Origin of the sequence: Bacteroides sp. FSHCM14E1, assembly GCF_019633785.1 — a bacterium.
Lineage (GTDB): Bacteria > Bacteroidota > Bacteroidia > Bacteroidales > Bacteroidaceae > Bacteroides > Bacteroides hominis.
On sequence record NZ_JADKYL010000016.1, the window covers coordinates 57,672 to 107,927 of the forward strand.

Below are 50,256 nucleotides of genomic sequence, written 5' to 3' on the forward strand. Positions count from 1 at the left end.
ATAACGACACTGTTTGAAAAAATAATAGTTTCCTTTATGCACTCAATATCAAAAAAGTATAAAGAAGTGGCTGTATTAATTCCTATTTAATTACCTTTGTCAATATCATAACCTCCAAACACTTATTTCAATATGAGAAAGATCACCCTCATTATGTTTACGCTGCTAATCTGTGCAGCACAACAGGTAAAGGCACAAACTGACAGTATGCTCATCCGGCCGACAGTAGATAAGAGAGTCGAACTACTTAGCATTGTTTTCCGTTTAACGGGTAATCCGGAGTATAGCAAAAACGATTTCAAACTCTACACAGACCGCATCGAATCGCATTTTTCTCCATATAAAAACCACGAACTTATACTATTCGTACGCTCGTTGGTCAAGACTGACGGTGTTTCATACGATGCAGTGATGAGTATGGCTGTCAATCTCGACGACCAGTTCAATCTGCCCGAAGATTATGGTTCACTGGACTCTCGTTGGAATAGGAATCAAGTAGGGTCATTCATCAAACTGTTAAAGAAGTTTGTCAAAGACAGTCGTTTCGATGCCTTTTATCACTCAAACGAAAACTTATATAAAGAGGCTGTAAATCGTTTTATGCCTATTTACAAAAACATAGATATCCAATGGTATAATGACTTCTATGGGCAGAAGTCCAACGACCGGTTTCACATTATACTTTCAATGGGCAACGGTTCGGGAAATTATGGACCGAGTGTCACTGACAAGGAAAACGTACATAATGTCTTTTCAATCATGGGAGCATGGGTTACCGATTCCGTAGGAATGGTTGTTTATCCATCTGAATTAATCTTACCAATTTTAATCCACGAATTCAACCATTCGTTCGTAAGCTTCGATCCGGAAATGTTCCGCACAAGCGGCGAACAGATTTATGCTGCGGTTGGCGAACAAATGGCGCGCCAAGCCTATGGACAATGGTCTATTGTCCTCACTGAAGCAATGGTACGTGCGGCAGTCATAAAATACATGAAAGACCATAACTTCCCGGCTGTCGAAATCACCAAAGAAACCGTCATACAAAAAACACGTGGCTTTGTCTGGATAAGCAAGCTGGTCGATGAACTCGAGAAGTATGCCTCTGACCGCACGACATACCCGACTCTCAACAACTATATGCCACGGCTGACAGAAGCTTACACAGGCTTTGCCCAATATACCGCAAACTATGATTCTATCCGTCCCAAAGTAGTTTCGATCGACGAATTTACCAACGGCGATACAACCGTTCGGAGCGACATCAAAACTATTACTATCCACTTCGACCGTCCTTTGGTGGGCCGCGGATACTCTATCAATTATGGTCACCTCGGAATGGATGCAATGCCCAAGATTTTAAACGTCAACTACGCCAATGACAACCGTACTGTGATTATCGGAGTAGAATTGTTACCCGGAAAAGAGTATGGAATCACTCTTTTAGGGCTTTCTTTCCGCACTCCGGAAGGAGATGGCATAAAACCCTATGAAATTTCTTTCAGAACGGCACAGTGACACAAATTCTCTCTCATTGTCTGTGATCCAGGTAGTAAAAGGCAATCCCATTTTGGACAAAAAGGGAAAGCAGATGACTGCATTAGCCTAAAATTGATTATCTTTGCACCCCAAAACGGAATATTATTAGAGTAATTGCTCTTTTTCAACTTTATAGGGTTACTCTTCCATTTGATAGAAATACACAACTGATTGATAATATAAAAAAGATTATAATATTATGGCATTGCAATGTGGTATTGTCGGACTACCCAACGTAGGTAAGTCAACACTTTTCAATTGTTTGTCCAACGCGAAAGCACAGGCGGCAAACTTCCCTTTTTGTACGATCGAACCGAACGTGGGTGTAATTACTGTACCCGACGAGCGTTTAAATAAACTGGCCGAATTGGTACATCCCAACCGTATTGTTCCTACAACGGTAGAAATCGTAGATATCGCCGGACTTGTGAAAGGTGCCAGTAAGGGCGAAGGACTGGGAAACAAATTTTTGGCTAACATTCGTGAAACCGATGCCATCATCCATGTACTCCGTTGCTTTGACGACGATAATGTAACTCATGTGGACGGAAGTGTGAATCCGGTACGGGATAAAGAAATCATCGATTACGAGTTGCAGCTAAAAGACCTGGAAACCATCGAGAGCCGCATACAGAAAGTGCAGAAACAAGCCCAAACGGGAGGTGATAAAGCTGCCAAGCAAGCTTATGACGTACTTGTGCAATTCAAGGATGCGCTGGAACAGGGCAAATCGGCACGTACAGTAACTTTTGAAACGAAAGACGAACAAAAAATAGCAAAAGAATTGTTTCTGCTTACCAGCAAACCTGTAATGTATGTTTGCAATGTAGACGAAGCGAGTGCAGTCAACGGAAACAAATATGTGGACATGGTACGTGAAGCCGTTAAGGACGAAGATGCCGAAATCCTCGTGGTAGCCGGAAAAACAGAGGCTGACATCGCCGAACTGGAAACTTACGAAGACCGCCAAATGTTCCTCGCCGAGATCGGTTTGGAAGAATCGGGCGTAGCACGCCTTATTAAATCGGCCTACAAACTGCTGAACCTTGAAACTTATTTCACTGCCGGCGTACAGGAAGTACGTGCCTGGACTTACGAAAAAGGTTGGAAAGCCCCACAGTGCGCCGGAGTAATCCATACCGATTTTGAGAAAGGATTTATCCGCGCAGAAGTAATCAAATATGAAGACTTCTTGCAATATGGCTCGGAGGCTGCTGTTAAAGAAGCCGGAAAGTTGGGCGTAGAAGGAAAAGAATACGTAGTACAGGATGGAGACATCATGCACTTCCGTTTCAATGTATAACACATCTATTTTCACTTATAGACTGAGGAGCTGATCAAATGGTCAGCTCTTTTTTCTCCTCCCCTAAAAACGAAAACTCCCCGCTTTCTAACACTATCTTCAAGCAAATCATTATCTTTGCGCCCGTATATTATGCCTAACAAGCAACACAAGAAAATATCATGAACATGGAAAGTACTAACAGACTTCGTTATCTTATCGCAGGAACCGGAGGCGTAGGCGGGAGTATCGCCGGCTTTCTGTCACTTGCCGGTAAAAACGTTACCTGCATTGCTCGCGGAGCACATCTGCAAGCGATACAACAGGACGGACTTAAACTGAAATCGGACTTAAAAGGTGAACATACATTACGGATAGACGCTTGCACGGCAGAAGAATATAACGGAAAAGCTGACGTGATATTTGTATGTGTTAAAGGATATTCCGTAGACTCCATCACAGAACTTATCAAACGGGCTTCCCATGAAAATACAATTGTAATTCCTATATTAAACGTATACGGTACCGGGCCGCGCATACAACGTCTGGTACCGGGAATCACTGTACTGGACGGATGTATCTACATCGTAGGGTTTGTTTCCGGACCGGGCGAAATCACTCAGATGGGAACTATTTTCCGTCTGGTATATGGTGCACACCGCGGAACTGTCGTTCCTGTGGGAATGATGGAAGCCGTACAGAGAGACTTACAGGAGAGCGGCATTAAAGTTGAAATCTCTCCTGATATTAATCGTGATACCTTCATTAAATGGTCTTTCATCTCGGCTATGGCAGTCACCGGAGCCTATTATAATGTTCCGATGGGAGAAGTGCAGAAACCGGGTAAGGTACGCGACACTTTCATTGGACTCTCTACCGAAAGTGCAGCCCTGGGAAAGAAACTTGGAATCGAATTTAAAGAAGATATAGTCACATACAATCTGAAAGTTATCGATAAGCTGGCTCCTGAGAGCACGGCATCCATGCAAAAAGACATAGCACGCGGACACGAATCAGAGGTACAGGGTCTGCTTTTCGATATGATAACAGCAGCTGAAGAACAGGACATTGATGTACCTACCTATCGGGAAGTTGCTAAAAAATTCATCAAACTATAAAGAAATAATTATGAACAACCTTCTTTTATCTATCAATTGGAATCCGAATCCGGAATTATTCAATCTTTTCGGCATCTCAATCCGTTATTACGGACTACTGTGGGCTATCGGAATATTCTTTGCTTATGTGGTAGTCCACTATCAGTACCGTGATAAGAAGATAGACGAAAAGAAGTTCGAACCGCTTTTCTTTTATTGTTTCTTCGGCATCCTCATCGGAGCACGATTAGGACATTGCCTGTTCTACGATCCGGCATATTACCTGAATCATTTCTGGGAAATGATACTTCCGGTCAAATTTCTTCCCGGAGGCGGATGGAAGTTCACGGGATATGAAGGACTGGCCAGCCACGGAGGTACGCTCGGACTGATTATTGCCCTTTGGCTTTACTGCCGTAAAACAAAGATGAATTATATGGATGTGGTAGACATGATTGCAGTAGCCACTCCTATCACAGCTTGTTTCATTCGCCTTGCCAACTTAATGAACTCTGAAATTATCGGTAAGGTAACAGATGTATCCTGGGCATTCGTTTTCGAACGGGTAGACATGCAACCCCGCCATCCGGCACAGCTTTACGAAGCAATAGCCTATTTTATCTTATTCCTGATTATGATGTTCCTTTATAAGAACTACAGCAAGAAACTACACCGGGGATTCTTCTTCGGACTTTGCCTGACAGCCATCTTTACCTTCCGTTTCTTCGTTGAATTCCTGAAAGAAAATCAGGTGGACTTTGAAAATGGTATGGCACTGAATATGGGACAATGGTTAAGTATTCCGTTCGTAATCATCGGTGTTTACTTTATGTTTTTCTATGGAAAGAAAAAGAGTGCAAAATGAAACATATTATTGATATTAAAACCTGGGAGAGAAAAGAAAATTACGAGTTTTTCCTTGGTTTCCAGAATCCTACTATTTCTATTACTTCAGAAGTAGAATGTTCGGGTGCCAAAACCCGTGCCAAAGCTGCCGGAGAATCCTTCTTCCTGCACTATCTTTATGCCGTGTTGCGTGCTGTCAATGAAATTAAAGAATTCCGGTTCCGCATCGATTCTGAAGGACAGGTAGTCTATTTCGATACAGTGGATATGCTGACTCCCATTAAAGTGGCAGATAACGGACGTTTTTTTACTGTACGACTTCCCTGGCATCCTGATTTTAAAACTTTCCATACAGAAGCCAAAGCCATCATTAACAGAATAAATCCGGATAAAGACCCTTATGAAGCAGAAAAGACAGGAGGTAATGATCTACTGGATGTAGTGCTGCTCAGCGCCACTCCCGATTTATATTTTACCTCACTGACCTGTACGCAGGAACATCGTCACGGTAGTAATTACCCGTTGATGAATGCAGGTAAAGCCGTCATAAGAGGTGGTGTATTAGTGATGCCCATCGCTATGACCATTCATCATGGGTTTATTGACGGACACCACTTATCTCTATTTTATAAAAAGGTGGAAGAATTTCTTAAATAATTATTTGCCCCTGACTATCTTTTTGATATCGTTCAGTTTGTTTAATGCTTCAATCGGAGTCAGATTATTCACATCCAGATTAAGTATCTCATCCCGGATCTGACATAAGACCGGGTCATCAAGCTGAAAGAAACTCAACTGCATACCTCCACGATTCTCACTGACTTCTGCCAGCGGTTTACCTGAAATTCCCTGCTGGCGGTTGTCAGATTCGAGCTGCTTCAGAATTTCATTGGCACGTTTCACTATACTTTTAGGCATACCGGCCATCTTGGCCACATGGATACCGAAAGAGTGCTCACTTCCACCCCTTTCAAGTTTCCGGAGAAAAATAACTTTGTTATCCACTTCCTTAACCGATACATTATAATTCTTTATGCGCTTAAAGGATTTCTCCATCTCGTTCAGTTCATGGTAGTGGGTAGCAAAAAGTGTACGTGCTTTTGCCTTCGGGTGCTCATGAATATACTCCACAATGGCCCAAGCTATAGATATTCCGTCATAAGTAGAAGTACCACGTCCCAATTCATCAAACAAAACGAGACTCCGGGAAGATACATTATTCAAAATATCAGATGCTTCATTCATCTCGACCATAAAAGTAGATTCTCCTACAGAGATATTGTCACTGGCACCGACACGTGTGAATATCTTATCCACCAATCCGATATGAGCACTCTCGGCCGGAACGAATGAACCAATCTGTGCAAGCAGGGTGATCAATGCAGTTTGCCTTAATAGAGCCGACTTACCGGCCATATTCGGACCCGTAATAATGATAATCTGCTGCGTTGCATTATCCAGCATCACATCATTAGCTATGTATTTCTCTCCAATCGGCAATTGCTTTTCAATTACCGGATGACGCCCTTGACGAATATCCAGCACATCGCTGTCTTCAATAACCGGACGGATATAATTATTCTCTTTAGCTACATTGGCAAATGACAGCAAACAGTCAATGCGTGCTATTTGGTTAGCATTGATCTGAATGGCAGGAATAAACTCACTCAGCGCTTGCACCAATTCTGTATACAAGCGGGTCTCCAATACCAATATCTTATCTTCTGCACCCAGGATCTTTTCTTCATATTCTTTCAATTCCTGAGTAATGTAGCGCTCTGCATTTACCAATGTCTGCTTGCGTATCCACTCTTGCGGCACTTTATCTTTATGTACATTCCGCACTTCAATATAGTATCCGAAAACACTGTTATAGGCAATCTTCAAACTTGGTATTCCTGTCAGTTCGCTTTCACGCTGCTGTATCTGAAGCAAATAATCTTTACCCGAGTAAGCTATCTGACGTAATTCATCCAGTTCCGGATTCACTCCGTCTTTAATGACTCCTCCCTTATTTATCAACAAAGGAGGATCATTATTAATTTCCTTCTCAATGCGGTCGCGAATAGAAATACAAAGATTCAACTGCTCTCCAATACGATTCAAACTGGGGTTATCAGCTTGCCGGCAAGCCTCTTTAATAGGTTCAATTGCTTGTAAAGCAACTTTTAACTGTACTACCTCACGTGGAGAAACCCGCCCGACGGCCACTTTCGAAATGATACGTTCCAAATCTCCAATCCGATGCAACTCGTCTTCGATCAACTCCCTGAAATCCGGTTTACGAAAAAAGTATTCTACTACATTTAATCGATCGTTAATAGGCTTCTCGTCTTTTAACGGAAATACCATCCAACGCTTCAGCAGACGCGCTCCCATAGGGCTGATAGTTTTATCGATTACATTGAGAAGGCTACTTCCACCATCATTCATGCTACCGATCAACTCCAGGCTGCGCACTGTAAATTTATCAAGACGTACATACTTGTCCTCTTCGATACGGGCTAATGAAGTGATATGCCCCACCTGAGTATGCTCCGTCATGTCCAGATATTGCAGAATAGCTCCGGAAGCAACAATACCGTTTTTAAGATGCTCAACTCCAAATCCTTTCAGATTTTTCGTCTCAAAATGTTTCAGTAATTTCTCCCTGGAGCTGGATTCGGTGAACACCCAATCATCCAGTTCAAAAGTAAAAAATTTACTTCCAAAGTTTCCTTCGAACATTCCACGTTTTCCACGTTCAAAAAGAACCTCTTTTGGGGCAAAATTATTCAGCAGCTTATCTACATAGTCAAAAGGTCCTTCTGCAGTCAAAAACTCTCCGGTAGAAATATCCAGAAATGCTATTCCACAAGCGGATTTTCCGAAATGAACAGCAGCCAGAAAGTTGTTTTCTTTATAATTTAAAACGTTATCATTGATAGAAACACCGGGAGTGACCAACTCCGTAATGCCACGCTTCACCAACTTTTTCGTTGTTTTGGGATCTTCAAGCTGATCACATATAGCCACCCGCTTACCGGCACGGATCAGCTTCGGCAAATAAGTATCTAATGCATGATGAGGAAAACCTGCCATTTCAATGGTTTTTCCTTTCCCATTGGCGCGTTTCGTGAGAGTAATTCCTAATATTTCAGCCGCAATAATCGCATCGGTAGAATAAGTTTCATAGAAGTCCCCACACCGGAACAGCATCACTGCATCCGGATGCTTAGCCTTCAGGTCAAGGAATTGTTTCATCATCGGGGTTAATTCAATATCATTGCTCACAGATAGTCTTCTTTTTTAAGTTCATAAATAACAAGGCAAAGATAAGGGTTTCCTACTAATCTACCTACCTTAACAGATAGTTTTACCATACCTAAAAAGATGTATATTTACTAACCTTACCAGTTATCCCCCGCCAATAAAATCGGTTACACCAATTTCTAAATAAACCTTTCAAAAGGAGGTATATTTATTAATAACTTTATTAATTCCATTAAAATATATTATAATATACCGTTTTTCACCAGAATTATTTGCAGTTTTCGTGGAAAGCCGTACATTTGCAATGTGTTTTTCATAGTATTAGATTTAAGGTTAACAAAGGTTGGAGCAAGGCGTTGCTCCTTTTTTTATGTCCCTACTCCATGTCTCATCGGGAATCAAGATAAACATCGTTTCAATCCGATTCACCACAAAAAATAGTAATTAAAGATCCTAAAACATTTAATAAACCGCACTTTTTTCTTAAAACGTGTTATAAAACATGCTTTTATTCTTGGATTATTTGCTATTCCCATGAAAAGCCGTACATTTGCAATGTGTTTTTCATAGTATTAGATTTAAGGTTAACAAAGGTTGGAGCAAGGCGTTGCTCCTTTTTTTATGTCCTTACTCCACAGATTCCAATAATTTCCCTTCCAAATGAATGTAATTCATTCCACACAGATGGTCACACTTTCTTCAAAGAGAGATTATTTTTTCCATTGATAATCAATATCAACCCGTCTCGCAATGGCATATTGAATTAGGAAAATATAAAGTAGCGGAAGATGTACGATACACACTGACAGATCCCAGAAAAAGTGTTTTTGATAATGCGGCGATATTGATTCTTATCGGAAAATGGGATAATAAACTCTTCTTTTCGGCAACAGCCAATAAACAAAATTATCTGCTCTACTATGATCTAAAAGAAAAGAAATCCGGTAATATCCGACTCCCCTATCCGCAATATTCATTCGCCATACCAAAAAACACTCATTCATACCTGAATCCATGTCTGATGACGGAAAATATCTGATCTCGTATGAAATACAAGAAAATGATGAGAATCCAGTGATCATATTGGCCGAAAAATAAAAAAATCGGGATATATTCCATAAAGATTATATCCCGATCGTTATCCTTTCAGCACATCTTCGTGCTCAAACCTATTGAATGAATGTCATCATTTTTATCTTTTGAGTAATCATATGTCTAATCGATGATTACAAATATAAACACTAAAATTTAAATTATCAACAAATATAAGATTTTTATTTTCTGATCCTTCCCTTTCATACCTATTTTGTTTTTTAGCTATCTTCGTGGTTATCTGAAAATAATCATGTAAATTTGCTCCCTCATATTAAAGTATATATTATAAATCACTATAAACAAAAGGTTATCGCTATGGAATATAATTTCAGGGAGATCGAAAAGAAATGGCAGAAAATATGGGTAGACCACCATACCTACCAAGTAAATGAAGATGCATCCAAACAAAAATTCTATGTACTCAATATGTTCCCTTACCCTTCGGGAGCCGGACTGCACGTAGGCCATCCGCTCGGATATATTGCTTCGGACATCTATGCACGTTATAAACGCCTGCAAGGATTTAATGTCCTGAATCCGATGGGTTACGATGCTTACGGACTGCCAGCCGAACAATATGCTATCCAGACCGGACAACACCCTGCAATTACTACCATCAATAACATCAACCGTTATCGTGAACAGTTGGATAAGATAGGATTTTCATTCGACTGGAATCGTGAAATCCGCACTTGCGATCCGGAATATTATCATTGGACTCAATGGGCATTTATCAAAATGTTCAACAGCTATTATTGCAATGATGAAAAACAGGCACGTCCCATCGAAGAGTTAATAGAAGCTTTTAGTACCAACGGAACACAAGGTATGAACGTAGCCTGTGGCGAAGAAATGGACTTTACTGCCGACGAATGGAATGCTAAAAGCGAAAAAGAACAACAGGAAATCCTCATGAACTACCGTATAGCCTATTTGGGCAATACAATGGTAAACTGGTGTCCGGCTTTGGGTACCGTACTTGCCAATGATGAAGTAGTTGACGGTGTTTCCGAAAGAGGCGGCTATCCCGTTATTCAAAAAGTGATGCGTCAGTGGTGCCTGCGCGTATCCGCTTATGCACAACGTTTGCTCGACGGACTTGAAACCGTAGAATGGACCGACTCGCTGAAAGAGACCCAACGTAACTGGATTGGACGTAGCGAAGGTGCTGAAATGAACTTTAAAGTGAAAGATTCGGATATTGAATTTACTATCTTTACAACCCGTGCCGACACGGTATTTGGAGTTACTTTCATGGTGCTTGCCCCGGAAAGCGAATTGGTATCCCAATTAACGACCCCTGCACAAAAGGCAGAAGTAGACGCTTATCTGGACCGTACCAAAAAACGTACCGAACGCGAACGCATCGCCGATCGCAGTGTTAGTGGTGTATTCTCCGGAAGTTATGCCATTAATCCATTAACCAATGAACCTATACCGGTATGGATCAGTGATTATGTACTGGCAGGTTACGGTACTGGTGCCATCATGGCTGTACCTGCACACGACAGCCGTGACTATGCTTTTGCCAAACATTTCAATCTGGAAATTCGCCCGTTGATTGAAGGTTGCGATGTCAGTGAAGAAAGCTTTGATGCCAAAGAAGGTATTATGATGAATTCTCCCCGTCCGGGAGCTCCCGAAGGCGGACTCGTATTGAACGGATTGACCGTAAAAGAAGCAATCGCCAAAACTAAAGAATATATCAAGGCAACTGGATTAGGCCGTGTAAAAGTAAATTTCCGTTTACGTGACGCCATTTTCTCGCGTCAGCGTTATTGGGGTGAACCATTCCCGGTTTACTATAAAGACGGAATGCCTTACATGATCGATGAAAGTTGTCTCCCGTTAGAGTTGCCGGAAGTAGCTAAATTCCTTCCTACAGAAACAGGTGAGCCCCCATTGGGACATGCTACCAAATGGGCATGGGATACTGTCAACAAGTGTGTGACAGACAATGACAAAATCGACAATGTAACCATTTTCCCATTGGAACTGAATACAATGCCAGGCTTTGCAGGTTCTTCTGCCTATTATTTGCGTTATATGGATCCGCGTAATCACGAAGCACTCGTTGCTCCTGCCGTAGATCAATACTGGAGAAATGTAGACCTGTATGTGGGCGGTACGGAACATGCTACCGGACACTTGATTTACTCACGTTTCTGGAATAAATTCCTGCATGATTTAGGCATATCTGTAGCTGAAGAACCTTTCCAGAAACTGGTCAATCAAGGAATGATACAGGGACGAAGCAACTTTGTTTATCGTATCAAAGACACCAATACTTTCGTATCTCTGAACCTGAAAGATCAATATGAGGTAACTCCTATTCATGTCGACGTAAATATTGTATCTAACGATATTCTCGATCTGGAAGCTTTCAAAGCATGGAGACCCGAATACGAAACTGCCGAATTCATCCTGGAAGACGGTAAATATATCTGTGGATGGGCCGTTGAAAAGATGAGTAAATCTATGTTCAATGTAGTTAATCCGGATATGATTGTCGAAAAATATGGCGCCGATACACTTCGTATGTACGAAATGTTCCTCGGACCGGTTGAACAATCCAAACCCTGGGACACGAACGGAATAGATGGCGTACATCGTTTCATTAAAAAATTCTGGTCGCTATTCTATGACAGAAACGGCGAGTATCTGGTAAAAGACGAACCGGCTACCAAAGACGAACTAAAGGCACTTCATAAGCTCATTAAGAAAGTAACCGGTGATATTGAACAGTTCTCCTACAATACTTCGGTAAGTGCTTTCATGATCTGTGTCAACGAACTCTCAAGTTTGAAATGCAGCAAAAAAGAAATATTGGAGCAGCTCGTTGTGGTCCTCGCTCCCTTCGCTCCCCATGTTTGCGAAGAATTATGGGATACATTAGGAAACACCACTTCCGTATGTGATGCACAATGGCCGGCATTTAATGAACAATACCTGGTAGAAGATACGGTTAATTACACGATTTCTTTCAATGGCAAAGCCCGTTTCAATATGGAGTTTCCTGCAGATGCCGCCAGCGATGTAATTCAAGCCACCGTACTTGCTGACGAACGCTCGTTGAAATGGACAGAAGGTAAAACACCGAAAAAAGTTATTGTAGTTCCGAAGAAGATTGTTAACGTTGTTATTTAATACCTACACACAAAATGATAAGCAAACCCACAAAATCCGATGTAATGCGAGAGTTGAGAGATTATATCTTTATCACTCTCGGACTGATAAGTTATGCGTTAGGCTGGACAGCCTTTCTTATTCCTTATCAGATTACTACAGGTGGAACAACCGGTATCGGTGCCATCATCTATTATGCAACAGGCTTTCCTATCCAATGGTCTTATTTCATCATCAATGCTGTGCTGATGACATTTGCCATTAAGATACTTGGTCCGAAGTTTAGTATAAAGACGACATATGCCATCTTTATGCTCACTTTCTTCTTATGGTTCTTCCAACTGGTTATTGTGGACGATAAAGGAGCTCCGCTTCAGTTGGTAGGAGAAGGTCAAGACTTCATGGCCTGTATTATCGGTGCCATCATGTGTGGACTCGGATTAGGGGTGGTATTCAATAATAACGGCAGCACAGGCGGTACTGATATCATTGCAGCCATTGTTAATAAATACAAGGATGTTACTCTTGGACGAATGATTATGTTTTGTGATATCATCATTATCAGTTCATGCTACTTCATCTTCAATGACTGGCGCAGAGTGATATTCGGTTTTGTTACCTTGTTCATCATTGGTTTTGTGCTGGACTACGTGGTTAACAGCGCCCGCCAGTCTGTACAATTCTTTATCTTTTCGAAAGATTATGCAAAGATTGCCGACCGCATAACGAAAGAAACCCATCGGGGGGTAACCGTTCTTGACGGATTAGGCTGGTATAGCCAAAACAATGTAAAAGTATTAGTCGTGCTTGCCTATAAACGCCAGTCTCTCGACATCTTCCGCCTGGTGAAGGATATCGATCCGAATGCTTTCATTTCACAAAGCTCAGTAATCGGTGTATACGGCGAAGGATTCGACCGCCTGAAAATAAAATAAATCCAGAGCGAAAAAACAGATGAAAATAGAGCGTAGCGAAGAAGTTTGAAACTATATTCGTTACGCTCTATTTTTATTTGATTGAGGGCCAAAGAAAAGCCACATTAAAGCCAAACAGCACAGAATTTCCTCCCAAATATTTCTAAAAAGGAGTCGCAAAATGAATAAACGCGAAACCTTATTTTTTCACAACTTTGCATTATGACAAAAGCTAATTACTTAAATAATCTATTTGAATCCCTGATAGGAACTAATAACCTGTCTATTCCATCCAAGACGATATTGCTGGAAGAAGGTAAGATTGCCGATAGACTGTACTTAATTCGTAAAGGGTGTTTACGTCTTTTTTTCTATAATGAAGGCAAAGACATTACTTTCCAATTCTTCTTTGAGGGAGATTTTGTTGCATCATTCGATAGTTTATATAGACGTAAACCGAGTCTTTTTTCATTGGAAAGTATTGAGCCCACGGAAGTATCAACGATAAAAAGAGATGATTTTTATCATCTTATTGAACAAACACCCTCATTAAAACAAATATATGAAGAAAAGCTCATAGACCGATTTCATGTTTACCAGCAGTTGTTTCTTTCCCGTATAAAGAACACCCCACAACAACGATATGAGGAACTGCTAAAAGAATATCCCGATATTATACAACGAGTTCCGCAACATTACATAGCTTCCTATCTCGGTATTACCCCTGTATCATTATCTCGAATAAGAAAAAGACGTTAATTCATTTCTTTACAATTGTTATCGTACTGTAGGTATCAAATTCATGACCTTTGTATCCGTAAAATCAGCTAATTAAAAAAGATGAAACGGATATATATAATAGACTGGATATTAATACCTTTATTTATCCTTACCTCATACACAGGGATAGGACTGCATATTGCCGCACATGAAAACGACCATGAAATATGGCACAATTGGGCGGTATTTCATGTGATAGCAAGTTTATTGTTCCTGATAACCGTCATATTCCATATAATAACTCATTGGAATTGGTATAAAGGAATTGTAAACAAAGGAATAGGACAGAAAAGTAGAGTTACATTATGGTTATCCGCAACATTTACACTTGTTGTTCTTACAGGTATTATATTGTTCAACGTAGATGGGGCAAACTCTTCAATAGGGTTATGCCACTATAAAATTGGAATTTTAATGAACGTACTTTCTATTGGACACATATTCAAGCGAATTCCCATTTTACGAAAATATTTGAAGAAAAAATAAATTCAAACTCAATTATATTTATTTAAATATCGTTTTAATTTTCATAGTGGGCATATCGAATCTTTCAAATATTCTTCCACTGCTGAAAAAAATCAGAAGTATTCAGTCCGATTAAATTCATCACTGTATCCTTATCTTCCACATTTATTGTCAGGCTGGTGTACACATCAGCAGATATCTATGAAGAATTGAATAACCTAAATTAAGAAGTCAATATTTGTACATTCAGAGAATTGTTATACTTTTGTATCCAGAAAGAGTTATTTAACAGTATAGCACCGCAAATCGCTGAAAATCGAACCATTGCTAACTTGTTATCTCTGTTTCTCAAGAACCTCACTAATTATTCTCAATCGGTTAAGTCAAGTCGATTAAAATCTAAAATAAATAACAGACAATGAAACGTAAACTTGTTTTTGCCACTAATAATGCACATAAACTGGAAGAAGTATCATCCATATTAGCAGATAAAGTTGAACTGCTCAGCCTTGACGATATAAACTGCCATACAGATATTCCCGAAACAGCGGACACTCTGGAAGGTAATGCGTATCTGAAATCATCCTTTATTTACCAAAACTATGGATTGGACTGTTTTGGTGATGACACCGGATTGGAAGTTGAAGCATTGGGAGGGGCTCCCGGTGTATATTCGGCTCGCTTTGCCGGAGGAGAAGGACATAATGCAGAAGCCAACATATTGAAACTCATGCAGGAGCTGGAAGGAAAAGAAAACCGCAGAGCACAGTTTCGTACTGCCATTTCGCTTATTCTGGACGGAAAAGAGTATCTTTTTGAAGGAGTGATAAAAGGCGAAATAATCAAGGAAAAAAGAGGTAATTCAGGCTTTGGATATGATCCTGTATTCATCCCCGAAGGATATGACCGGACTTTTGCAGAACTGGGAAATGAAATAAAAAATCAAATCAGTCATCGTGCTTTAGCCGTAAACAAATTATGCGAATTTCTCCGCTCCATCTGATTGATAAAAACGGATAGATAAATGAATCCTCCGGAGGAATGTAATTTTCCTCCGGAGGATTCATTTATCTATCTCCTGCTAAAAGAGATTATAGTATAACACAACAGCGTGTATATAACGAACTCTTTTTGCACTTTATCCAGTCCAAAACTTTAAATCTCCATTATCAAAACATCCGGATGTTATTAGTTATAACATCCGGATGTTTTGATATATAACATGGGGATCTTTTCATATAAAACATCCCCATGTTTTTGCGTTATAATTCTAACTTTAGTTCTTTTAATACCATTACTTCTCTATCATTCTTTACCAACTTTTTCATCCCTTCTTTAAAGAATAGCTTCCGATTGAATGAACCTGCTCTATCAAATTACCTATATTCTATTATTAACAGAGATTTCAACTATCCCTGTTAATAACAAAGAGCCGTATTATACCTTTATATATAAGTATAATACAACTCTTTCATATCATAGATCTATCAATTATTAACCGTAAAGTTAACTATTTATTCACAGCCTGTTTATAAACCCAGTTTCTCTGAAATTTCCAACATTCGTTTAATCGGTTTCACTGCTTCTTTAGCAACTTCCGGGTCAACAGTTACTTCAGGGAATTCATATTTAAGGCAATTATAGAGCTTTTCCAGCGTGTTCAGCCGCATGAAGTTACATTCATTGCATCCGCAGGTACTATCGTTAGGAGGGGCAGGAATGAATGTTTTTTGCGGGCACTTCTTTTGCATTTCATGTATGATGCCTGCTTCGGTAGCTACAATAAACCGTTGCTTGTCACTGTTCACTGCATATTTTAATAAGGCAGCCGTAGACCCCACTACATCGGCCAGTTTCAATACTACACTTTTACACTCAGGATGTGCCAGTACTACGGCATCGGGATATTGAGCTTTTAACTCCACTATTTTCTCCACCGAGAATTGTTCATGCACATGACAAGCTCCGTCCCATAACAGCATTTCACGTCCTGTGATCGAGTTTATATAATTCCCCAGATTACGGTCCGGTCCGAAAATAATTTTTTCATCTTTCGGGAAACTTTCCACAATCTGTTTTGCGTTAGTCGAAGTAACCACCACATCCGTCACTGCTTTGACTGCTGCCGTTGTATTTACGTACGAAATCACCGTATATCCCGGATGTTCCTTCACAAACTCAGCAAACTTGTCCGCCGGACAGCTGTCTGCCAACGAACATCCTGCATTCAAGTCGGGCACCAGTACCTTCTTGTCCGGACAAAGCACCTTTGCGGTTTCTCCCATGAAATGAACGCCACACATCACAAGAATATCCGCATCGGTTTTGGCTGCAATTTGAGCCAAAGCCAAACTGTCTCCAATGTAGTCGGCAATATCTTGTATTTCGCCTTTCTGGTAATAGTGTCCCAAGATTACCGCATTCTTTTCTTTTTTCAGTTCATTGATGGCTGCTTTCAGATCAATGCTTTTGTCTACGGGTTCGTCAACGAATCCCTTATTCACCCATTCTTCTCGATTCATTATATTCTTATTTTTTCTCTTCTTTTAAAAAGAAATCCTTTGTTAGTGATTATAGCCTGTTAATAGTGTTAGCAAATAAATCGGCTTTTTCTTGCCGGATAAGTTATTAGTTACTTATCTAAGTTTATAATCAGTTTATGAACGTGTCTATTTATTGATAATAAGCTATATTGCTAACTTCATTAACACCTTGTTGATAAAGTGCAAAGTTAAAAACTTTATGGATATAAACAGGCTAATTAGTACTGAAAAATCTGTTGAAGTATGCTTGGAAAGTTGAAGCTAACTTTTTTGTATTGTTCATATCCCGTTGCTCTTATACCTTCATTTGAATAATGCAAGAATTAGTTTTCAAAATATATGCTGATTCTTTTGACAGGTTTTAAACCGTTATCAACACCTATGTTAACAAGAAAAGAATTACTTTTGCAACATACTAACAGAAACAACATCATCATGCGAAAATTGAAAATAACCGAGCTGAACCGGATAAGTATAGAAGAGTTTAAAGAAGCTGATAAATTGCCTTTAGTTGTAGTGTTGGACGATATACGGAGTTTGCATAATATCGGTTCTGTGTTTCGTACGGCAGATGCTTTCCGGATTGAATGTATTTATCTGTGTGGAATTACGGCTACTCCTCCCCATCCCGAGATGCATAAGACAGCTTTGGGAGCCGAGTTTACAGTGGATTGGAAGTATGTTAATAACGCAGTTGAAACGGTTGATAACCTCCGGAGTGAAGGATATGTGGTATACTCTGTCGAACAGGCGGAAGGGAGTATCATGTTGGATGAGTTAACACTGGACCGTTCGAAGAAATATGCTGTAGTTATGGGAAATGAAGTAAAAGGAGTGCAGCAGGAGGTTATTGACCATTCGGATGGTTGCATTGAAATTCCTCAATATGGTACAAAGCATTCATTGAACGTGTCGGTAACAGCGGGAATTGTTATCTGGGACTTATTTAAGAAGTTGAAATAGGATATTGGTAGGCTGTTGATAAACAATTTATAGTTGGTTTCGAAGCTATTAATTGCTTGGTTATTAAGCAGCGGATTTACAATTGTCCGCTTTCCACTAATACTATCACGCGTTCAGTCAGCTTATCTTCTCCTTCGGGGTCATATTGTTTTTTTAAACTGGCTCCGAAAAGAGCAGCAAATGTCTGATAGAAGCCTGCTTTAAAAGGCCCCATGAATGCTTTTACCAGTTCATAAGAACTCTGATGACTTTGGCGGTCTACCAACTTTATCAACAGCTTGCCTTGTGCAAAAGAGAGTTTTTTCATTCGTGGAGTATATTGTTCCTTCAACCCTTTTTCTACTCGTTTAATATGGCGTTGCCGGGCTTTTTCATTGGGTAAAGTTTGTAAGTATTCGTAAGTTTCAATGATAGTCTGGTTAATTTCTCTGGCAATGGGATATACCTTTTTTACGTTTCTCACTAATTTGTAATATTCCATCTGCTCTTTCTTATTCCTGAATTTTAAAGGCTTGAATATGTGGATGGTCGGAATCTGAAAGGCAGGTATTGTATCACCGTTATAAACACACATAGGTACCAGATATCCACCGAGATTTGTTTTTTCCTGTGCCTGTGATGCAGAAGAAAACAATAAGGCGATGGATAACATCAGTAGTCCTATGATAAGCCTCATATTCATTTTGCAAAAATAAGGGAATAAATTTATATTTATGATTTTCCTTGCAGCATTAACCTATTTAAATTATCTTCGACAATTCGTTTACTATTTAGAACACAATAATCACACATGAAATGAATAGATATATATCTATATTCTGTGTATTTCTACTTGTTAATATAGCGTTGATAACTTCTACTTGCCATGCTCAGAATAATTCGGATTATCCTTGGGAGGACATAATGGAAAACCTGTCAATAGCCGATGAAGAAGGGAATACGCGCAATTGGGAGAATGAATTGGAGGAATTAACCGATCTTGTTAACAACCCTGTTAATATAAACTCTGCCACCAAAGAGCAGCTACAGCGGTTTCCTTTTCTTAATGATGTTCAGATTGAGAATTTACTTGCGTACATTTATATTCACGGATCGATGCAGACTGTCTATGAACTTCAGTTAGTGGAGGAGTTGGATCGGCAGACTATTCAATATCTGCTTCCTTTTGTCTGTGTAGAGCCTGTTGATAAGAAAGAGTCTGTTACGTTAAAGCAGATTTTAAAATATGGAAAACATGAAGTGGTGACTCGTATGGATGTGCCTTTGTATAGGCGTAAGGGATATGAGAAAAATTACCTGGGTCCTGCTGTTTATAACTCGGTGAAATACGGATTTCACTATCGGGAAAAAGTTTATGCAGGCATAGTTGCCGAGAAAGATAGCGGCGAACCTTTCGGAGCTTTACATAATAAGCAGGGATACGATTACTACTCTTTCTATCTACTCCTTCATGATATAGGAATACTGAAAACGGGAATTGTAGGAAACTATCGGTTGAATTTCGGTCAGGGACTGGTACTCGGACAAGGTTCTATGTTTGGAAAAACAGCTTATTCTTCGTCTTTCACTTTCAGAAATACAGGGATACGCAGACATGCTTCTACCGATGAATATAATTATTTCCGTGGGAGTGCCATAGCTTTAAAATGGAAACAATGGACACTTTCTGTATTTTATTCACATCGTTCGTTGGATGGAGTGATAAAAGACGGTGAAATTACCTCGATTTATAAAACAGGTTTACATCGAAGCAAAAAGGAAGCTGATAAAATGAATCAATTGGTTATGCAGATGGGCGGAGGAAATATCAGCTATACCGGGAATAGTTATCAACTGGGTATAACCGGTGTTTACTACTGTTTTAACAGGTCTTATGAACCGGAACTTAAAGACTATTCAAAATACAATCTGCATGGTCGTTCTTTTTATAATCTGGGTATGGATTATAAATATCGTTTTCATCGTTTTTCTATACAAGGAGAAGCTGCTTTGGGGATCAGTGGTATGGCTTTTATGAATCAGGTACTTTATTCTCCTTTACAAGATATACGGTTGATGTTGGTTCACCGTTATTATTCACATGATTATTGGGCTATGTTTGCTCATTCATTTAGTGAAGGAAGTAGTGTTCAGAATGAAAACGGATGGTATTTAGCTGCTTCTGTAAATCCTTTTAGTCGCTGGACGTTTTTCATTTCTGCCGATCTGTTTTCTTTTCCCTGGTGGAGGTACCGGATAAGTAAGGCTTCGAAAGGAGTGGATCTGTTCTTTCAGGCAGATTACGTTCCGTCGAAAACGGTTGATATGTATGTGAATTACCGTTATAAACGGAAAGAGCGTGATGTGACCGCTACGAAGGGAAAGGTGATTCTGCCTACCTATCATCACCGGCTGCGTTATCGTTTGAACTATTTACCCTGTTCTTCGTTATCTTTCCGGACAACGGTAGATTATAACCATTTTCATTCATCCGGGAAAACGGCGGGGAAAGGTTATCAACTGACGCAAAAGGCCGGATGGAAACTTTCCCGGTTGCCTCTGACAACAGAATTGCAAGGTAGTTATTTCCATACAGACGATTATGATTCACGTATTTATATCTACGAGAAAGGGTTGCTGTATTCTTTTTATACTCCATCTTTTCAGGGAGAAGGTATTCGCTTGGCTATTCATTTTCGCTATGATATGAACAAGCATTGGACAGCAATTGCCAAGCTCGGACAAACTACGTATTTTGATCGTGATGAAATAGGTTCCGGCAACGACCTGATCAGGGGAAATAAAAAAACGGATATACAAATGCAGCTGCGTCTAAAGTTTTAGTAATTTTGTAGAAATTCAAAACAGTTTCTAAGATTAAACAGAATTAAGTATGACTATTATTTTTCCTTCTCCCATATTCGGACCGGTTCATTCACGTCGCTTAGGGGTCTCACTTGGAATAAATTTACTTCCTTCCGACGGAAAAGTATGTTCTTTCGATTGCATTTATTGTGAATGTGGTTACAATGGCGAACATCGTCCTAAATCTTCATTACCGACCCGCGAAGAAGTCCGTATGGCTCTGGAAGATAAACTTAAAGAAATGAAGAGCAATGGTCCGGCTCCTGATGTATTGACCTTTGCCGGAAACGGTGAACCGACTGCACATCCTCACTTTCCGGAAATAATTGAAGACACGCTTGCTTTGCGTGATGCATATTTTCCGGAAGCAAAAGTAAGTGTACTCAGCAATGCTACTTTTATCAATCGTCCGGCTGTATTTAATGCATTGAACCGGGTGGATAATAATATTTTGAAGTTGGACACGGTGGATGAAGAGTATATCCGGACTGTAGATCGTCCGAACGGACGATACGATCTGAATGGAACAGTCGGACTTTTAAAAGCTTTTAAAGGCAATTGTATCGTGCAGACTATGTTTATGAAAGGAAAATATAAGGGGAAAGATGTGGATAATACTTCTGACAAGTATGTACTTCCCTGGCTGGAAGTTGTGAAGGATATCGCCCCGAGACAGGTAATGATTTATACGATCGATCGAGAAACTCCCGATCAGGACTTGCAGAAAGCCACTCCCGAGGAGTTAGACCGGATTGTGGCTCTTCTTACGAAAGAGGGACTTTCGGCCTCTGCTTCTTATTGAGAATTATTTTTAATATGTCATTTATAAACAGATTTTAATAGGATGAAATCAATTGATATCAACGAACTTACTGATAATTTCTTTGAGTCCATCAGTAAAGAATGGATGCTGGTAACTGCTGGTAATAAAGATGCGTTTAATACCATGACCGCCAATTGGGGAGGTATTGGTTTTTTGTGGAATAAACCGGTGGTTTATGTTTTTATTCGTCCGGAAAGATATACGTTCGATTTTATACAAAATAACGATTATTTTACTCTTTCTTTTTTAGGACAGGAGAATAAGGCCATACATAAAATATGCGGTTCTAAGTCGGGACGTGAAGTAGATAAGATAAAAGAAACCGGATTAAAGCCAATTATTACGGATAAAGGTAATATTCTGTTTGAACAGGGAAGGCTTAATATGGAATGTCGGAAAATGTACACAGATGTGCTGAAGAAAGAAAATTTTCTGGATCCGTCTGTCTATGAACAGTGGTATACTACCCATGGAGGTCTGCATCATGTCTATGTGGCAGAGATTACAGGAGTGTGGATAAAAGAGTAAATTTTAAATCATTTGAACCTATGAAAAACAATTATCTGATATGTTCCCTGCTGTTTACCACGGGTATGCAGAATGCTTGGGGAGCCCAAGCGACAAACCATAAAACAAATCCGGATAAAACGAAACCCAATATTATTCTGATTTTGTGTGATGATATGGGATTTTCTGATTTATCGTGTTACGGGGGAGAAGTGCATACGCCCAATATAGATTTCTTGGCGGAAAACGGAATACGTTTCAGCCAGTTTAAGAACACAGGGCGCAGTTGTCCCAGCAGAGCTGCTTTGTTGACAGGCAGATACCAACATGAAGTAGGTATGGGTTGGATGACTGCTGTAGATGAACATCGTCCCGGATATAGAGGTCAAATATCAGAGCAATATCCTACTATCGCAGAAGTGTTTCGGGAAAACGGATATCATACTTATATGAGTGGTAAATGGCATGTTACCGTTGACGGTGCATTCTCCAAGCCGAATGGAAGCTATCCGGTTGAGCGGGGATTCGAAAAATACTATGGTTGTCTTTCTGGAGGTGGAAGTTATTATACTCCGAAACCCGTATATTCCGGGTTACAGCATATTGCAGAGTTTCCAGAAGACTATTATTATACCACAGCCATTACCGACTCTGCCGTTAGTTTTATCCGTCAGCATCCGGTTGATGAGCCTATGTTTATGTATTTGGCCCACTATGCCCCTCATTTACCTTTGCAGGCTCCTAAAGAAAGAGTGGACGCTTGCCGTGAAAGATATAAAGTGGGATATGATGTGTTGCGTAAACAGCGTTTCGAGCGCATCCGGAAAAATGGTTTAACGGATTCCGAAAAACAGCTGCCGATATTTGAGAGGGAATTCAGAGGAAAACGGCCGGCCTGGGATAGTCTTACTCCGCAGCAACAGGAACGTTGGATTACGGAGATGGCTACTTATGCCGCTATGATTGAAATTATGGATGATGGTATTGGAGAAGTAATAAAGACCACTAAAGAGAAAGGTATATTTGATAATACCGTATTTTTATTCTTAAGTGATAATGGAGCCACCAATGAAGGTGATCTGATCACACAGCTGCGGGCTGATTTGAGTAATACTCCTTTCCGCAGTTACAAACAATGGTGTTTTCAGGGAGGTACCAGTTCACCTTTGATTGTAATGTATGGAGGCGGGCAACCTGATGGGAAGAAAGGAGTGGTTTGTCATGAATTCACTCACATTATCGATCTTTTTCCCACTTGTCTGGATATAGCTTCTGTGAAATATCCCCGGGAGTTTAGGAATCATTCGATTAATGCTCCGGAAGGTAGAACCATTTTTCCGGCATTAAAAGGAAAGAAGCTACCGAAAAGAGATTTGTTTTTCGAACATCAGACATCTTGTGGAATCATATCCGGGGACTGGAAGTTAGTCAGGGCCAATGGTAAGCAACCCTGGGAGTTGTTCCATTTATTGCAGGATCCGTTTGAACAAAACGATTTGTCTGCCAATTATCCGGAAAAAGTAAAAACACTGGAGAAAAAATGGGATGAATGGGCAGAGAAGCAACACGTATTTCCATTTGAATACAGGCCATGGACAGAACGTATCAATTATTATAAATCGCTGTATCCCGATCAGTCCGGGAAAGATTAAATACTTGAGTAAAGTAAGTAAGAGGAGTTGTATCAAAACTCTTTCACCATAGATTACACAGATTATCATAGACTAAGAATATTACTTTAGATTTACTCTAAAGTTACTCTGTGTCCTCTGTGGTGAGTTTCGATACATCCTCTTATATTTTCTTATCCGGAAAAGTACCTTTCCTTTATTGAAGGAAGGAAGTTAAACCAGATTTTTTCTTTTCAAATACATCCAATATCCTGTGATAGGTAATGAAGTTCCTATCAAAGCAGCAATAAAGGTGATGATTTTTGAAAACATTCCTGCATAGGTTCCGAAATGTAAGGCACGTACTACTTTCCAGACGGGAGCCCCCCGTTTTACTTCCACATCAAAGATAAAACTTACTACATCTCTGTACCATTGAAAGGACCACATTAATCCGGTCAGTGCACATACCAGCAAGATAAGTGCTCCATAGAATCCCAGTACGGAGTGTAGATCGAACATGAATCTCCGTTTTCCTCTTTGGTGTTCTATTGTCAGCCGGCTTTTTTTCCATTTGCGTGGCCAGTAAACTGTAAGCCCGCTGATCAATATAAAGATGAAAAAAAGAGTGGAGATGCCTACTATCATTTTGCCTGTCGTCCGGGTATCATCCATAAGCCACCGATGCAGCTTCATCACTATCATTAACGGACTTTCGCGGATAGATTCATATCCCATCATTGCCAGGAGTTCCTCTTTGAATACGAGGATGGCACCTGTAAAGCAAATAATACTGATCAGAATCCCTGCCGGAAGGGAGAGCCAAAGATGAATATAACGGCAATATCTTTTTATCTTCATTTAAAAACGGTAAGAGATTATTGCTGAGAAATTACGTGGATCGATCTGGTTGATGTATCCTCCACGATAGTAAGAATTATATCCTAATGCGTCGAACAAATTGTTCAGGTATACACGGGCAGTAAACTTGTGGATACTATAGGCCAACTGGGCGTTTATTGTAGTATAACCGGGCATGTCAAAAGGCTTTTCGTTGGTCATGGAACCGTGTCCGTCCGGTTTGATTGCAAAATCATTCACAGGACGTTTACCTACGAAATAGACTCCTATACCGGCTGATAGTCTTTTTAATACTCCTTTGTCAAATCGGTATTGAATCCATCCGTTAGCAGTATGTTTAGGGGTATTCATCGGGGCTGAACCATTTTTAAAGGCCGGGCTGTTTTCGTATTTTGCATCCAGATAAGCGTAACCCATCATTACTTGGAGGTTTTCAAGTATACTTCCGCTTAATTCGGTTTCGATACCTTTTCTTTTCAGGCTTCCCGCTTTATCAAAATAACCGGTAGGTTGCGTAGTTCCCGGATGATAAGTACTATAAGAGAGGTTTTTAGTAAGGATATCGAAATATGTCAGATTAAAGCGCAGGCGGTTATTCAGCCAGTCAGACTTGATGCCTACCTCAAATTGGCGGGTATTCGACGGACCTATTTCGTCTCCGTTCTCCATTCGTCTGGCCGCATGAAGGAGGCTGGTAGTGGTTGTATATGAACCGAACAAATTGATGTTCTTTATAGGAGTCAACATGATGCCCAACATCGGATTCCAGGCATCTCCGGTAGTGGGACCTGCACTTGTATCGTCCTGGCTGCTGATATAACTGTACCTCAGTCCCAGAATAGCTTTTATATACTTATTAAAAGTCATTACCTCCTGTGCCATTATTCCATAACTTGAAGAATTGGATTTTACCGGGGTCTCGGGAACAAATTTAACCGCGACAGGTAGCACATTCGAGATACTCGGGGCCAGTACGTTGATAGTGTCTATATTGACAGGGGTATAATTGGTGATCGACAGATCGGTGTTTTTGTAGTCGAATCCCAATTGGAATGTATGTTTAACAGGGCCGGTGAAAATATCTCTGCCGATGAAGTCAAGCTGGAAAGTTGAGTTGCGGTCATCGCGTAATGAACGTGAAATCGTTCTTCTACGCATGTTATATTCTTTATTGACTACGGTTTTTACGGAAGTACTTGTATTATCCACTTTATATGAAGAGCCGAAGTATGCTGCCCGCACACTGATATTATCTGTCAGCTGGCGGGTGATGCGTGCGGCATAAGTCAGCGTCTTGTTGTTTACATTATCGTTTTTGAATCCCAGGAATTTGTTGTGTGGCATGTCGTAGAGATTCTCTTCCGTATCTTTCGATAGATTGACTGAACTGGTATAAGGAGTACGGTTATCATTCAGATAATCCATTTCTATGGTAATGCTTGTTTTGTCGTCCGGACGCCATTCTAATGAAGGGTTGATATATACGCGATTGGAATGGATGACCGGGCGATAATTATCCGAACGTTCGAAGGCACCGTTCATACGGAAAGCGATCGTCTGATTTTTATCCAGAACGGACTGTACGTCGAATGTGGGACGGAACAATCCCCAGCTGCCTGCACGCAAAGATATTTCTCCTTCATTGGTGAACTTGGGTGTTTTGGTTACTACGTTGATTACTCCGCCTGCACTTCCGAGATCGTTTCCGATACCTTGTGTGACGGCTGCAGAACCCTTGATAACCTGTACACTTTCTACTCCCTGCATTTCGGATAAAGCAGATCCGGTACGGAAATCGGAATCTATCCGGACTCCATTCTTTAAAATGGGTACTCCCCGGTATCCGCGGATGGACATACTTTCTCTTACTCCGCCATACGATCCGAAAAGAGTAACTCCGGGTACATTTTTTGTAACATCGATTACGGTGAGTGCTCCCTGTTCGGCAATCGATTTTTCTGAGATTACAGAAATACTCTGTATCTGTTCACTGGGGCGTAATGGCATGCGGGTGATGGCATCCAGTTTTTTCGGTTGTTTATATCGTTCTCCGAATACTTCTACTGTCGATAATAAGTTTTCGTCAGGTAAGAGGGTGAAAGAGAGTTGTGCCACATTCCTTGAAGTGAGATCAACAGTACGCGTCTGAGTGACATATCCCACAAAACTGATATTTATCTTGTAAACCTTATGAGCCAGATTGCGCAAAATAAAACGGCCTTCACTATTGGTTGTTGTTCCGATGGTGGTTCCTTCTATCTGGACAGTGGCCGAAGCCAATGGTGTATCTGTTTCATCGTAGACTACTCCACGGATGGTGGGTACTCTATCGGCGGACTCTGATTCTGTGGCAAAAAGTAACGATGGGAATATTAGTAAAACTAATACAAGCAGGGCACTATACATTTGCTTCATACATTTAACGGCATTAAATTAATATTAAAAATTAGCGAGCCGCAAAGGTATGTGTACATGAAAGAGTCTACAATACCTATAAAAAGGTATAATGCAACACAAAATCCATAGAATTGGTGATTATTAAAAATAAGGAAAGCGGATGAAAGTGACCTCCGTCCACTTCCACCCGCCTGTTGTGTGCAGATAGTATCAGATTATAAATTCATAATTTCTTTGGCTCTGTCCAGTGCTACATTAATGTTCGGACAGATGTTTTGTTTTCCCAGTAATTCATAGAAGCCGGATTTCTCGAGCGTGTTGTGCACTTTTTCATTTACTCCCGAGAGCACAATGGTGATCTTTTCTTTTTGAGACATTTTGCAGAGGCTGGTCAGGTTATGAATACCGGTTGAATCGATAAATGGAACTTTACGCATACGTATGACGCGTACTTTGGGACGGTCGCCCAGTTGTGCCATTGTCTCTTCAAATTTGGTTGCGATGCCGAAAAAGTACGGACCATTAATCTCATATACCTCCACTCCCGCAGGTATTATCAGATGTTCTTCGCGCACCGCGATGTCCAGTTCGTCATTCGGATCTATTTCGTCTTTGATGACAGATATTTCGGTAGTTTCCATTACACGGCGCATGAACAAGATACATGCAATCACCAGGCCTACTTCGATGGCGATAGTCAGGTCGAAGATGATGGTGAGGAAAAAAGTGATAAGCAGTACTGTTACATCCGATTTGGGATTTTTCAGTAATGCCTTGAAAGTGCGCCATTCGCTCATGTTATAAGATACGATAACCAATACTCCTGCCAGACATGCCATTGGGATGTACTGTGCCAAAGGCATCAGGAAAAGGAGGATCAGCAATAAAACTACAGCATGGATTATACCGGCCACCGGTGTTTTACCGCCATTATTGATGTTTGTCATTGTACGGGCGATGGCTCCGGTAGCAGGAATACCGCCAAATAACGGTGTGATAAGGTTGGCTGTTCCCTGGGCAATCAGTTCGGTGTTTGAATCGTGCTTATCGCCCGTTACACCATCGGCTACGGTTGCTGACAATAACGATTCGATTGCTCCCAAAACGGCAATGGTAATAGCTACCGGGAACAAGTCCTTGATGGCCTCCCAATTGAGTGCAGGCATGGTCGCGTCAGGTAATTCGGATTTGATTGTAAAACGGTCGCCAATGGTATCGATGGTGTCAATACCGGCGTATGTTTTCAATAAATATACTACTGCCGTTACTACAATGATGGCAATAAGGGAACCCGGAATTTTCTTTGAGAACCGGGGGGTAATGGCAATAATGATGATACTGGCAATACTCACAATAGTGTTCCACCAATTGATTGTATCGAAATGGCGGAAATAAATCATCCATTTTCCGATAAAGTCTCCCGGTACTTTCTCTCCACCAAAGTTTAATCCGAAAATATCAGCAATCTGTGTTGTGAAAATGGTGACGGCTATACCGCTGGTAAAACCTACAATAATCGGGTAAGGAATAAATTTAATAATTGCGCCCAATTTAAAAACTCCCAATAAGATAAGGAGTATGCCGGCCATCAGGGTAGCTACAATCAATCCTGCTTCTCCGTATTGCTGGATGATGCCATAAATGATGACAATGAATGCTCCGGTAGGTCCTCCGATCTGTACTTTGCTTCCTCCGAGCAACGAGATGATGAACCCCGCAATAATAGCCGTGATAATTCCCTTTTCGGGTGATACGCCTGATGCGATACCAAATGCGATGGCCAGAGGCAAGGCTACGATACCTACAATGATACCTGCCATCAAATCGGCCATAAACGTTTCTTTAGAGTAGTTCTTCAAGGCTGAGAATAACCTTGGTTTGAAATCAAACACTTTCATTTCTTTCTTTACTTATATATAATGTGATAAATGTCGTTATAATCCTTGTTTTGCAAAGTCGAGGTTGCAAAATTACATAAAATAAATGGTAATAAGATGTTTTTGAACATCTTATTTATTTTTGATCAGTTTTGTCTATATTGCAATAGATATTATTAATGAATAAAATTCCGGGTTTTGTGAACTAAATCCTTATATTTGCGTTATTAATAAAGGCAAGTAACCGACAAACGTAATTACCAATCTAAAATATATCAGATTATGACTAAAAGTATTAAAGGCACTCAGACAGAAAAGAATTTGCTGACATCATTTGCAGGTGAATCACAGGCAAGAATGCGTTACACTTATTTTGCAAGCGTGGCTAAAAAAGAAGGTTACGAACAGATTGCAGCTATCTTTACAGAGACTGCCGATCAGGAAAAAGAACATGCAAAACGTATGTTTAAGTTCCTTGAAGGGGGTATGGTTGAAATCACTGCAAGTTATCCTGCTGGTGTTATCGGCAACACTCTTCAGAATCTGCAGGCTGCCGCAGCCGGTGAACACGAAGAATGGTCTATGGATTATCCTCATTTTGCAGATGTTGCAGAGCAGGAAGGTTTCCCGATGATCGCCGCTATGTATCGTAATATCTCTATTGCGGAAAAAGGTCATGAAGAAAGATACCTTGCTTTCGTGAAGAACATTGAAGTTGCATCTGTATTTGCCAAAGAAGGAGAAGTTATATGGCAGTGCCGTAACTGTGGTTATATCGAAGCAGGTAAGGAAGCTCCTGAGGTATGTCCTGCATGTCTGCACCCACAAGCATATTTCGAAATTAAGAAAGAAAATTATTAATAGAATCAGACTGTATTTTGGAGAAAGGTGGAGCTGTTTAATTATGGCCCCACCTTTTTTCTATGCATTAATAATACTGTTTCTTTATTTACCGGCGTGTGGATAGTCAACCGTGTAGTGCAGACCACGGCTTTCTTTACGTTCCATAGCCATGCGCATAATCAGATAACCTACATTAATCATATTGCGCAGTTCACATATTTCTTTAGATGCCACGCTGCGTTTGAACAGGCTTTCGGTCTCTTCGTATAGGATATCCAGGCGGTCCCAAGCGCGTTTCAACCGGAGATCGCTACGGACAATACCAACATAAGTGCTCATAATCTGATTTACTTCTTTCATACTTTGAGTAATAAGTACCATTTCTTCCGGTGAGCGGGTACCTTCATCATTCCATTCCGGAATCTCTTCGTTATAAGAATATTGGTCAATCACCGATAAACAATGTTTGGCGGCAGCATCTGCGTAAACTACTGCTTCTATCAACGAGTTTGAGGCTAACCGGTTGCCTCCATGTAAACCTGTACACGAACATTCGCCGGCAGCGTACAAACGTTCAATAGAGGATTGGGCGTTCAAGTCTACCTTAATACCTCCACACAGGTAGTGTGCGGATGGTGCTACGGGAATATATTCTTTGGTAATGTCGATTCCTAAGCTGAGGCATTTCTCGTATATGTTAGGAAAATGTTTTTTGGTTTCTTCAGGATCTTTGTGTGTTACGTCCAGATAAACATGGTCGTCCCCACGATTTTTCATTTCATTGTCAATGGCACGTGCCACGATATCACGGGGTGCCAAAGATAAACGTGGATCATATTTTTGCATGAATTCTTTTCCGTCCATTGTGCGGAGCACACCGCCATATCCACGCATTGCTTCCGTAATAAGGAAAGAAGGACGGTCGCCCGGATGGTAAAGAGCTGTCGGATGGAATTGTACGAACTCCATGTCTTTTACGGTTCCCTTAGCCCGGTATACCATGGCGATACCGTCTCCGGTCGCTACAAGCGGATTAGTAGTGGTCTGGTAAACAGCCCCCACTCCACCTGTTGCCATTAGTGTCACTTTGGCCAGATACGTATCCACTTTACCTGTTCGGGGATCGAGTATATAAGCTCCGTAGCATTTTATGTCCGGTGTCTGGCGGGTGACAGTTACTCCTAAATGGTGTTGTGTCAGGATTTCTATGGCAAAATGATTTTCAATTACCGTAATATTGGGATGTTGTTGTACAGCTTGAATCAAACTGTCTTGAATTTCAGCGCCGGTATTATCTTTATGGTGTAAAATACGAAATTCCGAATGGCCGCCTTCCCGGTGTAGATCGAACTCCCCTTTTTCATTTTTGTCGAAGTTTACACCCCAGCTGATCAGTTCTTGTATTTGCGCAGGAGCCTCACGCACGACTTTCTCTACAGCAGTACGGTCGCTGATCCAGTCACCAGCAATCATTGTGTCTTCAATATGTTTCTCGAAATTGTCTACCAGCAGATTGGTCACTGAGGCCACTCCTCCTTGGGCAAAATAAGTGTTTGCTTCTTCCAGCCCACTTTTGCAAACAAGGGCAACTTTTCCTTTATGTGCCACTTTTAGGGCAAAACTCATTCCGGCGATACCGGAACCGATTACGAGGAAATCGAACTTTTTAACCATAAGTTTTAGTGTTTATCACCGCAAAGCTACAAAATAAGTTTTTTCGTTGTGCTTTTCGTTGCCATTAATTCATAATTTTACTAACTTTCCGCCAAAAATCTGACAAAATGAACCGTATTTTTCATGCTCGCATTGTCTGGTACCAGTATTTTCTGCTGGTTGTATTGGGCATTAATGCTTTTGGTTTCTTATGGTGTAAGAATATTATATTGGCTACTTTGATGATGTTGTTTCTGATTGTTATCATCGAACAGATCATACATACAGTTTATACTGTTACCACTGACGGTTTGCTGATACTTAACTATGGGCGGTTTATCCGTAAGAAAACTATTCCCATAGCAGAAATTACTTCAGTCCGCAAAGTGCATTCTATGAAATTCGGAAATTTTGCAGTGACAAACTATTTATTGATAGAATATGGAAATGGAAAATATGCTTCTGTACTTCCGGTGAAAGAAAAGGAATTTATAGAACTGATTGAAAAAACAAGAAACTTAATTTAGTAAGCTATGAAATACCAGGTTATTATTATCGGCGGGGGACCTGCCGGTTACACTGCTGCCGAAGCTGCTGGAAAAGCAGGTTTAAGCGTGTTGCTTTTTGAGAAACAGAATTTAGGAGGAGTTTGTTTAAACGAAGGGTGTATACCTACAAAAACATTGCTCTATTCGGCAAAGACATATGATGGGGCTAAACATGCTTCAAAGTATGCTGTAACAGTTTCTGAGGCTTCGTTTGATCTTTCGAAGATCATTGCTCGTAAGTCGAAGGTAGTACGCAAGTTGGTTTTGGGGGTTAAATCAAAATTAACGTCTAATAATGTTACTATCATAAATGGAGAAGCAACAATCTTGGACAAAAACAAAATCTGCTGTGGCGAAGAAATCTATGAATGTGATAACTTAATTCTTTGCACAGGATCCGAGACTTTCATTCCTCCTATTTCCGGAATCGATACGGTAAATTATTGGACACATCGGGAAGCATTAGACAATAAGGAATTGCCCGCTTCGCTTGCTATCGTAGGTGGTGGAGTGATTGGTATGGAGTTTGCATCATTCTTCAGCAGTCTGGGTGTGAAAGTGACCGTCATTGAAATGATGGACGAGATCTTGGGAGGCATGGATAAAGAGCTTTCTGCTCTGTTGCGTGCTGACTATGCCAAACGGGGCATTACATTTCTGTTGAGTACTAAAGTTGTCTCGTTGGCACAATCAGAGGAGGGGTGCTTAGTTTCTTATGAGAATGCAGATGGTGCCGGAAATGTGACTGCGGAGAAATTGCTAATGAGTGTAGGTCGCCGTCCGGTAACAAAAGGTTTCGGACTTGAGAACCTGAATCTTCAACGGACAGAGCGCGGAAGTATTTTAGTAAACGGGCAGATGGAAAGTTCATTGCCCGGAGTATATGTATGTGGGGATTTAACCGGATTTTCTTTATTGGCACATACGGCAGTTCGTGAAGCGGAAGTAGCCGTACATGCAATTCTCGGTAAAACAGATACAATGAGTTATCGTGCTATTCCCGGTGTAGTGTATACCAATCCTGAAATAGCCGGAGTCGGGCAAACAGAAGAGTCCCTTATTGCGAAAGGTATTGCTTATCGTGCTGTAAAGCTTCCTATGGCATATTCTGGACGTTTTGTTGCCGAAAATGAAGGGGTAAACGGTGTATGTAAAGTATTGCTTGGAGATGATGATACGATTTTGGGAGCACATGTTTTAGGCAATCCGGCTTCTGAAATTATCACATTAGCAGGTATGGCCATAGAAATGAAACTAAAAGCGGCCGAATGGAAGAAGATTGTTTTTCCCCATCCTACTGTTGCCGAAATATTCCGTGAAGCATTGTAAGAGTTACAAGTTGTAAGTTACGGGTTATAAGTATCATGCGTATAATGGCGCAATTACTCGTAACCCGTAATTTATGACTTGTCATTCGTTGTTTATAAGCATTATGAAGAAACTGAATTTATTTATTTTATTCTCTTTTTGTTTTTCAATTATTATCCGGGGGCAGGTAGATTTCGCCGCAATTGATTCACTTATTAAGAAGGAATTGCCCCAAGGTTCCGAAGTTGGTATTTCCGTGTATGATCTGACTGCAAAGAAATCACTCTATACATACCGTGATGCCAAGCTTTCGCGTCCGGCATCTACCATGAAACTATTAACTACTATAACCGCGCTTGCCCGGCCGGATGCAGATGAACCTTTCCGGACCGAAGTGTGGTATAAAGGTACTATAGAACATGATACGCTCCGCGGAGACATTTATGTGATTGGCGGATTTGACCCGGAGTTTGACGATGAAGGTATGAATGCATTGGTGGAGGAAGTGATAACTTTTCCTTTTTCAGTATTGAAAGGGAGAATCTATGGAGATATATCGATGAAAGATTCTCTTTATTGGGGAAGCGGTTGGGCATGGGATGATACTCCCTATTCTTTTCAGCCTTATTTGTCGCCATTGATGTATCATAAAGGTGTAGTGAAAGTAACGGCTGTACCGGGAACGATACGTGGTGACTCGGCGCGCCTGAGTTTTGAACCATCGTCCTCTTATTATACTGTGATCAATGAAACTGAGACACGTACTCCTTCTGCCGGTAAGTTTTCTGTTTCGAGAGGATGGTTAGAGAATAAAAATAATCTTATTGTCAGTGGAAATGTAGAGAATAGAAGAATTGGTGATGTGAATGTGTATTCTTCGCAGGACTTCTTTCTGCATACCTTTGTCGAACGTTTACGTAATAGAGGGATAGAGATTTCGGAGCAGTATGCTTTCGACAGCTTTCAGCCCGACAGTCTTTCTACCCGCATGGCACGTTGGGAATGTCCCGTTCAGAAAGTAGTAGACCAGATTATGAAAGAAAGTGATAACTTGAGTGCGGAAGCATTACTTTGCCGTTTAGGAGCACAAGCTACAGGCAAAAAGCAAGTTTCGGCTAAAGACGGGATCGATGAGATCCATCGGCTGATTAAAGATTTGGGGCATGATCCGGACAATTATAAAATAGCTGATGGTTGTGGATTGTCAAATTACGATTACCTCTCTCCTGCCCTGTTGGTTGATTTTTTGAAGTTTGCTTATTCGAGAACGGATATTTTTCGGAAGCTCTATAAAGCTCTTCCGGTTGCAGGTATTGATGGAACACTTAAGAATCGTATGAAAAAAGGGTCGGCATTTAAGAATGTACATGCCAAAACGGGATCTTATACTGCCATTAACACATTAGCCGGTTACCTAAAGATGGCTAACGGTCATCAGGTGGCCTTTGCCATTATGAACCAAAATGTATTGTCGGCAGCCAAAGCAAGGAATTTTCAAAATAAAGTATGCGAAATACTGGTAAATTGTAAATGATGAACGATGAACACTTTGTAGAAGTCACAGTCGGTTCATCGTTCATCGTTTATCGTTTATTTTTCGTATTCTGCCCAGTTCACGTTTTTCATATCTCCGCTTTTAGCCAGTTCGGCATGCATTCCCAAAGCAGCTTGAATGGCGTGAGGAGTCTGTGACTTATTACCGGCCAGTTTCAGATAATCCCATAAGATTTGTTTATAATCCGGGTGTGCACAGTTTTCGATGATTGCCTGTGCTCTTTCCTTCGGACTTTTGCCACGCAAATCGGCTACTCCCTGTTCGGTAATAACGATATTAACGGAGTGCTCACTGTGATCCAGATGAGAAACCATCGGAACGATGGAACTGATTTTGCCTTCTTTAGCCACTGACGGACAAGTAAAGATGGAAATATAAGCATTGCGTGTAAAATCGCCCGAGCCGCCGATACCGTTCATCATCTTGGTTCCACCGATATGGGTAGAGTTTACGTTACCATAAATATCTGCTTCAATGGCGGTATTGATAGAGATGATTCCTAAACGGCGGACTACTTCCGGACTGTTAGAGATTTCAGACGGACGGAGAATCAGTTTATCACGGAAGAAGTCCATGTCGTCATAAATGCCTTGCAGACAGTCATTGGTTACGGTCAGTGAGCAGGCACTTCCGAATTTTACACGACCTTCACGGATTAATCCGATCACAGAGTTTTGGATAACTTCGGTATACATTTCGAAAGCAGGGATTGTTTTATCGCGTCCCAAGGCTCCTAAAACTGCGTTGGCGATGTTACCTACTCCCGATTGTAACGGAAGGAATGTGGAAGGAATAATGCCACGTTTCATGTCGGCAGCCAGGAAGTCGGCCACATTCTGACCAATCTTATCAGTAATAGGATCGGCAGCCGCAAATGAACGGGCTTCATCCGGCCAGTTTGTTTCTACGATACCTACAATCTTTTTCGGGTCGACTTGTATATAAGGTAGTCCGACGCGGTCACTCGGTTTGTAGATTGGAATTTCACGACGGTAAGGCGGGTCGAGCGGTTCGTACACGTCATGCATTCCCATCATATTTTTGCTATGTGCACTGTTCAACTCAATGATGATCTGATCGGCCAGTCGGCAGACGGTTGGTGCAATTCCACCGGCAGCTGTCAGATAGATTTTTCCATCCGGAGTCACTTCACAAGCTTCGATGATAGCTACATTCACTTTTCCCATGAATCCGTAGCGCACTTCTTGTGCCATTTGTGAAAGGTGAATGTCATTATAGGCAATCTCACCGTTATTCACTGCTTTACGGAAATCGGGATTGGTTGTGTAAGGGGCACGATAACGGATAGCCTTTACACGTGATAATATACCATCACATGAGTCGCCGGTAGAAGCTCCGGTAAAGATGCCGATCTGGAAAGGGTTTCCTTTTGCATGTTCCGCTTCCGCTATTTTCGCTATTTCGGAAGTGACAGCTTTGGCCGTTCCTGCGGGGGTAAAACCGCTGAGGCCGATGTTATAGCCATGTTTTACAAGGCTGGCAGCTTCTGCTGCAGAAATGGATTTGAATGCCATAATTATAGTATTATTTTCGTGTTAGGAATAATCTTTCAATATTTTCTATTCAGAATTTCGGACCAGATAATGGCTTTTCGGGCTTCTTCAGCCGAGCGAATGGTAAATTCCGGATCATCTGTCGGGGATGTTTCCATTTTCGGAGGAATTGTTTTATTTTTCTTCACTTCCGCTTTCGGAGGGAGCGGTTGGGAACGGAATGTTTGATGTTTTCGCGGTGTTTGAAGGACTTCGGCCTCTTCCGTATCCGGAATGGGTACGAAAGGTTTTTGGGCAGATCTTTCCGTTTTGCTCTTTTTGATCTGTCTGATAAGAGGTAATGCGAAAACAGCCATAATGACGAGGACTTTTAAAATATCATCCATAGTACTTTTATTTTCTACAGTCCGCCAAAGTTATACATTTAATCTGATTGATACCAATATTTTGGCATGAAAAAAGGGCAGCTTCACAGCTCCCCTTAATTTTTTTAACCTAAACCTTAACTATGAAAAAATCTAATGTTTCTTTCATTGCACAAATGTGTGAAATAAAATTAATAGTGCCAAATCCTTACGCCATAAATGTTTGTTCTATTAACATAAATTATCCTTTTGCCTCTGAATCGATAAGCAAAAGTGTTATTTTGGTTTCATTTCACAACTTTTTGAGGATGAAGCTGTATCTTTGCAGGTACAAATTTAAATTCTGAATTTATGAACGAATTGACGGGAGCGGACTTTAAATCCGCAACTGCTGATGACAACAAGAAGTTGTTTATCGAGACTTATGGCTGCCAGATGAATGTGGCCGATAGTGAAGTAATTGCCTCTGTGATGCAAATGGCCGGTTATTCGGTTGCCGAAACGCTGGAAGAGGCTGATGCGGTATTTATGAATACTTGCTCTATCCGTGACAATGCCGAGCAGAAGATTCTGAATCGTCTGGAGTTTTTTCATTCGATGAAGAAAAAGAAGAAGCATCTGATTGTAGGCGTGTTGGGATGTATGGCCGAGCGAGTGAAAGATGATTTGATTGAACATCATCATGTAGATCTTGTAGTGGGGCCGGATGCTTATTTGACTCTTCCGGAACTGATCGCTTCTGTGGAAGCGGGTGAGAAGGCAATGAATGTAGAGCTTTCGACTACGGAAACCTATCGGGATGTGATTCCTTCACGTATCTGCGGTAACCATATCTCCGGATTTGTATCCATCATGCGTGGTTGCAATAACTTCTGCACCTATTGTATAGTGCCTTACACCCGTGGTCGTGAACGCAGCCGGGATGTGGAAAGTATTCTGAACGAAGTGGCTGATCTGGTATCAAAAGGTTACAAAGAGATTACTTTGTTGGGGCAGAATGTAAACTCTTATCGTTTTGAGAAGGAGGGAGGAGAAGTGGTTACCTTCCCAATGTTGCTTCGTGTGGTAGCTGAGGCGGCGCCGGATGTACGTATCCGTTTCACAACTTCGCATCCCAAAGATATGAGTGATGAAACTTTGGAGGTGATTGCACAAGTGCCTAATGTATGTAAACACATTCACCTTCCCGTGCAAAGCGGTAGCTCGCGTATTCTTAAGTTGATGAATCGTAAATATACGCGTGAATGGTATCTGGATCGTGTATCGGCTATTAAGCGTATTGTCCCCGATTGCGGGCTTACTACGGATATATTCTCCGGTTTCCACTCCGAGACAGAGGAAGATCATCAGGAGTCACTTTCGCTGATGGAGGCTTGTGGCTATGATGCGGCATTTATGTTTAAATATTCCGAGCGTCCCGGTACTTATGCATCTAAACATCTGGAAGACAATGTTCCCGAGGAGGTAAAAGTCCGTCGTCTGAATGAAATAATTGCTTTGCAGAATCGTTTGTCTGCTGAATCCAATACCCGCTGTATCGGAAAGACCTATGAAGTATTGGTAGAAGGTGTTTCGAAACGTTCGCGCGATCAGTTGTTCGGCCGTACCGAGCAGAACAGGGTGGTTGTATTCGATCGTGGTACTCACCGGATAGGCGATTTTGTGAACGTAAGAATTACGGAAGCCAGTTCTGCCACGCTGAAAGGTGAAGAAGTTTTCGGATAATCCGTAGTTTTGCATATAAAATAAAAGGTGTAGTCATTGAGAACGTATGGCTACACCTTGTTTGTTATATGGCTACAATGTTTTATCTTTGTGCGTACCTTAGAAAATAGAACACCATGAAGAACAAACTATTTATTTTAATTGCACTCTGCATTTCAATTCATGTTTTAGCTCAAGAACCTAAAAAGGAAATTCCTTTAAAATATGGTGCCACTAACATCGGCAAGCGTCAGGACGAAGCTATGAAGCGGTTTCGCGACAATCGTTTGGGAGAATTCATTCACTGGGGACTGTATGCCATTCCCGGTGGCGAATGGAAAGGTAAAGTATATAATGGAGCTGCCGAATGGCTCAAGTCGTGGGCTAAAGTTCCTGCTTCTGAATGGCTGGGGCTGATGAAACAATGGAATCCGGTAAAATTTGATGCACGCCAATGGGCGAGAATGGCCAAAGAGATGGGAGTAAAATACGTCAAGATAACAACGAAACATCACGAAGGATTCTGTCTCTGGCCGAGCCGGTATAGTGAATATACCGTAGCGCAGACTCCATCTAAGAAAGATATCTTAGGCGAGTTGGTAAAAGCCTACAATGATGAAGGTATCGACGTGCATTTCTACTTTTCGGTAATGGATTGGAGCCATCCGGATTATCGTTATGAGATTTCATCGAAAGAAGATAGCGTTGCTTTCAGCCGTTTTCTCACTTTCACCGATAATCAGTTGAAGGAATTGGCTACCCGCTATCCGACGGTTAAGGACTTTTGGTTCGACGGCACTTGGGATGCAAGTATTAAGAAGAATGGTTGGTGGACAGCTCATGTAGAGCAGATGTTGAAGAATCTTGTGCCGGGAGTCACTGTCAATAGCCGGCTTCGTGCCGATGATTATGGCAAGAGACACTTCGATAGCAATGGCTGTCTTATGGGAGATTATGAATCGGGGTACGAACGTCGTCTTCCTGATCCGGTGGAGGACTTGCAGGTGACTAAATGGGATTGGGAAGCTTGTATGACCCTTCCCGAAAATCAGTGGGGATATCATAAGGATTGGTCGCTGAGTTATGTCAAGACTCCGGTAGAAGTAATCGACCGTATTGTGCATGCTGTATCGATGGGAGGGAATATGGTAGTCAATTTCGGTCCTCAGGCCGATGGTGATTTCCGTTCGGAAGAGAAGGAGTTGGCTGTAGCTTTGGGTAAATGGATGAAGAAGTATGGTGAGTGTATTTATGGCTGTGGCTATGCCGGATGGGATAAACGAGACTGGGGATACTATACCCGTAAAGGTCAAGAGATTTATATGGTTGTATTCAATTGTCCCTATTCGGGTTTCCTTGATGTAAAGGTTCCGAAAGGCACAAAAATAGAGAAAGCCGCTTTACCGGACGGACAGGAACTGAAGGTTGTCGAGACCACCCGGAATGAATATAATGTAGCTATGCCTTCGCAAAATCCGGGAGAACCCTTTATAATCAAATTGCAAATTAAAGAAACTTCCTCTACGACAGACAAGTACCGGGATGCATTGACATAGTAGAATTTCCTTATCTGTGCGTTCACCCGCAAAAAGGTGACCAATCATTAAAATAAAATATTATGAGAAAACTATCTTATTTAATTATTGCATGCTTATGCCTGTGCAGTAGTATTTCTCCCTTGATGGCACGACAGGTTACCGCATTCAATACCGGCTGGCAATTTAAGAAAGGTCCTTTTGCAGCCGATCCGATGCGGGCTGCTTCACAATGGGACGGAAAGTGGGAGACTGTTGAGATTCCACATACCTGGAATGCCAAGGATATGCAAGTTCAATCGGGCTCTTTCTATGAAGGGGTGGGTTACTATCGGAAAACACAGTTTTTTCCTCAAGATTTGAAAGATAAACGTATATTTCTGCGTTTCGAAGGAGTAGGGGCTTGTTCGGAAGTATACGTCAATGGAAAATTGGTCGGCACTCACAAGGGTGGCTACTCTGCTTTTGCCTGTGAAATAGGTACGGTCCTTCAGTTCGGAACAGAGAACGAGATCGTTGTTAAAGCCGACAATAAGGCCCGTCCCAACGTAATTCCGGTCAATCAGAATCTTTTCGGAGTATATGGTGGTATTTACCGTCCCGTATGGCTGATTGTAACTGAGCAGAATAACATTACGGTTACCGATTGTGCCTCTCCGGGTGTTTATATTACCCAAAAGAATGTTTCAAAAAAGTCAGCCGATATAACTGTGAAGGTAAAATTGGATAATGCCAGGCTCCAACCTGCTGCTTTGACTCTTGAAAATGCTATTTATACGCAGGATGGGCGTAAAGTAAGTGTACACAGCCAGTCGTTCGACCTGACTCCGCAAGGAACACAGACCTATACATCTACTTTTAAGATGAAAGATCCGCACCTCTGGCACGGACGCAAAGATCCCTATCTCTATAAGGTTGTCTGCAAGCTGATGGCAGATGGAAAAGTAATTGACGAGGTGGTGCAACCTCTTGGTGTGCGTAAATATGAGATTGTGGCCGGGAAAGGTTTTTTTCTGAATGGAGAAAAGTATCCGATGTATGGCGTAACCCGCCATCAGGACTGGTGGGGACTGGGCAGTGCGCTTAAGAATGAACATCATGACTTCGATCTGGCTACAATAATGGATGTGGGGGCTACTACTGTCCGTTTTGCCCACTACCAACAGTCAGATTATCTCTACTCCCGTTGTGATACACTGGGACTGATTATCTGGGCCGAAATACCTTGTGTAAACCGGGTGACCGGATACGAAGCGGAAAATGCCCAAAGCCAGCTTCGTGAACTAATCCGTCAAAGCTTCAATCACCCTTCTATTTACGTATGGGGGCTTCATAACGAAGTATATCAGCCTCATGAATATACAGCTGCCTTGACCCAATCTCTTCATGATCTTGCTAAGACGGAAGATCCGGATCGTTATACCGTTTCGGTCAATGGATACGGACATATGGAACATCCGGTCAATTTGAATGCGGATATACAGGGTATGAACCGTTATTTCGGTTGGTACGAGAAGAAGATACAGGATATCAAGCCTTGGGTAGAACAACTTGAAAAAGAATATCCTTATCAGAAGCTGATGTTGACTGAATATGGTGCCGATGCCAACTTGGCCCATCAAACCGAATATTTGGGTGACGCCCTCAATTGGGGCAAGCCGTTCTATCCGGAAACATTCCAGACTAAGACACACGAATATCAGTGGAGTGTCATCAAAGACCATCCATATATCATCGCTTCTTATCTTTGGAATATGTTTGATTTTGCCGTACCGATGTGGACACGTGGCGGTGTTCCCGCACGTAATATGAAAGGCCTGGTTACCTTTGACCGTAAAATAAAGAAAGACTCTTATTTCTGGTACAAGGCCAACTGGAGTGAGAATCCGGTTCTTTATCTCACGCAACGTCGTAATGTCGATCGTGAAAAACGAATGACTACCGTTACTGTCTATTCTAATATCGGGACTCCTAAAGTATATCTGAATGGAAAAGAACTGGGCGGTATTCGCAAAGGATATACTAATGTGCATTACATCTTCGATAATGTGGCACTTGCTGATGGGAAAAATGTTCTGAAAGCTGTAGCCGCAATCAAAGGAAAGGAGTATACCGATGAAATCGTATGGAACTATTCCGGTGAGAAAAACCGGGAAGTAGATTCTTATGAGAATAAGAATGAACATTCAGGTTTTTGATAATAGATTTGTCCCACGTACCCGGGCTTATGAGCCCAGGTATGTGTGACGAGATCATGAAAAGGTTATAAACCCTTACGGGCATTATAAAATCTCTTTGATATAGCGCGTAGGCGGCACTTTATAGAACTTCTTGAATCTTGCTCCGAAATATTTAGCATCGCAAAAGCCTAAATAGGTTGCTATTTCTGTAACGGTGTATTTTTGTGTAACCAGTAAAATTTTGGCTTTATTCATTTTAAAATAATACATGTACTCTGCAGGTGCTTTATCTGTAATCTCTTTTAATTTAGTATAGAATGTAGTACGGCACATTCCCATATCGGCGCTTAACATGTCGACCGTATAATTGTCTGATGAGAGATTCTTTTCCAGAAGCTTATTTACTTTATCCATAAATAGAGTGTTTTCTTCACTCTTCGCAGTTGTCTCAGGGAGGTCGGCAGGCAAATTGGTTTCCAGAAGCTGTTTGATACGTTTATGCTTATTTATAAGTACTTGTATATCCGCTTTAAGCCTGCAAATACTGATTGCACGTGGTGCCAATTTATCTACTCCACAATGGATATGGGTGAGATAACTCCTATTATCATTGAAGTTCATCAGGAGAATGGCGGGAGTTTGAACCATGCTGGCATTTGATTTTATCCGGGAATAAATTTCTTTTCCGCCTATACCGTTCACTATTTCATCAATAATGATAATATCTGGTGTTCGCTGACCGGAGAAATTGGATAAACGTTCCGGATTATTAAGAATAGTTATCCGGAAGAGGGTTGAGAGGGCTTCATTTAAGTAGCTGCTCAACTCATTGTCTGACATGACTAACAGTACGTGTGACCTATTTTTATCAGAACGGCCCATCTTGCCATCTTTTATGGTAGGAATTTCCACTTCCGGACATTGGATTGTATTGCAGCAACCGTTTATGGGAACGATAACTTGAAAAGTAATAATTCGCCTATGGCAATCCCCGATTAATTTTCCACCATGTAAGCGGATTATCTTCTTTATGATTTGAAGATTCCCACAGTGGTATATCAACATAAGGGCAGAGAGTAGAGAAAGTAACTTTTTATTGTCCTGTTTGCATTCTGGTCCATTGGTAATCCGGAGGCTCCAATGGTTGTTCAGGTGAGACACGTTCATATTAATGCAACCTTTGCAAGGTGTGGCATCGATTATTTTACTCAACAGGCATTGTAAGGCCGCAGTCATGGTAATTTCGTCTACCCGGCAACTGATATAGCCGAAATCTTTGCTGACGTTTAATTGTATCTGGCGAGTATTGGCATAACTCTGGCATTGATTGGTGATTGAGGTAATGAAAGTGTAAAGTTCAAACTCAATGGGAGAACCAGGATATATTTCATTCTCTATATTGCTGAATATTCCAATATTCTGGTAGCTGTTCATGATGTGGCTGGTGTAGCCGAGCACTCGCTTTAACTTTTGAGATGTAGGTTCAGGAAGGTTGTCAGAGGCGATTTCTTCCAGTAAGTGATGCATCAGAGTCAGTGGGGTTTGAGTTTTATGAGCTATGTTTTGAACAATGCCCAGTTTTTCGTGGGAAAAGAGTTTCGTGTTATACATGATTCTATAACGTATCATGAGAACAATAAACAACCCTATTACCAAACCTTCAATCGGGTATATCCATGACATTTGCCATAAGAAAGCAGGTATAAAAGTAGCTGTTTGGTACTGACTTGTAAGGTCGAGTTGTACATCGGTTTGCATACAAGGACATACATCATTAAATTGTGTGTCCAATAAGATCAACTGTAAAAATAGAATAACTGGTTCCATAACTGTATTTAGATAATTATTAATATTGTTTTCATAGTTAAACCATCATTTTTTCAAACTTCTTTTTTGGGGGGAATTCCCAATTAGTCGTTGGTGCTGCAATTATAGGGCTTTTTGTACAGCTTGATTGGGTATAATCTTTTAAAAGATATGGGTAATATCTGGTAACGGATTTTAATGTATATATTTACGATTGTTTTAGACTTTGCCGTATGGAGGGGATTTTATAGTTGTGAGGTAATCAGGTTTATTTTCATGATCTATGCTTCACTTATCAGATTTTGCCCGCTTATTATTTATATTTAGATACTGATTGATTACATAAAAAATGGTAGAAATAACTCCCGGGGATAAAAATAACTCCTGGTTACATACTTTATGGTACCTTCTGATAGTGGAATAATCGTAATGTCAGAATAGCTCCCTTTATGTTTGCAGATGCTTTTATGAATGTTTTATCATTTTCTAAATATTTGATATTTAGACGGTTGCTTAATGTCGAGATCTTTTCCTTAGACAATTTTTTTGTTTTATACATTGAGTTGGGGGAGAGTGAGGCTGTTAAAACAATATTACCCTGACACCCAGCCTCGATTTCTTATCTGTTAATTGTATGTGCTTCTTTTAATTAAAAAGAATGTATTACTTTTTATTACCTGTTAATGGGTTGGTTTTTAATAATGTGATGGTATGTAATAAATTGTAATGCGTTGAAATGGACGTATTATGTCAAAATTTCTTTTTTAGCCTAATCGTTAAATTATTTTAGAATTTAATATGGGAAATGCGGTGAAATAAATAATCTTTTGATTATTGTTGTTTGAGGTAAACATTTAGGGTTCTATTTTTTATATCAATAACCGGGCGATTGTATGTTTATCCTCTGTTAATCAGTGAAATTGGTAGTGAGATTTTGAGATAATATTGTAAAGTATTACATTTGTTTGCAAAAACAAACTACGATGAAACGCTCTAGATTATTTTTATGGATTTTGGGTATAATAATGCAAGCATTCTTGGTCAGCATTCATTTCTATCAGAAAAATGTGGAGGCAATGCGCACCGAATCGGAAGACCTTTTAGTAGAAGTGCTCGAGAAAGAGTTGCACAGAAAGCAGCAAGAGTTGAATCTGTTTTATGTTTCTAGAGTAGTAGTCGATACGGTTCCTTTGATAATTCGTGTTACGACAAGTGAAGGAGTTAAGTCTTATACCGTGGACGCAAAGAAAAGCAAAATGAATATTTCACAAAATATGGCAGAGCGGTCTTGGCATTCAGTTGTCTGCACAAAAAGTTGCCTATCTACAGACACTTTACAACAACTTTGGAATAAAGTACTCAAAAGACATAAAATCTTGGCTAAAACCGATGTACACATATCAATAACTCATTTGGATAATACTATCTCCCATTTTAAATGTAAGAATTGCAATGACCTTTGTTCCGGGACACACAAAATTACTTTTTATGTAGGTAATAGATGTGAACTTGAGATTATTGGTTTCTGGTCCTATTCATGGTGGGCTGTATATCAATATGATAGTATTCCATTTGAAGTAATAGGGATTGTGGCAGCCGCTCTTATCATTATTTTCTGTGGTTGGTATCTGGTGAAGAAGTATATAACTAAAATCCGAAATGATAAAAGACGTTTAGCTAATGATCGGGATCGTGAAAGAAAAGTTCGAATACAATTGGAAAAGGATCAGAAAAGGTTGGAGGCAAAACAAAGAGAATATGAAAAACGGATTAAAGACCTTTCAGCAAGAGGCGAAGAGCGTGAAGAAGAACGAAAAAATATGGAGAAAATACTGAAAGAGTATGAGATACAAATTCAAAAGCTTAAAGAATTAAGAGAGTCCGGAAAAGAACCATTACTTTATATATTGAGTCCGAAGGTCACTTTTGATTCTTATGCAAAGTTATTAATTTGTGGTGATCAAACAATTCCTCTTACTTCACAGGCCTGTAGACTTTTGGATGCTTTTCTGAATGCTCCTGAATATATTTTAACCTACGAAGAGTTATTGGAATGTTTGTGGAAAGATGGTAGTGGAGGCATGGTTCGTTTGCGTGTAGCTATTTCTCGTTTGCGTATTGTGTTGAGTGTAGATCCTGAGATTACTGTTTTTCAGAGGGATATTGATAAATATCAATTAGTACTGCCGGAAAAGGAATAATTTAGGGAACCTTTTATACTATGTAATAAATTGTAATGCAATATATGATATTTTATTAAGTAATGGCTTTTAACTTTGCAGTGAATAATTAAAACATATATCTTATGAAAATGAAGAACTATTTGAAAGCAACTTTTCTTTTGGTTGCTATCGTCTCGATTTGGTATTTAAAACCGGTGCAGAAATTTCAGGATGTAGATCCTCTTTTATTGCAGAATGTAGAAGCTTTGGCAAGTGGAGAAGAATCTTCGCAAACTCATTGTTATGGACGCGGATCAGTAGATTGTCCTGTTAGTCATGACAAGGTCGATATTGTATATGACGCATACAGTATAGGAGATTAAAGCAGTATTCAGTATTTAATCTTTGAAGATGAATTTATCAAAGGGAGTGGAAGTATTTCTATTCCCTTTAAAACAGGCAAATCAGTCACTTCCTAAAGGACTTTAAAGTAGAAACCTTTAGGTCTGAAAGCTAAGTAAAGCTTTTAGTCCGCCTAAAATCGGATGCTTATGAATAAAAATGTCAGTGTATTAATCTTAATAGGGATTATTCTTTGGGGATGTCATCCGGCAAAAGAGAAGGTTGAGTTTTCAAACGAAGTTATTTGTAGCGATAGCATATCACGGGAACTGGTTGTTTTAAATGATACGTTTTTATTTTCGTATCCTTTGCAAATAGAACTTATAGACTCAATGCTACTGGTGTTGGATAATGTTAATAATAACTTCTTTCATCTGTTTACTCTAAAGGGAGTACCTGTAAAATCATTTGGAGAAAAAGGTCAGGGGCCTGCTGATTTTATAAATGTGGGGGCATTCAATTTATCTGAAGATGGAAAAAACATGTATGCATACGACTCTTCAATGCGTAAAATAGTGAAATATGATGTCTCTTCTTTTTTAAAAGATTCATTGAAATCTGAAGTTATGCAAGTGAATTATGGTAGCTTACCACACTCTGAAGTACCCACAATAATCTATGATATGCTTTCTCTTAAAGATTCGGATTTTCTTGTAAAAGCGAACCATAAGGATCTTCGGTTTGGATTATTAAAAGATGGAAAGATTACTCAATTATACAATTCTTTCTCTGATTGTTTAAATACAAATAATGAAGAAGAAGTATGGTCGGTTTTCTGTAGTAATACCAAAACCAAGTTAAAACCGGACAGGACGAAGATGTTGAATGCGACCTATCTGGGAGGGATCTTGGAGCTATTTGACTTGGACGAAAATTGTCGTTTGTCATTGAATAAAACGCTTTATATTTACGAACCTAAATATGGTATTGCTGAAGGAGCAATTCCGGCGTATGTAGTTTCCAATGAAACGACTCAGATTGGTTTCGAAGATGTATATGCAACAAATAATAGTATTTATGCATTATTGCATAATAGAGGAAACGAAGCTTTACCTTCAGAGATTACTGTATTTAGTTGGCAAGGACTTCCAACAAGTAAAATTAAGGCTAACCATGGTCTTGTAAATATAGCTGTGGATGAGAAAAACAATCTAATCTATGTAATTGCGGAAAGTGAACAGAATGCTTATGAACTGTCTTGCTTATCTTTAAATTGATATGTATTCTACAATTTTCAAGAATAAAGCAAGCTGTCTATAAACGGTTTTCCGCTTAAATAGATTCACTACGGGGTGATGCTACTAAAAAACAGAAAGAAGTTAAGAAACCAATCTTAAAACGGCAAATCACTTTACTAAAAGCTCTAAAACGCGAGAGGTAAACTTGCTCAGGTCAGTAATTAAAGTTCATCTTAGCACGCAAGATGTACATCTTACGCGCCAAGATACACATCTTGCGCCTTAAGATGCGTATCTTGGCTGTCAAGATGAACTTAGACTGTATGAAGAAAATATTTTTCTAAGAATCATAAGATACTTTAATCTGCATCTTGTGGAATTTGAGTGTTAACTTCAATAACTTGCCATTGTGTTTCTTCTAAATCCGTACAATACATATATTGTCATGAATAAGCAGTATGTTAGTTATTATTTCTTTCAAAGGAATAAGAAGTTGATGCATATAAAGGCAGAAAACCTATTTATACAAGTGTTGAAAGATGAAATGAAAAAGAAAGGGGAAGCATTGGATTTATTTTATTCTTTTTCAGGGATATCAAGTGACACGTATTTCGATTATGACCGAAACCGGATCCAGACAGTATAAAGTGGATGTTGCGAAGAGCCGGAAAAATCTTTCTCAGATATCGAGAGAACGTTCATTACACTCTGTTATTTGTTCCGAGAAGCAGTTATCTCCCATGACTTTGAGTCAGACCTGGGCGGATAGCCTGCAAACACGACATATTCTGGCAAGAGTTGCGATAGAAATAGTAACTACAGACTTGGAAAATAGGATCTTATATAGAAAAAGCCAAACTGTCAACCTGTCTCCAGAGTTGAAGTTTGTTGTTTATTTGGGGGAGAGATGTGAAATAGAGGTTTCCGGTTTTTTATTTTATACTTGGTGGTCGGTTTGTAGATATCATTTCTTTCCATTTGGGGGGATCGTTGGTATGACTTTGTGTTTGATTGTTTTTTTGATCTATTTGTTTAGGGTGAGAAAGCACTTGTTTAAAACACAGTCTGAGTGCGGACTATTGGTGGAGAAGCTAAACAAAAAAGAAGAAAAATTAGAAGAGTTAGAAAGAATGCGGGATCAATATGCGCAACAGGTTGAAATGCAGCAATCTGATGCTCGGGAAAAGAACATGCTGTTGAAGGATCTGGAGCAAAAGTCAAAGGCGTACGAAGGGCAAATAGCGGAACTAAAAAAGGCAAAAGAACTGTTGGGAACAAAATCCTTGATCTATAAATTGAGTCCTATACTGACCTTTGATGTATATAAAAAGACACTGGAGTGCAATGAGGAAATAATTTCACTTAATCTCCAGTCCTATACTCTCTTGCTGGTTTTCTTAAATGCTACTGATTGTCAATTGACACGTAAGGAAATCGAGATGTGTTTATCCAGAGGGAGCCGGGAGTGTTTCCGGACAGCTAAGCACCGCTTAGTTAAGGTACTTCAAATTGATCCTTCTATTTCTATTGTTCAGCACAATAGGGATCTTTTTCAGTTGCAACTGCCGGAAATTGAGGTCTTGTAACGCTTTGTAACGCACTATATGGTGAGTATAAGAAAAATATGGCTTATATTTGCACGTATTTAAAACGTATATAGACATGAAAAACACTTTGGTATAGCTTCCTGCATTGTTAATCTAATCTAATAAAGTTATGAAGAATATCTTGTTAACACTTCTCTTGTTTATACTTTTTTCATGTAAAAGTACTGGAGATAAAACCGACTGTGAAGTATTACATGTCGATTTGGTTGAACGCCCTGTTCCAATGGAAGAATTATTTTCTAAAATATCTGTCATTCCATTGGAAACCAATGATAGTTCCTTTCTTGTAAGGCCTGTGAAAGTTATTATTAAAGATAACAGATATTATATTGTTGATGAAGGGGTTCCGGCTGTGTTTTCTTTTGATGAAGAAGGGCATCTTTTGCATAAAATAGGTAAAAAGGGACAAGGCCCCGGAGAGTATCGTGAAATATACGATGCCGTTATTAAAGAAAAAGAAAATGCAGTGTATATGCTATCTCCATTTGGCTCTCTTTATGTGTATTCTCTGGATGGAAAATTCATAAAAGAAATAAAACTGCCAACGAGGACGAATTATCAATTGATAGAGGAGCTGGAGAGTAAGTATTTCATTACATGGACACTACCTGCTTCTGAGAATGATAATTGTATCAGCGTTATTTCTAAAGAGTCTTCCAAGAATGTGAAAGAATTTTGGCATGTGCCTCCCGTTTTCACTATTCTGAATTCTAAACCTTTCTATAATTATGAACATAAAGTATATTTTTCCAATCCTTATCAAAATGAAGTATATGAAGTAAGGACAGATAGCTTACGGGTTGCATACCGTTGGGATTTTGGAAAAGATAATCTTGATTTGAAGGAGTATGGATTCACTTTATTAGAGGATAAAAAGGTTGAAGAATATAAATTAATGTTGCAGTATTTACGTGATTCTACTGTGCCTTATTTTTTATGCGATCAATATCAGAATGATAAATTCTATTATATCATGTTGGTGTTTGGGCTTAAGCATTCGAAAAATCTATTTTACCGGAAGGAAGACGGCAAAAGTTTCTTTTTTGAAAAAACAACAGAAGACATTCATTTTGAA

The 50,256-nt window shown here is 40.2% G+C and carries 37 protein-coding genes; 27 read left to right on the forward strand and 10 right to left on the reverse strand.

Features of this window, described 5'->3' with window-relative positions:
• Positions 1–132: 132 nt before the first annotated feature.
• The 5 genes from ISX59_RS18970 (at position 133) to ISX59_RS18990 (ending at position 5,421) form a co-directional block, all read left to right on the forward strand.
• Complete coding sequence (locus ISX59_RS18970) at positions 133–1,518, forward strand: DUF4932 domain-containing protein (protein WP_044301700.1); 1,386 nt, start codon at positions 133–135, stop codon at positions 1,516–1,518.
• 220 nt (positions 1,519–1,738) lie between these two features.
• Positions 1,739–2,842 (forward strand): redox-regulated ATPase YchF, encoded by a 1,104-nt coding sequence (ychF, locus tag ISX59_RS18975; RefSeq protein WP_005782865.1) that lies wholly within the window; start codon positions 1,739–1,741, stop codon positions 2,840–2,842.
• Between the two features lie 167 nt (positions 2,843–3,009).
• Positions 3,010–3,939 (forward strand): ketopantoate reductase family protein, encoded by a 930-nt coding sequence (locus tag ISX59_RS18980; RefSeq protein WP_032540950.1) that lies wholly within the window; start codon positions 3,010–3,012, stop codon positions 3,937–3,939.
• Positions 3,940–3,949: 10 nt separating this feature from the next.
• Complete coding sequence (gene lgt / locus ISX59_RS18985) at positions 3,950–4,783, forward strand: prolipoprotein diacylglyceryl transferase (RefSeq protein WP_005782862.1); 834 nt, start codon at positions 3,950–3,952, stop codon at positions 4,781–4,783.
• On the forward strand, positions 4,780–5,421 hold the full coding sequence (locus tag ISX59_RS18990; protein ID WP_005782860.1) for a chloramphenicol acetyltransferase: 642 nt from the start codon (positions 4,780–4,782) through the stop codon (positions 5,419–5,421). The genes lgt and ISX59_RS18990 overlap by 4 nt, the downstream gene beginning before the upstream one ends.
• Here the strand turns inward: ISX59_RS18990 and mutS are convergent, their stop codons facing one another.
• A complete protein-coding gene (gene mutS / locus ISX59_RS18995; RefSeq protein ID WP_005782858.1) occupies positions 5,422–8,037 on the reverse strand; it encodes a DNA mismatch repair protein MutS in 2,616 nt (871 codons plus the stop codon).
• Positions 8,038–9,426: 1,389 nt separating this feature from the next.
• Here mutS and leuS point away from each other — a divergent pair.
• The 5 genes from leuS to ISX59_RS19020 all read left to right on the forward strand — a co-directional run bounded on the left by leuS (position 9,427) and on the right by ISX59_RS19020 (position 15,399).
• Entirely contained in the window at positions 9,427–12,258 is a 2,832-nt protein-coding gene (leuS, locus tag ISX59_RS19000; protein ID WP_032540932.1) for a leucine--tRNA ligase, read from the forward strand.
• Positions 12,259–12,272: 14 nt separating this feature from the next.
• Positions 12,273–13,172, forward strand: a complete 900-nt coding sequence (locus tag ISX59_RS19005; protein WP_005782852.1) for a YitT family protein — start codon at positions 12,273–12,275, stop codon at positions 13,170–13,172.
• A gap of 201 nt (positions 13,173–13,373) precedes the next feature.
• Entirely contained in the window at positions 13,374–13,910 is a 537-nt protein-coding gene (locus ISX59_RS19010; RefSeq protein ID WP_032540933.1) for a Crp/Fnr family transcriptional regulator, read from the forward strand.
• Positions 13,911–13,991: 81 nt separating this feature from the next.
• Positions 13,992–14,417, forward strand: a complete 426-nt coding sequence (locus tag ISX59_RS19015; protein ID WP_032540934.1) for a DUF4405 domain-containing protein — start codon at positions 13,992–13,994, stop codon at positions 14,415–14,417.
• A 397-nt stretch (positions 14,418–14,814) separates the two neighbouring features.
• Entirely contained in the window at positions 14,815–15,399 is a 585-nt protein-coding gene (locus ISX59_RS19020) for a non-canonical purine NTP diphosphatase (protein ID WP_032540935.1), read from the forward strand.
• A 526-nt stretch (positions 15,400–15,925) separates the two neighbouring features.
• On the opposite strand, the gene nadA is transcribed toward ISX59_RS19020, so the two are convergent.
• Entirely contained in the window at positions 15,926–16,918 is a 993-nt protein-coding gene (gene nadA, locus ISX59_RS19025; protein WP_032540937.1) for a quinolinate synthase NadA, read from the reverse strand.
• 456 nt (positions 16,919–17,374) lie between these two features.
• Here nadA and ISX59_RS19030 point away from each other — a divergent pair, with 456 nt between their 5' ends.
• Positions 17,375–17,902: an RNA methyltransferase gene (locus tag ISX59_RS19030; RefSeq protein WP_005782842.1), complete on the forward strand. Its 528-nt coding sequence runs from the start codon at positions 17,375–17,377 to the stop codon at positions 17,900–17,902.
• Between the two features lie 76 nt (positions 17,903–17,978).
• On the opposite strand, the gene ISX59_RS19035 is transcribed toward ISX59_RS19030, so the two are convergent.
• Complete coding sequence (locus ISX59_RS19035; RefSeq protein WP_022011333.1) at positions 17,979–18,578, reverse strand: DUF4294 domain-containing protein; 600 nt, start codon at positions 18,576–18,578, stop codon at positions 17,979–17,981.
• 119 nt (positions 18,579–18,697) lie between these two features.
• Here ISX59_RS19035 and ISX59_RS19040 point away from each other — a divergent pair, with 119 nt between their 5' ends.
• The 4 genes from ISX59_RS19040 to ISX59_RS19055 are packed head-to-tail and all read left to right on the forward strand — an operon-like array spanning position 18,698 to position 23,728.
• Complete coding sequence (locus ISX59_RS19040; protein WP_032540938.1) at positions 18,698–20,725, forward strand: helix-hairpin-helix domain-containing protein; 2,028 nt, start codon at positions 18,698–18,700, stop codon at positions 20,723–20,725.
• A gap of 49 nt (positions 20,726–20,774) precedes the next feature.
• Positions 20,775–21,548, forward strand: coding sequence for a radical SAM protein (locus tag ISX59_RS19045; protein ID WP_032540940.1), 774 nt, complete (start codon positions 20,775–20,777; stop codon positions 21,546–21,548).
• Between the two features lie 42 nt (positions 21,549–21,590).
• Positions 21,591–22,097: a flavin reductase family protein gene (locus ISX59_RS19050; RefSeq protein WP_005782834.1), complete on the forward strand. Its 507-nt coding sequence runs from the start codon at positions 21,591–21,593 to the stop codon at positions 22,095–22,097.
• A gap of 20 nt (positions 22,098–22,117) precedes the next feature.
• A complete protein-coding gene (locus ISX59_RS19055; RefSeq protein ID WP_032540941.1) occupies positions 22,118–23,728 on the forward strand; it encodes an arylsulfatase in 1,611 nt (536 codons plus the stop codon).
• 192 nt (positions 23,729–23,920) lie between these two features.
• On the opposite strand, the gene ISX59_RS19060 is transcribed toward ISX59_RS19055, so the two are convergent.
• From ISX59_RS19060 to ISX59_RS19070, 3 genes are all read right to left on the reverse strand, one after another.
• On the reverse strand, positions 23,921–24,547 hold the full coding sequence (locus ISX59_RS19060) for a PepSY domain-containing protein (RefSeq protein WP_005782830.1): 627 nt from the start codon (positions 24,545–24,547) through the stop codon (positions 23,921–23,923).
• Entirely contained in the window at positions 24,548–26,962 is a 2,415-nt protein-coding gene (locus ISX59_RS19065; RefSeq protein ID WP_032540942.1) for a TonB-dependent receptor, read from the reverse strand.
• Between the two features lie 197 nt (positions 26,963–27,159).
• Positions 27,160–28,842 (reverse strand): SulP family inorganic anion transporter, encoded by a 1,683-nt coding sequence (locus ISX59_RS19070; RefSeq protein WP_005782825.1) that lies wholly within the window; start codon positions 28,840–28,842, stop codon positions 27,160–27,162.
• A gap of 261 nt (positions 28,843–29,103) precedes the next feature.
• On the opposite strand from ISX59_RS19070, the gene rbr reads away from it, so the two are divergent.
• Complete coding sequence (gene rbr, locus ISX59_RS19075; protein WP_005782823.1) at positions 29,104–29,682, forward strand: rubrerythrin; 579 nt, start codon at positions 29,104–29,106, stop codon at positions 29,680–29,682.
• A gap of 84 nt (positions 29,683–29,766) precedes the next feature.
• On the opposite strand, the gene nadB is transcribed toward rbr, so the two are convergent.
• Positions 29,767–31,338, reverse strand: coding sequence for an L-aspartate oxidase (gene nadB / locus ISX59_RS19080; RefSeq protein ID WP_005782820.1), 1,572 nt, complete (start codon positions 31,336–31,338; stop codon positions 29,767–29,769).
• 107 nt (positions 31,339–31,445) lie between these two features.
• Here nadB and ISX59_RS19085 point away from each other — a divergent pair, with 107 nt between their 5' ends.
• From ISX59_RS19085 to dacB, 3 genes are all read left to right on the forward strand, one after another.
• Complete coding sequence (locus ISX59_RS19085) at positions 31,446–31,844, forward strand: PH domain-containing protein (RefSeq protein WP_032531545.1); 399 nt, start codon at positions 31,446–31,448, stop codon at positions 31,842–31,844.
• A gap of 6 nt (positions 31,845–31,850) precedes the next feature.
• Positions 31,851–33,194, forward strand: a complete 1,344-nt coding sequence (gene lpdA, locus ISX59_RS19090; RefSeq protein WP_032540944.1) for a dihydrolipoyl dehydrogenase — start codon at positions 31,851–31,853, stop codon at positions 33,192–33,194.
• A gap of 103 nt (positions 33,195–33,297) precedes the next feature.
• Positions 33,298–34,707, forward strand: a complete 1,410-nt coding sequence (gene dacB / locus ISX59_RS19095) for a D-alanyl-D-alanine carboxypeptidase/D-alanyl-D-alanine-endopeptidase (RefSeq protein ID WP_032535580.1) — start codon at positions 33,298–33,300, stop codon at positions 34,705–34,707.
• Between the two features lie 56 nt (positions 34,708–34,763).
• Here dacB and ISX59_RS19100 read toward each other — a convergent pair whose 3' ends face one another.
• On the reverse strand, positions 34,764–36,263 hold the full coding sequence (locus ISX59_RS19100) for an acetyl-CoA hydrolase/transferase family protein (RefSeq protein WP_005782811.1): 1,500 nt from the start codon (positions 36,261–36,263) through the stop codon (positions 34,764–34,766).
• Between the two features lie 35 nt (positions 36,264–36,298).
• Positions 36,299–36,628, reverse strand: a complete 330-nt coding sequence (locus ISX59_RS19105; RefSeq protein WP_032531548.1) for a hypothetical protein — start codon at positions 36,626–36,628, stop codon at positions 36,299–36,301.
• 330 nt (positions 36,629–36,958) lie between these two features.
• Here ISX59_RS19105 and miaB point away from each other — a divergent pair, with 330 nt between their 5' ends.
• From miaB to ISX59_RS19120, 3 genes are all read left to right on the forward strand, one after another.
• On the forward strand, positions 36,959–38,332 hold the full coding sequence (gene miaB / locus ISX59_RS19110; protein ID WP_032540946.1) for a tRNA (N6-isopentenyl adenosine(37)-C2)-methylthiotransferase MiaB: 1,374 nt from the start codon (positions 36,959–36,961) through the stop codon (positions 38,330–38,332).
• A gap of 116 nt (positions 38,333–38,448) precedes the next feature.
• Entirely contained in the window at positions 38,449–39,867 is a 1,419-nt protein-coding gene (locus tag ISX59_RS19115) for an alpha-L-fucosidase (protein WP_220576164.1), read from the forward strand.
• Positions 39,868–39,929: 62 nt separating this feature from the next.
• A complete protein-coding gene (locus ISX59_RS19120) occupies positions 39,930–42,044 on the forward strand; it encodes a glycoside hydrolase family 2 protein (RefSeq protein ID WP_220576165.1) in 2,115 nt (704 codons plus the stop codon).
• Between the two features lie 84 nt (positions 42,045–42,128).
• Here ISX59_RS19120 and ISX59_RS19125 read toward each other — a convergent pair whose 3' ends face one another.
• Positions 42,129–43,853 (reverse strand): helix-turn-helix domain-containing protein, encoded by a 1,725-nt coding sequence (locus tag ISX59_RS19125; protein WP_220576166.1) that lies wholly within the window; start codon positions 43,851–43,853, stop codon positions 42,129–42,131.
• Positions 43,854–44,815: 962 nt separating this feature from the next.
• On the opposite strand from ISX59_RS19125, the gene ISX59_RS19130 reads away from it, so the two are divergent.
• The 5 genes from ISX59_RS19130 to ISX59_RS19150 all read left to right on the forward strand — a co-directional run.
• On the forward strand, positions 44,816–46,033 hold the full coding sequence (locus ISX59_RS19130) for a winged helix-turn-helix domain-containing protein (RefSeq protein WP_220576167.1): 1,218 nt from the start codon (positions 44,816–44,818) through the stop codon (positions 46,031–46,033).
• Between the two features lie 104 nt (positions 46,034–46,137).
• Positions 46,138–46,377 (forward strand): NVEALA domain-containing protein, encoded by a 240-nt coding sequence (locus ISX59_RS19135; protein ID WP_005812437.1) that lies wholly within the window; start codon positions 46,138–46,140, stop codon positions 46,375–46,377.
• A 168-nt stretch (positions 46,378–46,545) separates the two neighbouring features.
• Positions 46,546–47,613 carry a BF3164 family lipoprotein gene (locus ISX59_RS19140; protein ID WP_220576168.1) on the forward strand — a complete coding sequence of 356 codons (1,068 nt, stop codon included), beginning with the start codon at positions 46,546–46,548 and terminating at the stop codon, positions 47,611–47,613.
• 578 nt (positions 47,614–48,191) lie between these two features.
• The gene (locus tag ISX59_RS19145) at positions 48,192–49,160 is read left to right on the forward strand and encodes a hypothetical protein (RefSeq protein ID WP_255580241.1); all 969 of its coding nucleotides are present in this window, start codon (positions 48,192–48,194) and stop codon (positions 49,158–49,160) included.
• A 130-nt stretch (positions 49,161–49,290) separates the two neighbouring features.
• Positions 49,291–50,256 (forward strand): 6-bladed beta-propeller (locus ISX59_RS19150; RefSeq protein ID WP_220576169.1); only part of this gene is annotated, 966 nt, incomplete at its 3' end.

Bases quoted from the DNA above. Each gene is read 5' to 3' on its own strand.
- ISX59_RS19005 (WP_005782852.1), top strand. From the start codon at position 12,273: ATGATAAGCAAACCCACAAAATCCGATGTAATGCGAGAGTTGAGAGAT.
- ISX59_RS19010 (WP_032540933.1), top strand. From the start codon at position 13,374: ATGACAAAAGCTAATTACTTAAATAATCTATTTGAATCCCTGATAGGA.
- ISX59_RS19100 (WP_005782811.1), bottom strand. From the start codon at position 36,263: ATGGCATTCAAATCCATTTCTGCAGCAGAAGCTGCCAGCCTTGTAAAA.
- nadA (WP_032540937.1), bottom strand. From the start codon at position 16,918: ATGAATCGAGAAGAATGGGTGAATAAGGGATTCGTTGACGAACCCGTA.
- ISX59_RS18980 (WP_032540950.1), top strand. From the start codon at position 3,010: ATGGAAAGTACTAACAGACTTCGTTATCTTATCGCAGGAACCGGAGGC.
- ISX59_RS19135 (WP_005812437.1), top strand. From the start codon at position 46,138: ATGAAAATGAAGAACTATTTGAAAGCAACTTTTCTTTTGGTTGCTATC.
- ychF (WP_005782865.1), top strand. From the start codon at position 1,739: ATGGCATTGCAATGTGGTATTGTCGGACTACCCAACGTAGGTAAGTCA.
- ISX59_RS19060 (WP_005782830.1), bottom strand. From the start codon at position 24,547: ATGAAGATAAAAAGATATTGCCGTTATATTCATCTTTGGCTCTCCCTT.
- miaB (WP_032540946.1), top strand. From the start codon at position 36,959: ATGAACGAATTGACGGGAGCGGACTTTAAATCCGCAACTGCTGATGAC.
- ISX59_RS19045 (WP_032540940.1), top strand. From the start codon at position 20,775: ATGACTATTATTTTTCCTTCTCCCATATTCGGACCGGTTCATTCACGT.
- lpdA (WP_032540944.1), top strand. From the start codon at position 31,851: ATGAAATACCAGGTTATTATTATCGGCGGGGGACCTGCCGGTTACACT.
- rbr (WP_005782823.1), top strand. From the start codon at position 29,104: ATGACTAAAAGTATTAAAGGCACTCAGACAGAAAAGAATTTGCTGACA.
- ISX59_RS19085 (WP_032531545.1), top strand. From the start codon at position 31,446: ATGAACCGTATTTTTCATGCTCGCATTGTCTGGTACCAGTATTTTCTG.
- ISX59_RS18990 (WP_005782860.1), top strand. From the start codon at position 4,780: ATGAAACATATTATTGATATTAAAACCTGGGAGAGAAAAGAAAATTAC.
- dacB (WP_032535580.1), top strand. From the start codon at position 33,298: ATGAAGAAACTGAATTTATTTATTTTATTCTCTTTTTGTTTTTCAATT.
- ISX59_RS19055 (WP_032540941.1), top strand. From the start codon at position 22,118: ATGAAAAACAATTATCTGATATGTTCCCTGCTGTTTACCACGGGTATG.
- ISX59_RS19020 (WP_032540935.1), top strand. From the start codon at position 14,815: ATGAAACGTAAACTTGTTTTTGCCACTAATAATGCACATAAACTGGAA.
- nadB (WP_005782820.1), bottom strand. From the start codon at position 31,338: ATGGTTAAAAAGTTCGATTTCCTCGTAATCGGTTCCGGTATCGCCGGA.
- ISX59_RS19105 (WP_032531548.1), bottom strand. From the start codon at position 36,628: ATGGATGATATTTTAAAAGTCCTCGTCATTATGGCTGTTTTCGCATTA.
- ISX59_RS19030 (WP_005782842.1), top strand. From the start codon at position 17,375: ATGCGAAAATTGAAAATAACCGAGCTGAACCGGATAAGTATAGAAGAG.
- ISX59_RS19040 (WP_032540938.1), top strand. From the start codon at position 18,698: ATGAATAGATATATATCTATATTCTGTGTATTTCTACTTGTTAATATA.
- ISX59_RS18970 (WP_044301700.1), top strand. From the start codon at position 133: ATGAGAAAGATCACCCTCATTATGTTTACGCTGCTAATCTGTGCAGCA.
- lgt (WP_005782862.1), top strand. From the start codon at position 3,950: ATGAACAACCTTCTTTTATCTATCAATTGGAATCCGAATCCGGAATTA.
- ISX59_RS19125 (WP_220576166.1), bottom strand. From the start codon at position 43,853: ATGGAACCAGTTATTCTATTTTTACAGTTGATCTTATTGGACACACAA.
- ISX59_RS19050 (WP_005782834.1), top strand. From the start codon at position 21,591: ATGAAATCAATTGATATCAACGAACTTACTGATAATTTCTTTGAGTCC.
- ISX59_RS19015 (WP_032540934.1), top strand. From the start codon at position 13,992: ATGAAACGGATATATATAATAGACTGGATATTAATACCTTTATTTATC.
- ISX59_RS19115 (WP_220576164.1), top strand. From the start codon at position 38,449: ATGAAGAACAAACTATTTATTTTAATTGCACTCTGCATTTCAATTCAT.
- ISX59_RS19120 (WP_220576165.1), top strand. From the start codon at position 39,930: ATGAGAAAACTATCTTATTTAATTATTGCATGCTTATGCCTGTGCAGT.
- ISX59_RS19140 (WP_220576168.1), top strand. From the start codon at position 46,546: ATGAATAAAAATGTCAGTGTATTAATCTTAATAGGGATTATTCTTTGG.
- ISX59_RS19035 (WP_022011333.1), bottom strand. From the start codon at position 18,578: ATGAGGCTTATCATAGGACTACTGATGTTATCCATCGCCTTATTGTTT.
- ISX59_RS19145 (WP_255580241.1), top strand. From the start codon at position 48,192: ATGACCGAAACCGGATCCAGACAGTATAAAGTGGATGTTGCGAAGAGC.
- ISX59_RS19070 (WP_005782825.1), bottom strand. From the start codon at position 28,842: ATGAAAGTGTTTGATTTCAAACCAAGGTTATTCTCAGCCTTGAAGAAC.
- ISX59_RS19065 (WP_032540942.1), bottom strand. From the start codon at position 26,962: ATGAAGCAAATGTATAGTGCCCTGCTTGTATTAGTTTTACTAATATTC.
- ISX59_RS19130 (WP_220576167.1), top strand. From the start codon at position 44,816: ATGAAACGCTCTAGATTATTTTTATGGATTTTGGGTATAATAATGCAA.
- leuS (WP_032540932.1), top strand. From the start codon at position 9,427: ATGGAATATAATTTCAGGGAGATCGAAAAGAAATGGCAGAAAATATGG.